The following is a 55,573-nucleotide window of genomic DNA, read 5'->3' on the forward strand; positions in this document are numbered from 1 at the left end:
CACCCATTTGGATGTTGTTTACATGGAAGGCCTTGCGGGAGACTTGTACGAGGAACAACCAGACATGGTTGACTGGTATCGGCAGGAGTTCGAGCGATTGAGCGCCATGGCGCTTGACCATCGCACGACCATCAAGATGATCGAGAGTCTGCTCGTCGCTTAGCACTCCCGACGAACAATCACATCGAAGGGAGGTGCTTGAGTTGCTTGCGCACCAAATCAACGGGGCCGTCTGGAAGAAGGGCAGCCGTAGTAACGGTACAGGCGGCAGCAACTGCGTCGAGGTCGCATTCCTCGACGCTGGTGGAATTGCCGTCCGTGACAGCAAGGACCGGAGTGGACCGGCCCTCATGTTCACACCAGCGGAGTGGACCGCCTTCGTGGACTCTGCCAAGGACGGCGAATTCGACATCGTTTCGTGAGAGCCTACCGATAGGTGCGAGCCGATGGAAGGCCTGAGTCAAGGTCGACTTTCGTCATCTGCACCTTGAGGGATATCGCGGTGATCCGCTCGCGGGCGCCGTGGCATCGGCACCGGCCCTGCCACTTTCCGTGGCAGGGCCATCACTATTCACGCTCCATTCCCGACCATTCACGAATGCTTCTCTCGTTCCTGATGAGGATCGGCCAGAACGCTGACCCCGGGTTGATCGCGCGCCACTGAGCGTGAGCAATCGGGGTCACGCCGCCTGGGCGAACGCCGAACGCCGCAACTCCCCCGCCCCGGCCGGCGGCGCGGCCGACCGGACCACGGTGGCCCGGGCCTCGGCGTGCACCGCCTCCTGCCGCAGACTGTCCCGGCTCCGGCGGGCCAGCTGGACGTCGTGCCAGGCGGCCCGCTCCGCGGCCACCGCCTCCCGGTAGACCAGCGCCAGATGCGCCGCCGACGCCCGGGACACCGCCACCTCCTGCTCGGCCGGGTGCAGCCAGGCGTCCCACCCCCCGCTACCGGTCAGCGCGCCGACCACGGCGGCGGCCGGAAGCTCACCCCGGTCGGCGGCGGCCCGGACCGCATCGTGCAGGAAACGCTCGCGAGACGCGTACTCCGCGGGGTTCTGTGGGGTCCAGGGCGTGCCGAAGGCCGCTGTCGCCCGGCAGCGGGCCCAGCCCGCGTCCGCGGCCTGCCACGCCGCGAAGGCCGCGTCCACCCGGTCGGCGGCCGCCTGCCAGTGCCCCTGCCAGCGGTCGACCGCCTCACCGGCCTGCGTGGCCGCCACCCGCACCTCCCCGGCGAACCGCAGCGCGTGCGCCACCTCCGCCGCTCGCCGCGCCCGCCGCTCCCTTCGCCGCTGCCCGGTCAGCCGCACCCAGGTGATCGTCTCGACCAGCTCAAGGCGCGGGTTGCGGACCCCGTCCGGGCTGGCCAGTACGACCAGGGCGGGCAGGGCGAGGAACATCAGGACGGCCCAGACGGCGATCGGGGCGGGCTCGGACAGCAACATGTCGGCGAGAATGTTCACGGTGGTCCGTTCGGTTCGGCTCGGTGCGCGGCGTGAATCAGGGCGAAGCTGGCGGTCGGTGGGCGGCGGGCTCGCGGATCGCCGGGACGATCTGCCCGGAAACGATCAACAGGGAGCGGAAGCCCGCGGCGGCCGCGGGAGACGGGTTCGTCAGGAGAGGACGGCCGCGGGCGGCGCGCGCGGGGTGAGGATCCCGGCGGCATGCCGCGTGGCCGGCAGGCCGGTCCGGGCCGGCACGCGGTGGGCCGCGCTTCCCTCAGCGGTACGCCGTACGAACTCCGCGTCGACGTAGGAGGTATCCCCGGCCGGGGGCGTCACGGAATCGGTCCCCGCGCTCAGATGCGCGTCATGGGCCGGACCGGCGGCGGGATCCGCGATGACGCCGGTCGTCCGGGCCGGGTGCGCGGTGTCGCCGATGGCGTGGACCGCGTGGGCCGAGTGATGGGATGACTCGCCGGCGCCGTGGCCGGCCGCCGTGAAGAGGGCGAGGAAGAGCGCGAACAGGAATGGCAACGACCGGAGCAGCGCGCTGCGTCGGATCGTTGCCATTTCCCGAAAGTACCTGATTATGATCTTAGGTCCGTTTCGGCGCGCCGGGAACGGGCTCAGGGGGCGGTCCAGCCGACCGGGATGTTGCCGATCCGTACGCGCTGCGGGTGGTCACCGACCGGCACCGACGCGACGGCCTGTCCGGTGGCGAAGCTGATCGCGGTGACCCGGTCGGCGCCGGCCTCGGAGATCACGCAGTCGAGGCCGTCCGCGCTCACCGTGGCCCAGTACGGCTTGATCGCGGTGACCAGCGGCCCCGGGGTGAGGGTGGCCCGGTCGACGACGGTGGCGTAGTCGTCCATGGTCCCGGCGACACAGAGCTTGGCGCCGTCCCGGCTGATCGACAGACCGTGGTGGCGGGAGTCGTTGACCCAGGTGGTGCGGTCCGGGTCGGTGGCCGGGTTCTGCGGCAGGTCCCGGATCCGGGTGATCCTGTCGGTGGCCACGTCGTACTCGACCAGGCCGGCGAAGAACGACACCTGGAAGTAGAGCTTCGACTCGTCCGGGGTGAAGACGGCCGGGCGGACCGCGTCGGAGAGGTCGCTGCGGCCGAAGGCGTCCAGGCGGTTCCGCATGTCGATGGTGCGGGCCACCTGGAAGGTGCTCGTGTCGGCGACGGTGATCTTCCGGTCCCCCTTGGTGAAGTCCAGCCAAGGGGCGTCGAGGTCGGTGTTGACCTCGCCGATCGACATGTTCCACAGGTGGCGGCCGCCGCCGGTGTAGATGTTCTCGTGCGGCTTGTCGCCGGTCGCGAAGGAGCCGAGCTGCCGGCCGGTGACGATGTCGAGCACGTGCACGGTGTTGCCGGTGGAGGCGGAGACGGCGACCGAACGGCCGTCCGGGCTGACCGCCATGTGGTCGGAGCGGAAGCCGCTGACCGGGAACCGCCAGCGCAGCTTCCCGGTGGTCAGGTCGATCGAGACCACGTCGGCGAAGCTGGGCCGGGAGATCACCAGGGCGTCACCGGCCGGGGTGGTGTACATGTCGTCGACGAGCTGGTCGTGCCCCTCCCCCGGCCCCTGCTGGATACCGAGGTAGAAGGCCAGCCGGATCGGGTTGAGGTAGATCTCGGTGAGCCGCTGGGTGCGGTCCGGCACCACGTTGAGCCGGCCGACGCGGCTGTAGGAGCCACTGGCCTCGATGACGTCGACCGTGCCCTCCCAGTTGTTGCCGACGAACATCACCTGGCGCAGGGCGGGGGCGGCGGCCGCCGGCGCGGGCGCCACGGTCGCGCCCGCGGCGAGCAGAAGGCCGAGAGCGAGGGGTACGAGATGAGTCTTCATGTGATTCCCATCGATGTCGTGACCTGTTACTTTGCGGTAACACCAGGAGAACAAGAGGATGACTCACATCGATAGGTTGTGAGACCCAATGCGGACGCTCCCCGTTGTCGCCCGGACACAACCCGACCCGCTCGCCGCCCTGGTGCACGGGCTGGCCGACGACGCCCGGCTGGTCGACGACGTGGTGGCCGCGGCCCGCGCCCAGTCTCCGGAGGCCGCCCGGCTGCCCAAGGCGGAGAGCCGCCGGTACGTCGCCGCGCTGATCCGGGCCGGGTGCGCCACCTTCCTGCGCCCCGGCGAGCCGGCCGGTGACGACTTCGCCGAGGCGGCCCGGTTCGGGGCCGAGGGCGCGGCGCTCGGCGTACCGATGGCGGCGCTGCTGTCCGGGGTGCATGCCGGCCGCAGCCGGATCCTGGAGATCGCGATCGCTCGCGGCCGGGCCGCCGGCCTGCCCGACGACGTGCTGCTCCAGGGGCTGCTCCGGCTCGACCGGTACGGCAGCGCGCTGGAACGGCACGTGCTGGACGGCTACCGGACGGCGGAGCGGCAGCTCGACAGCGACCGGCGGGCCGCCCGGGTCCGGCTGCTGCGCCACCTGCTGCTCGACGAGGAGAGCGACGGCGTGGATCCGGCCCGGTTCGGGCTCACTCCCGGCGGCCGGTACCACTGCGCCGTCTCGGACGTCGCCGAGCCGGGCCGGGTGCGGGAACTTGAGCAGGCGTTCGCCCGGTGCGGCGGGATCCTCGGACCGGTACGGGGCCGGCTGTGCGGGCTCACCCCACGACTGCCGGAACTGACCACGGTCGCTCCGGCCCTGGTGGTGACGACTCCGCCCGTACCCCTGGAAAAGGCGACGGAGGCGCACCGCCTCGCCCGCCTGGCGCTGCACGCGGCTCGCGCCCGGGGTGTGACCGGGCCGTGCGAGGTGACCGAGCTGGCCGGGGAGACGGCGCTGGCGGCGCAGCCGATGCTGGCCGGATTCCTGCGGCACGGGCTGCTGGCGGCGCTGGACCCGGCCGACGATTTCCACCGGGAACTGGCCGGCACGGCGCTTGCCTATCTGGACCACGGACAGCGGCTGGACCTCACGGCGAGTGCGCTGCACCTGCACCCGAACACGGTGCGTTACCGGCTGCGACGGCTGCGGGAGCTGACCGGGTTCGGCGAGCGGCTCACCGTGCTGGAGACCGTCCGCTGGTGGTGGGCGCTGCACACATGGCGGGGCCCGGTGTGATGGGCGGTCACACCGGGCCTCTCTAGCCGATCACCACTTGCGGTAGTCGGTCTGGGTCTGTGCGTTGAACTGCCACGTCCGTTCCCGCTCCGCCCTGTCGATGCGGCGGTCGCTGACCTCCAGGACGTCGAAGCCCTTCTGGATGTCGTTGGAGTAGATGTGGCCGTTGTACCAGTACGCCGACCAGGAACCGCCGACGATCAGCCGGTCGAGGCTGAGCGGGCCGCGCTCCCAGTAGGCGATCTCCACCGGCTTGCGAGAGTTGGTGAAGTCCCAGATCGAGATGCCACCCTGATACCACGCCTGGACCATGATGTCGCGGCCCTTGACCGGGATCAGCGAGCCGTTGTGGGCCACGCAGTTCTCGGTGGCGGCGTTCTCCCGGGGGATCTTGAAGTAGCTGCGGAACTCGAGCTTGCGGTGCTTGCCCTTGCCGGTGATGTCGTAGATCGCGTCGGCGCCCTTGTTCGCGCCGATGGACGGCAGACACTCCGCGCCACCGCCGCCGCCGAGCTCGTCGGTGAAGACGACCTTGGTGGCATCGTTGTTGAACGTCGCCGAGTGCCAGAACGCGAAGTTCTCCGCGTCCCGCACGGTGGTGATCACCTTGGGCGACGCCGGGCGGGAGATGTCCAGCAGGACACCGTCGCCCATGCACGCGCCGGCCGCGATGTCCTTGGCCGGGTAGGCGGTGATGTCGTGGCAGCCGGTGGTCCGCCGGCTGTCCGCGTCACCCTCGAAACCGCCGTCCGGGAAGAGCACCGGCGCGGCGATCAGGCCGGCGGTGTCCGGTTTCCTCAGCGGCACCTTGATGATCGAGATCTTGTCGTGCGGCTGCGCGCAGTTCGGCAGGTCCACCACGTCGAGGTTGTACGACGAGACGTAGACGTACACCGAGCGATCGTGGCCCTTGCCCGGAACCAGCGTCAGGGTGTGTGAGCCGCAGTCGGTCTTGACCGCCTTGACGTACTTCGGGTTGCGCGGATCGCTGACGTCGAAGATCTTGACGCCTTCCCAGCGGGGCGCGGTGGACGGCTCCGAGTTCGGCACCGAGACGCTGTTGCAGGAGTCGTCGTTGCGGATCGAGTCGGTCGCCAGGAAGAGCAGGTCCCCCCAGATCGAGATGTCGTTCTGCGAGCCGGGGCAGAGCACCTGGGTGACCTGCACCGGGTCACTCGGCCTGCTGATGTCGTAGACGGTGAAGCCGTTGTAGTTGCCGGCGTACGCGTACTTGCCCTGGAAGACCAGGTCGCTGTTGAGCGCGTTCTCCGCGGCGAACGGGCCCACCTTGGGCTCGTTGGCGATCTGCCTGATGTTGGGGCTGCTGACGATCTGGTCCACGCCTGGGATGCCGACCGGGTCCGCTTGGACCGGCGCGGCGACGACCAGAGTGGACAGGACCGCCGCCGCCCCGATACAGACCAGGCGCTTTAACCGCCCTCGTGAGGCAGGATGCTTCATGAAGCTCCTTCCGGTTTCGGAGCACCGATGACGCACGGCGAGTTGTGTCGTCCGCACTATCGGTGACAGCGATGTCGGTCGTTACGATAGCCGTCGAAGCCTGATCGTGGGGGCCGCCTGCCGGAAAGGAAATACATGCAACACCGACGCGCATGGGCCCTGACCGCCGCAACTGTGGTCCTTCTCGGCACCGCGGGTGCGGTGCTGGCCGCCCGGGCATCCGGTCCGGCCGATCCGGTGGGCGCGCCGGCCTCCTCGGCCTCCCCGGTCCGCGTCGTCGTACCGGGCCGCCCCGGTGAGTCGGCCGGCGTCACCGACTCCGATCACGTGCAGGCGCCCGCCGCGTCCACCTACAACAGGGCCGACGTCACCTATGCCCAGATGATGATCGCCCACCACGCGCAGGCGTTGCAGATGGCCGATCTGGTGCCCGACCGGGCCACGAACCAGGGCGTGAAGAACATCGCCGGCCGGATCACCGCCGCACAGGGTCCGGAGATCTCGGTGCTGCGGACCTGGCTGGCCGACCGCGGAGAGCCGGAGTCGGACCCGGCCCACGACCATGCCTCGATGCCCGGCATGCAGTCCGAGACGGCTCTCACCGGTCTGGCCGCGGCCCGGGGCGCCGACTTCGATCGCCGGTTCATCGCGATGATGACCGAACACCACCGTGGGGCCGAGACGATGGTGGGCGATCTGCTGCGTGCCGGATCGGAGGAACGGCTCGCCAAGATGGCCAAGGAGACGGCGATCGAGCAGCTGGTCGAGATCCAGCGGATGACCGAGCTGGGTGTGAGCTGACTCAGCGGGCCGGCAGCGCCGCCCGGACCTGGGTCGCGCCGGAGGCCAGGGCGTTGAAGGCGGACTGGCTGATGTCGTCGTCCTCGCGCAGGTCGACGAGCTTCTCGGCGAACTCGTCCATCTTGCGGGCGGCGTCCTTGGCCTTGCCCCGCTCCAGCCGGTCGGCGGCGGACTTGAGCCGGCGGTCCAGCGCCTCCGCGCCGTCGTCGTCGATCTGGCCCTGGTCCTCCAGCGAGTCGACGACGGCCCTCAGCGCGGCGATCAACTCGGCCGGTCGAGCTGGGCGCACGGTGACCGCCGGAGTCGTCGCGGTGGCCTCTTCGGAAGGGGCCTCTTCGGAAGGGGACGGTTCCTCGGTGGGCGCCGCCGAGGTCACCACCACGACGGGTGGCGCGGCCACCGGCGCCGGGCTCTCGTCGTCGCCGGAGAACAGCCAGACCACGAGCGCGGACAGGACGACCGCGGAGCCCGCGGCGGCGAGCAGGGCCACCCGGCGATGGTCGGCGGCCCGGTAGACGCCGCGCTGCTCCACCACCGGCATGGTGGCCGTCGGCTGGTAGAGGTCATGAGGATCCGGCACGGCGGCCATCATGCCAGGCGACGGGTCAGAGGTGGACCGGAAGTTCGGTCAGCCCGCGCAGCAGGGTGCCGGGCCGCCAGATCAGCTCCTCCGGCTCGACGGCCAGCCGCAGACCGGGGAAACGGTCGAGCAGAGCGGTGAACGCGATCTGCGCCTCCAGCCGGGCCAGCGGTGCGCCCAGGCAGTAGTGGATGCCGTGCCCGAAGGCCAGATGCGGGTTCTGCGGACGGTCCAGCCGCAGCTCGTCGGCGCCGGGGAAGCGGTCGTCGTCCCGGTTGGCGGAGAGCAGGACGACCACGATCGGGTCGCCGGCGGCCACCTTCTCCCCGCCGATCTCCAGGTCCTCGGTGGCGACCCGGAAGGTGGACGTCTCGACGGGTCCCTCGTACCGCAGGAACTCCTCGATGGCGGAGGGCAGCAACGCGCGGTCGGCGCGCAACCGCTCCCATCGCTCGCGGTCGCGCAGCAGCAGGTAGGCGCCGTTGCCGATCAGGTTGACGGTGGTCTCGTGGCCGGCCAGCAGCAGCAGGAAGACCATCGAGGTGAGCTCCTCCTCGGTCAGCCCGTCCCCGGAGTCCCGGGCCTGGACAAGCCCGGTCAGCAGGTCGTCGCCGCCGTGCTCGCGGCGCTCGGCGAGCAGGGTCCGGATGTAGCCGATCATCGACTCGATGGCCGGGCCCAGCCGGTCGCCGGACATCGCGCCCGCGACGATGACGTTGGACCAGGCGCGGAACGAGCCCTGGTCGGCGGCCGGCACCCCGAGCAGCTCGCAGATCACCTGGATGGGCAGCGGGAAGGCGAAGGCGTCGATCAGGTCGGCCCGGTCCCGGCCGTCGAGGGCGTCCAGCAGCTCGGTGGCGATCACCTCGATCCGCGGGCGCAGCGCCTCGATCCGGCGGACCGTGAAGGCGGCCGAGACCAGGCGGCGCAGCCGGGTGTGGTCGGGCGGGTCGACGGCCAGCATGTGCCGGGACAGGGCGCCGCCGGCCGCGGACTGACCGGCCGCGGAGCCGAGGGCCGCCACCGACTTGGACAGCCGGGGGTCGGCCAGCACGCGGCGGGCGTCCTCATACCGGGTGACGAGCCAGGCGTCCATGCCGCTGGGCAGGCGGACGCGGCGGACCGGGCCGGTGCGGCGCATCAGGGCGTACGTCGGGTGGGGGTCGTTCTGAAACGCCGAGTCGGTGAAATCGATCATTTCGCCCCTCCAGGCCGCCGGGAACCGAAATCCGACAATACGTGTCGATGGGGTTCCCGGCAGCCCCGGTCAGGCGGCGGGACGGCGCGGCACCCGGGGCGCGCGGGGCGGGCGGATCGGCAGGTGCGGCCGACGGGCGGTGGGCCGCCGCAACCGGCGCGGTCGCGGCTCCGGGGAAGCCACCACGACGACGACGTACGCCCGGTGCGGTTCGGTGGTACTGGCCACTGGTACGGATCACCTCCAGGGAAGGTGTCCACTATCCGCCGGTACGACGACCGGCTCCCGGCTGTTCATGCTTTCTTAAAGATCATCTGAGAAAGAGGTAAGCAACCACCGCAAGACCGGTGGGCACCGGCCGATTACCCTCCTTGGGACCACTCGTAGATGGAGTAGCCGCGCCACCATGTCCTTCCGCACCCTGGGCGTCCTCGCCGCCGTCACGTCGCTGCTGGCCATGGCCGGATGCGGCTCCCCCGCCGCACCCGCCGGAGACCCCGCCGAAGCTCATCCGGCGGCCTCCTCGAGATCGTCCGCGGCGGTGCCCGGCAGCCCCACGGAAAGTGTCCCGACCCGGCCGAACATCGTGTTCGTGCTGGTCGACGACCTGTCGATGAACCTCGTGCAGTACATGCCGAACGTGCAGAAGATGCAGCGGGACGGCACCACCTTCACCAACTACACGGTCACCGACTCGCTCTGCTGCCCGTCGCGCGCCTCGATCCTCAAGGGACAGTTCCCGCACAACACCGGCATCGTCAAGAACCACGGGTCGGACGGCGGCTTCCGGCTCTTCCACAGCCGTGGCCAGGAGAAGTCGACGATCGCGACCGACCTCCAGGCGGCCGGTTACCGCACCGCGTTCCTCGGCAAGTACCTCAACGAGTACTTCCCCAAGAAAACCATGGGCACCGGCAAGCCCTACGTGCCGCCGGGCTGGGACCAGTGGTTCGGCGGCGGCAACGCCTACGACAACTTCGACTACGACCTCAACGAGAACGGCCAGGTCAAGAGGTACGGCAAGAAGCCGCAGGACTACCTCACCGACGTGATCGCGGGCAAAGCGGCGAACTTCATCAGCACCACGGCGACGACCGGGCAGCCGTTCATGGTCGAGGTCTCCACGTACACCCCGCACAGCCCGTACACGCCGGCGCCGCGGGACGAGAAGCTCTTCCCGGGGCTGAAGGCGCCGCGCACCGCGGCCTACGACAAGGTGCCCGCCGGCTCGGCGTGGCTGCCCCCGAACCTCAAGCTCACCAAGGACCAGGCGCGGCGGGTGGACGAGGAGTTCCGCAAGCGGGTGCAGTCGGTGCAGTCGGTGGACCGCATGGTCGGCACGCTGCGCGACACCCTGGCCAAGTCCGGGGTCGCCGACGACACCGTGGTGATCTTCAGCTCGGACAACGGCTACCACATGGGCGAGTACGCGCTGCCCTCCGGCAAGCAGACCGCCTTCGACACCGACGTCAACGTCCCGCTGATCGTCGCCGGGCACGGCGTGGGCGCCGGGCGCAGCGTCAGCTCGGTGGTGGCGAACATCGACCTGCGGCCCACCTTCACCGACCTGGCCGGAGCGCCGCCGTCGCCGGAGTGCGACGGCCGCAGCTTCAAGACGCTGCTCAGCGGGGACGCGCCGGCCGACTGGCGGCACGCGACGCTGATCGAGCACCACGATCCGGCCACCGACCCGAAGGACCCGGACTTCCAGTACGACAGCAAGAACATCCCGCCGTCGTACGACGCGATGCGCACCGAGCGGTTCACCTACATCGAGTACGTGGACGGGACCCGGGAGTACTTCGACCGCAAGACCGACCCGTACATGTTGACCAACGTGGCCGGCACGCTGGCGCCGGAACGGCTCGCCGAGTTGACCACCGCGCTGCACGGGCTGGCCACCTGCGTCGGCGCGGACGCCTGCGGGAAGGCCTCCCGGGCGGTCAGCTGACCCCGCCCGGCCAGATGAACGGTCGCCCGGTCGGGCCCTGGTCCGGCACGATCGGGTAGACGCTGGAGTGCGCCTGCCAGGACGGCTGCGGGCGGGGCCGGGAGTCGGCGAGGGCCCGGGCGAGCGCCTGCAGCATGTCCTGGAGGGCCATGTGCAGGCGGTCGTCGGTGACGATGCCGGCGCTGTCGATCGACGCCATCTCCAACGGGATCCGGACGCACGCGGGCCGCAGCAACCGGGCGCCCGCGTGGTCGAGCACCGACTCCAGGCCGGCCCGGGCGCCGTCGTCCAGGCCCGGCCGCACCACGGACAGCCAGGCGGCCGGTTTGCCGCCCAGGTCGCCGCCGTCGACCAGCCAGTCGAGCAGGTTCTTCAGGCTGCCGGGCAGCGAGCCGGCGTACTCCGGGGTGCTGAACAGCACGGCGTCGGCGGCGTCGACCAGGGAACGCAGCTCGGCGACCGGGCCCGTCGGCAGTTCGCCGGGGACGAAGGCGGGCAGGTGGCGCAGGTCCTCGTACCGGGTGGTGGTGATCTCCGGTGGCGCGAACCGGGCCGCGGTCCGCAGGGCGGCGGTGTGCAGGGAACCCTCCCGGGTGCTTCCCGAGATCAGCAGGACACGGGTCATTCCGCGACGATACGGCGGGCGGGCCCCGGTTCGGACGCCCGAAGGGATTACCCGGCCCGGGCCGGCAGCTCGGTGGGGGCGATGCCGCCGGCCAGGGCCAGGTCGCCGGCGGGCAGCTGGAGCGACTCGGTCACCGATCCCCGGTGCACGTCGAGGACGACATGTCGTCGGCAGGTGGGTCTGCGCCCGGGTTCACGGTGAGTCACAGAAAGCACCGAGGCCCCACCTGAATCAGGTGGGGCCTCGGTCGGTCGTGCGCCGCGTAGGACTCGAACCTACAACCCGCGGATTAAGAGTCCGCTGCTCTGCCAGTTGAGCTAGCAGCGCCTTTCGACGGGAGGAAGACTAACACACTACCCCGGCCCCGATTTTCGGCCGGGGGGTGGCCGCGGGCGCCGGGGAGCGCCCGCGGCCGTGGGGAACGGGTCAGGTTGCGGTGCAGGTCAGCGACGGCCAGGCCCAGTTGCCGCCGTGCTGGACGGTGAAGCCGAAGGTGTTGCCGTTGCCGTTGGGCCGGGCGGTCATCACGTAGCCGGTGGCGTCCCATGTGACCGTGGCGTTCCAGGTCGCGATGACCCTCTGCGGGGCACGGAACGTGACGGTGACCGCCCAGTTGTTCGTCCCGGCGACCGCCACCTGGCCGTTGAACCGGTCGGTCCACTTCTGGCCCTCGGAGTAGGTGGCCGTGCAGGAACCACCGGTCGGCGGCGGGGTCGTGGGGTTCGTTCCGCCGCCCGGCGCCACGGCCCGGCCGGTGGTGGGCGAGATCATGCCGGCGCACAGGCCGCGGTTGCGCAGGTCGGCGGCGATCTGCGGGATGGCGGCGACGGTGGTGGCGTACTGGTCGTGCATCAGGATGATCTGGCCGTTGGTGAGCGTGCCGGCCCGCTGCGCGATCTGGGCCGTGGTGGCGCCGTTCCAGTCCTGGGAGTCGACGTCCCAGATGATCGTCCGCATGCCCAGGGCCGACGCGGCGGACTGGAGGGTGGCGTTCGTCTCCCCGTACGGCGGACGGAAGAGCACCGGGGTGCCCCCGCCGCCGGCCTGGATGGCGCTCTGCGTGCGGGACAGCTCCGAGCTCATCTGCGCCGAGGAGAGGGTCAGCATGTGCGGGTGGGTGTAGCTGTGGTTGGCGACCCACATGCCGGCGTCCACCTGCGCCCGGACCAGGCCGGGGTTGGCCGCCGCGTTCTGGCCGGTGTTGAACATGGTGGCCCGCAGCCCGTTCTGCCGCAGCGTGTTGAGCAGGTTGTTGGTGTTGCCGGTGTTCGGCCCGTCGTCGTAGGTGAGACCGACGTAGCCACTGCTGCAGGCGGCGGGGGCGGCGGTGGCCGTCTGGGTGAGGGGAACCAGGACGGCGCCGGACGCGGCCAGCACGCCGGCCACTCCGCAGAGCACGACTCTGAGCTTGCGCATGGGGGATCCACCTTCGTGTCGGGGAACAGGGAAGGGATCGACGACCGTCGCTGATTCATTGTTCGGAGCCACCGGGACCGCGTCAACCGTTAAGAGCCGGTAAATTTTCGAAACTTTCGGAGCGTGGGAACAGTGCTTAGGCGATGGATCCCGCTTTGGCTGGCCGCAACTATCGAGGCGATCCCGGAAACACCGGCGGAGGGCAAGAAAAAGCCCCAGCCGGGGGCTGGGGCTTCGTGTGCTTGGAGAGTGCGTCGCGTAGGACTTGAACCTACAACCCGCGGATTAAGAGTCCGCTGCTCTGCCAGTTGAGCTAGCGACGCTCGCCGTACAACGGGGAAAACGTTAGCACGACCTCGGAAGATCCTTGTAATCGGCCACCAGTCACCCGAAGGGGGAGGCACGGCTTGCGTCCATGCGTCAGGATGTCAGCGCTGAGAACTCCAGAACGGGGCCCGACGATGGTTCACCTCCGCCGCTCTCTGGCGGCGATCATGGCGCTTGGCCTGATCGCACCCCTCGCTGCCTGCGGCGACGACGATGCCAAACCCGCCTTCGCCGACCCGGCCACGACGGCGAGCTCCACCCCCGGCGCCTCCGGCGCGCCGGTGACCGAGAGCACGTCCACGGCCGGCGGCCCGGTCACCCTGACCATCACACCCGCCACCGACAAGAAGAACGTGCCGGTGAGCGCGGAGATCGGCCTCAAGGTCAGCGGCGGCGAGGTCACCTCGGTCACCCTGACCGACGCCAAGGGCAAGGCCGTCGCGGGCGAGCTCCGCGAGGACGGCTCGGCCTGGGTGCCGGCCAAACCCCTCAAGACCAAACAGACGTACGCCGCCAAGGTCGTCGCCACCGGAAGTGACGGACAGACCACGACGGCGAACACCACCTTCACCACGATGGGCGCGCCGGCCCGGGAGACGGGCACCGGGCTCTACCTCTTCGACGGCAACACGTACGGCGTGGCCATGCCGGTGGTCGTCGAGTTCAACCCGGGAATCAAGAAGGCGGATCGCGCCGCCGTCCAGAAGCGGATGTTCGTCGAGACCTCGCCGTCGCAGCCGGGCACCTGGTCGTGGACGTCGAGCGGCACCCAGGCCTACTACCGGGCGCCCGACTACTGGCAGACCGGCACCGAGATGACCGTCCGGATCGCGGTCGGCGGGCTGCCCACCGGCGGCGGCCGCCACGGCGACCAGGACCGTTCGGCCAAGGTCAAGATCGGCCGCAAGTTCGAGATGAAGGTCGACAACGCCTCGAAGAAGATGACCGTGCTCCAGGGGGACAAGGTCGTCAAGACCATCCCGGTGAGCCTCGGCAAGAAGAGCACGCCGTCGTCCAGCGGCCACATGGTGGTCATGGAGAAGAAGGCCGCGACCGTCTTCGACACCACCGACACCGACGGCGCCGACGGTTACCGCACCGACATCGAGTACGCGCAGCGACTCACCTGGAGCGGTCAGTACATCCACTCGGCCCCGTGGTCCACCGGCGCACAGGGACGCACGAATGTGTCACACGGCTGTGTCAACGTGTCCCCCTCGAACGCCCGGTGGCTGTTCGGCAAGACCCTGATCGGCGACCCGGTCACCGTGAAGGGCACCGGTGACGAGCTGGACTACGGCAACGGCTGGACGCCGTGGGACGTGAGCTGGGAGAAGTTCAAGGAGGGCAGCGCTCTCTGATCACCCGGCGTGGTTCTTCCTACCCGGTGGGGTACATCGATGGCGTTGCACCGGTCACGGCACGAAACCGGTATTGGTGCGACGCTGTTTCGCGGGGCACTATTGGGCGCCGGGGAGAACGACGCCGTGAGGAGACCATGGAGATGGATGGAATTCGGTCGGCGGAGCAGGCCGGTCCGGCTGCCCGAAGTGGCCGGAGCCGGTTGCGCCTGACCCTGGCCGCGATGCTCGCGGGCACCCTGCTGCTGACCGCCGCGTGCAGCGGCGGCAAGGACGAGCCGTCCTGGCAGGGTGGCGGCGACGGGGCCGCCGGTGCGTCATCGGCTCCCTCCGCCGCGCCCACGTTGAGCACCGTCGCGGTGACCTCCCCCGCGCAGGACGCGAAGAGCGTCGAGCTCTGGTCCGAGGTGAAGTTCGACAGCGAGGACCCGGACAACACCGAGGTCAAGGTCACCAACGCCAAGGGCGACGAGGTCGAGGGCACCCTGGACAAGGACCAGAATCTCTGGCGCCCCGCCAAGTCGCTGGCCTGGGGCACGAAGTACACAGTGACCGTCACCAGCCCGGCGGCCGAGGGCAAGAACAACTCCGCCACCAGTTCCTTCACCACCATGAAAGAGCCGTCGAACCTGGTGCGGGTGACCAGCTTCATGGGTGACGGGCAGACCGTCGGCGTCGGCATGCCGCTGATCATGAAGTTCGGGCGGGCCATCCCGGAGAAGTACCGGGCCGAGGTCGAGCGCCGGATGGTGGTCACCGCCACGCCCGCGCAGGAGGGCACCTGGCGCTGGATCAGCTCCACCGAGGTGCACTTCCGGCCGCAGGCGTACTGGAAGGCCGGCTCCAAGGTCTTCTACGACGTGAAGCTCAAGGGCGTGGAGCTCGGCGACGGGTGGTACGGCCGGTCCGACCTCACGGTGGACCTGAAGATCGGCCGCGAGATGATCCTCACGGTCTCCAACAAGACCAAGAAGATGACCGTCAAGCAGGACGGCAAGGTCATCAAGACGATCCCGGTGAGCCTGGGCAAGCCGAGCACCCCGTCCTCCAGCGGCACCATGGTGATCATGGAGAAGGCGGCACACACCGTCTTCGACACCACCGACGAGGACCCGGTGAACGGCTACAAGACCCCGATCGACTGGGCGCAGCGGATCACCTACAGTGGCCAGTTCATTCACGCCGCCCCGTGGTCCGAGGGCGTGCAGGGCAAGCGCAACGTCTCGCACGGCTGCGTCAACGTCTCCGAGGCGCTCGGTGAGTGGCTGTTCCAGCGCACCATGATGGGTGACGTGATCACCGTCACCGGCACCGAGGACAAGCTGAAGAACGGCAACGGCTGGACCGACTGGAACATGAGCTACGCGGAGTACAAGAAGGGCAGTTACCTCTAGCCCCGGAACGACGGCGTGGGCCCCGGTGCGATCCGCACCGGGGCCCACGTTCGTCTCGGCTCAAGCGGCCGGGAACGCCCCGGTCACCGCGGCCCTCTTCGGGCCGGCGGTGGCGACCGCGCCGTAGTTGTCGCCGCTCGGGTCCCGGTCGCCCTCGGCGTGCGTGTACTGCGCCGCGAAGACGTAGCTGCCCGGGGCCAGCGGGGCGCCCGGTTCGAGGGTGAAGCGGTAGTACAGCACGTTCTTCTCCGCGGTCACGGCCATGGAGATCATCCCCGCCGGGATCGACGTCCACTTCCCGGCCTCCTGGACACCCCCGGTCCGGGCCACGCCGATCACCACGTCCAGTTCGGTCACCGGTTCGGTGGTGGTCAGGGTGACGTTGCCCTGCGCCCAGGTGCCGGCCGAGTGTTCGTCGAGGACGGCGCTGGAGCTCAGGAAGTCGTCGGCCGGTTTCCACACCGGAACCACCGGCACCGTACCGGGGGTGGGGACGGTGCCCCGGTCCGGACGGCGGCCGGTCTCCGTGGGCTTCCCCTTCGGGGTACGGCCGGGCCGCGGCGGCGCGGCCCCGGACTCCGACGGCGCCGGTGAGCCGGTGGCGGCCGGCGCGGGATCCGGGGTGGGCTCGTCACCGGCCAGCCGGATTCCGGTGAAACCCACCACGATGGTGGCGGCCACCGACGCCGCGGCGGCCATCGGGCGCAACGAGAACGCCCACCGGCCGCGGGCCGGCTCGGCACGGCGCCGGGCGATCCGGGTGAGCATCGCGACCCGGTCCGGCGTGTGCCGCTCGGCCTCCCGGCGCAGCGCCGCACCCAGCTCGGGCTGGAGATGTTCAGCCATGACGACGTCCCGTCGCCAGCGGTATCCCGCGCAGGAACTCGCTCAACTGGGCGGCGCCCCGCGAGGTGTGGCTCTTCACGGCGCCGACCGAGATGCCGAGGATGGTGGCTACCTCACGTTCCGGCACGTCGAACGCGTACCGGAGGATGACGCACTCGCGACGCCGCTGCGGAAGGCGCTGCAGCGCCGCTCGCACGTCGAGGACCGCGGGGGTGTCGCTCTCCGCCCGGTCGCGGCGCAGCAGGCCGAGCCGCAGCAGACCGGACCGCTCCCGGCTCTGCTTCTTGATCCACTGGCGGGCCAGGTTGGTCACGATGCCCCGCGCGTACGCGACCGGGCTGTCCGCCGCCTGGACGCGTTCCCAGTGCCGCCACACCTCCACGAACGCGTCGGCCGCCAGGTCGTCGGCGGCCTGCGAGTCGCCGGTCACCAGGTAGGCGAGCCGGGACATGTCGGCGTGATGCTCGTCGAAGAACCGCCGGAAGGCGTATTCGGTGCCAAGGTCGGACAAGTGACTGTTCCTGTCCGTCAGGGGATGCGGGGCATGAGGGGGAGACTCCTGGGGACGACGAATGATCCACACCCCTGTGGCCCGCCGGACCGAAAAGGTTGCCCGATCCCGCGAGAAATCTTCCGGTGTTCCGAAGGGCGGGAAACGAAAAAAGGCCCCGTCTCTCGACGGGGCCTTTCACATGGGGTGATCGACGGGATTCGAACCCGCGACACCCGGGACCACAACCCGGTGCTCTACCTACTGAGCTACGACCACCATGGCCGCCCTTTTACCGGCGACGCTGGACAATCATAGCCACACGTCCCGGGAGGCCGTCGAGCGGGTTACCTACAGTTCGGCGGCGACGGCCCTGGCCGCCTCCACATCCGGGCCGGGCTGCGGGACGAAGATCGTGCGGCGGTAGTACTCCAGCTCGCGGATGCTCTCGCGGATGTCGGCGAGCGCCCGGTGGGACAGACCCTTGGCCGGCTGACCGAAATACACCCGGGGATACCACCGGCGGCACAGCTCCTTGATCGAGGAGACGTCGATCATCCGATAGTGCAGGTGGGCGTCGAGCGCCGGCATGTCCCGGGCCAGGAAGCCGCGGTCGGTGGCGATCGAGTTGCCACAGAGCGGGGCGGTCCGGGGGTTCGGCACGAACTCCTTGACATACGCCAGCACCGCCTCCTCCGCCTCGGCCATGGTGATGGCCGACCGGCGGACCTCCTCGGTGAGCCCCGACTTGGCGTGCATGTCGCGCACCACGGGAGGCATCGCGTCAAGCGACGCCTCATCGGCGTGGATGACCAGATCGACGCCCTCGCCCAACACGTTCAGCTCCGGATCGGTGACCAGCGCCGCCACCTCGATGAGCTTGTCCTTGCCCAGGTCGAGACCGGTCATCTCACAGTCGATCCACACCAGAAGATCCGCCACGCCGACAGCCTACGCCGGGCGCCGAGCCGCCGTTCGCCCCCGGACCCTCATGTACGGGTTGTTTGTCCGGTTTGCTACCCGGACTTCCCACTTGGCTGGTTGCCGGGTAAAGTGAACTTAACGGACGAAGCCCCCCTTCGGTTACTCCGTTCCCCCCGGTAAAGGGCCCTCCGTGTCGGCAGCATGGAGGGCCCTTTCATGCCCAGCGCACCTCGTGGGCGTCGCCCGGCGCCGCGAAATCGAGAAGGCACGCCGCCCGCGCCTCCACCGCCGCCCGGTCCCCCGGCGCCAGCGGGCGGAACGGCTCGACGGTCAGCGTCCCACCCCGGCGGGACCAGGTCGCCGCCACGAAACCGTCGACCAGAACGGTGGGGCGGACGATCGACCACCCCGGCGTCACCAGCGGCCGGTCACCCGGGTGGATGATCCGGGCCCGGTCGGCATGGCCCAGCACCGCGTTGTCGAACTCCGGCAGGAACACCACCGGCGCCGGCTCGTCCGGATCGGCGATCGGGGCGTCCGGAAGGTCGTACAGGTCGGTGCCCGCCTCGTCCCGGAAGACCCGCAGCCGGTCTCTCAGTCCCGCCAGCACCCCCGCGAGCCGGGTCAGGCCCGACCACACCCGCAGATCCTTGGCCGACGCCGGGCCGAACGCGGCCAGATAGCGCCACACCAGCGTCTCCATGGCGGCGCCGTCGGCCAGCGGGCGACCCAGATAGTCGTCCGCCAGCACACAGGTCACCCGGCCGCGGTGTCCCCACGTACCGGACGGCGGCGGATGCAGCAGCGCCAGCCGCAGATGCGCGCCCAGCGTCAACCCGCTCAGATCCACGTCCGGGAACCGGGCCGTCAGCCGCCGGGCGATCTCCGGCCGGGTCAGCGGGCCCGCCGCCAGGATCTCCCGCGCCGCCGCGGTGAACGCCACCGGATCAGCGACCCGGCTCAGCCTCCCGGCCAAGCGGTCCAGCATCGGCTGCAACGTCGGGCGCAGCCAGCCGAAGTCGTCGCCGGTGCTCAGATGCTGGGTCCCGCGCAGCATGGCGCCGCGAACCACGGTCCGGTCGTGCAGCAGGGCGGTCAGGTCCTCCCGCCGGAAGGCCGACGACCGCGCCCACAGCCCCAGGTAGGGCGAGTCCGGCTCCTGACCCTGCACGGCCACGAGATGCCGCACGATGTCGTCGGCGGTCCTGGGCAGGCGCTCGGCCAGCAACTGGCGTCGCAGGTAGGTCCGGTTCAGCACGCGCGTGGGGAGAACTCGCATGCGTACGACGCTAGGTTCTCATGCGGTCAGGTTCTGTCCGCAATGACGAGGCGGGCCACCCCCGTCCGGGATGGCCCGCCATGGTGTCAGCTCTTCTCGTCGCCGTCCTTGGGGCGATTGCGGACGGCGGGGCTCCTGCGACGACGCTGTTCGGAACTTCCGGCCAGGAGTTTGGCGGCTTCCTCGCGATAGCTCAACGGCTGGCCCCCGGCCGCCTTCGGCTCCGGCTTCGCCTCCGGTTTCAGTTCCGGCTTCGGCTTCGCCTCCGGTTTGGGTTCCGGTTTCAGCTCCGGCTTCGGCTCCGGTTTCGGATCTCCGGCGGTCCGGGTCCCGGCCGTCCGGGTCTTCGGGGGTACGGGCTGAGCCGTCCCGTCCGGCTCCTGCACCCCGGTGCGGGCCGCCACCGACTCGGCCGCCCGGACCCAGGAAGCCGGTGTCCGCCGTGTGGCCGGGGCCTGGCGGGGCGGGGTGGGGTTGCCACCGGAGAGACGGCTCTGGGCCCTCGCCATCGGGTTGTCGTCGCCGGGTTCGGTGGTCCGGGACCGGCCGGCCTTCGCCTTCGGTGTCTTCACGCCCTCGGTGGGGCCGGCCTTTGCGCCGCCGCCCGCTTTCGCTGTGGTCTTCACCGGTTCCGAGGAGGCGTTCCGCTCGGCCGGCCCGTCGTTCGGGGTCTCGGCCTTGGCCGCGTGTTCGGGAGCCGGTTCGCCGTTCGGCGTCTCCGCCGTCGCCGCGTGTTCGGGAGCCGGCTCGGCCACGGTTTCGGGGGCGGGACTTCCGGAGGCGGGCCGCGACGGGGTCGCGAGGCCCTGGGTCGGCACGGGCGCCGGCTTCCTGCTGAGTGTCAGCCCGCCGGCCTCCACCGCGTGCATCGATGCCCGCTTGGACCGCCCTGGCCGGGTGGGCGGCTGCTCCGGCTCGGAACGGCCGGCCTCGACCTGAGCCGGATCCGTCGTCACCGGAGCGGGATCCGGGGCCTCGACCTGGGCGCTGTCCGCCACGGACGGGGTCGGGGCGACTCCGGACTCCACGGTCTCCGGGGCCGCGACCTCGTCGAGAACCGGGATTCCGGCTTCGACGGCATGGATCGAGGGACGCTGTTCGCCGTCGGCCGGGGCCGCTTCCCCGCGATCGCCGGTAGGCGAGCCGGTAGGCGCCGGACGGCTCAGGACCAGACGGGTCAGGCCGGTGGCGGTCCAGTCGGTGGCGGCTGGTCCGGTTCGGAGGACCACCCGGGCCGGTCCGTCCGCGGTTGTCGGGCCGTCGTCCGGGCGTACCGGATCGGGGTTGGTGGCCGTGCGTTTCGCGGTCGGCTCGTCCTGGCCGGGGGTTTGCGGGGCCGCTGATTCCGGACGCTGGGCGGGGGTCTTCGGCGGCGTGGTGGCGCGATCCGCATCGTCAGCGTGATTTTCGGTCTGCCCGTCGCCGGCATCCGATGTCCGGCCGGCCGGCTCCTCCACCGCTGTGGTCTGCGTCGCCGGCTCCGCTGCGGCGGTCAGCGGAGCCGATTCCTCCGCGACGCTCTCCGTCGGGTCGGTGGTCGGCGGGCCTTCGGGGTTCGCGGTTGTCCGGCCGCGACGAGGCGCGATCGGGATCGTCGCGCCCGGCATGTTGGTCTTGCCGGTCGGGGCGGGGGTGAACTTTCCGGCGTTGCGGCGGGACGCCTCGGCCAGCCGGGCGGCGGCTCGCGCCTCGGTCTGGCGGGCTCGTTCCGGAGCGGTGGCCGCCACCCAGGCGCCGACCGCGGTGGCCTGGAACCCGGGCGCGTCCGGGCTGGACGGTGAGTGACGGCGATCGCCGCGGCGGGCCGGAACCGTGCCGGGTTGTGATCCGGCGAGGATGGGTGTGTCGCCGAGCAGGCTCAGCGGCTGGCCGGGCGCCGGGGCCCGGTCACCCGGAGCGGAGGCGCCGCTGCCACCGGGCGAGTCCGGGCCGGGAAGAGCATCGACGGAAGCCGCGCCGTCGGGAAGGAGCGGGCCGGAGACCGGGCCGGAGGCGGGTTCGGGACCGTCGAGGGTGGCGGTGAAGGCCGGCGGGAACGGGCCGGCCGGCCGCTTCGGGGGCCAGGCGAACTGCGGCAGCGCGGGCGGGCGGCTGGGACGGGAGTCGGCGAGCGTACGCGGACGGTGTGCCCCGCCGCGCGCCCCGGCGTGGTAGGCGCGCCCGCCGGGCAGGGGCAGTGGCGCGCCGATGGCGTGCATGAGTTCCGGAACCTGGCTGGGTTCGACGACGTAGACGACCTCGCGACGGCGGCCCGGCCAGGTCAGGACGATCACGCCGGCCATGACGAGCAGGGTGCCGAGGGTGAGCAGGCCCCAGGTGCCGCTGTTGAGCCAGCCGGGGCGGACCTCGGCGACAGTGGCGAGCCGGGTGACGGGTGTGCCGCCGGGGTTCATGAGGACCAGGCTGTGCGGACGGTCGCCCAGTTCGGCGGGGGTGAAGGCGAGCAGTCCGGCTCCGCTCGCGGTCCAGAAGGTCTGCCGGGCGGGTACGCCGTCGGGGGTGCGGCGGCCGCCGGAGCGGACGGCGGTGACCGGGAGGATGCCGGTGCCGAGGTCGACGCCGTCGACCCGGTTGTACGGGACTCCGGCGAGGTATCGGGCGACCGCGTCGGACGGGGCGATCCCGAGGAAGGCCGGGCCGTCGGCGGTGGCCGCGGAGAGCCGCATCCGGGTGCCGGTCATCCGGGCGAACGGGACGTCGTCGCGCAGCAGCCGGTCGATGTCGGGGACGACGACCGCGTACCCGGGCACGGTGAGCCGTTGGAGTTCGCCGGTGAAGGCGCCTCCCGGATCTCGGTGCTGCATGACGGCCCACAGTCCGCCGCCGGCGAGCAGCGCGGGCAGTCCGATGGTCAGTAACAGCATGCCGAGGATCGTGCGGAACACCCGCATCTGTCTCTCCCCCTTCCCGGGCCGTACTGCGAGGACCATACAGATGCAAATAACCCCAAAGTGGTCGAATTGGTCGCGAATCCCCGATAGATACGCAACGAGGCCCGGCCCACCGGGCCGGGCCTCGCGGACGAACCGGAGTCAGGAGATCTTGGCGGTCATGGTCAGGGTGGTCTGATCGATCTCCGTGGTACGGGCGATGAACTTGAACTCCCAGTCCCCGGGGTACGGCAGGTTGACGTCCCCGATGGCGTGGAAGTCGGTGATCCGCAGCAGCGGGATCTCGATGTTCTCCAGGTTCTTGGCCGGCAGCGACGCGGTCGCCTTCCACTCGACGACCGGCAGCGGCTTCCTGTCCGGCGTGTACGCGTACAGATGGATCGAGTTGTTGCCGGCCTGGGCCGGGAAGATGGACACCTGGAGGGACATCTTCTCGGACGTCAGCGTCTGGTCCACGGTGGTGCTGACCGGGCCGGACTCGACGGCCTGGGCGGTCCGCGGTGGCGGCTCCTGGACCAGCAGCGACGTGACGCCGAGCACCACCGCGGTGATCGCCAGCTCGGCCAGCACGATGCGGCGCAGCGGGCCGGGCGTCTCGGCGGCCGCCCGCGACCTGACCAGCTTGCGGGAGAAGCCGGCGACCGCGAGCACGGCCGCGGCGAGCCCGACCTTGGCCAGGATCATCCGGCCGTACGTGCTGTTGATCAGCCCGTCCAGGGTCGACACCTCGATGAGCGCCTGCACCACCCCGGCGAAGATCAGCGCGCCGACCGCGGCGGCGGCCCAGCGGGACCAGATCGGCAGGATGGCGCCCAGCTCACGGGCGTCCGCCCGGGGCAACAGGAAGGCGAAGAGCATCACCAGGCCGCCCAGCCAGACCGCCATGGCCCCCAGGTGCAGCGCGTCGATCACCACCGACACCCCGGGCACCGGTGAGGCGGTCGGGTGCCCGGTCAGCGGCCAGGTGGCCAGCGCCGTCACCCCGAGAACGCCGAGCAGCGCCAGGTCGAGCCGCGACTCGCCGCCGGCCGGGCCGGTCAGCAGCGGCCGCAGCAGGAACGCGGCGGCCACGATCACGCCGAGCCGGACCAGCATGACCGCGCCGAACGTGCTGGCCAGCACGTCACGCAGGTCGTCGACGGTCACCTCGAACAGGCCGGTGCCCAGCGTGTACGGCGCCTGGAGCCACAGTCCGAGCAGGGTGCTGCCGGCGACCAGCCCGATGCCGGTCCAGATGACCCGGCCGGGTCCGCGCCGGTCCAGCCGGTGCGGCCACAGCAGGGCGAGCACGAGGACCGGGCCCACCAGGAGCACGAGTCCCGCGTACCCCAGATATTTGCCGATCGGAATGAGCGCGCCGACCACCGGATCGACCTCGACGTCGTTTTCCTGGGTAGCCGCCGGCGGGGTCGAGGCCGCGCCCACCGAGTAGGTGATCGTGCCGGCAACCGGGTGGCTGTCCGCCGAGGTGACCCGGTAGCTGACCAGGTACGTGCCGCGGCCGCCGCCGGAGCGCAGCGGGACCGTCACCTGGGAGCCGCTGACCGTCGGCTGGCCCTGGTCGGCGCGGGAGCCGTCCGGCGCCAGCACCTGGATCTTGTCGCTGATGAGCTGCACCGACTCGCTGAACGTGAGCGTCACCCGGTTCGGCGCGTCCGGGACCACCGAGCCGTTCGCCGGATCACTGCCGACCAGAGCGGCATGCGCACTCGCCGGCGCCGCGGCCAGCAGCGGCCCGAACAATCCGAGAAGTAGCCCGGCCAGCACGGCGAGTACCCGACGTCGCTCAATGGTCTTGACTGGCATGCCTGCATGGTTCCAGATCCGCACCGGGAACGGCGGAGCGCGTACCATGACGCCTCGTGACGGCTGGTGACGCGGAGACGGACGAGACCACCGCGCTGGCCCTGGCCGCCCGTGACGGCGATTCGGCGGCGCAGGCGGCGTTCGTGCGCGCCACCCAGACCGAGGTCTGGCGTTTCACCGCCGCCCTGGTCGATCCGGGCGCGGCCGACGACCTGACCCAGGAGACGTTCCTGCGGGCCTTCCGCGCGCTGGACACCTTCGCCGGCCGGTCCAGTGTCCGCACCTGGCTGCTCGGCATCGCCCGGCGCACCTGCGCCGACCACCTGCGGTCGGTGGTCCGCCGGCGCCGCCTCGACGCCCGGCTCGCCGCGCAGGCGGTCACCGATCTGCCGGCGCCCGACCCGGCGCACCGGCTCAGCAGTGCCGACCTGCTCAGCCGCCTCAGCGAGGAGCGCCGAACCGCCTTCCTGCTCACCCAGGTGCTCGGCCTGTCGTACGCGGAGGCGGCCGAGGTCGAGTCGGTCCCGGTCGGCACCATCCGTTCCCGGGTGGCCCGCGCGCGCGACGAGCTGATCACCGCGATGGAGCGGGCACGGGCGAGCTAGCTTCCTGTGAACATGCTGCGGATCGTGATCTCGGGGAACCGAAGCGCCGCGAAGTCCGACTAACCGGATGTGACCATGGAAACCACACGGCAGATCCGGATGGCCGCGGCCTGGCCGTGGATCTCCACGGGAGCCCGGCTCGGCCTGGCCGCCGTCTGGCTCGTCGCCGGCTCACTCAAGATCAGCGACCTGGCCGCCTCGGCCCGTGCGGTCTACGCCTACCAGCTCATGTCGTACGACACCGCCAAGATCGTCGGTGCGGTGCAGCCGTTCCTGGAGATCGCCCTCGGGCTGCTCCTGCTGATCGGCCTCGCCACCCGGTTCACCGCGGCGATCTCCGCGGCGCTGATCGCGATCTTCATCGGCGGCATCGTCTGGGCCTGGGCCAACGGCCTGCGCATCGACTGCGGCTGCTTCAGCACCGGCGGCGAGCTGGGCGCCGGTGAGACCCCCGGGTACGGCGTCGACATCCTGCGTGACCTGGCGTTCCTGGCACTCTGCGGGATCCTGGTGTGGCGTCCCCGCACCAAGTTCTCACTCGACGGCGTACTCATGGGGGAACGATGAGCAAGGGCAGCAGGGACCGGGCGGTCAAGGCACGGCAGATCGTCGCCAGCCAGAAGGCCGCCGAGCGGCGCCGCACCGTGACGCTGTGGACCTCGGTCGCCGTGGTCCTGGTCCTCTTCGTGGCCGGCCTGATCGGTTACACCGTGCTGTCCGGGCAGGACGAGGGCAAGGTCACCACGCCCGCCTCGGCCGTCGACGAGGGCACCGCCTTCGCCACCGGCGCCGGGCCGGTGACCGTCGACGTCTACGAGGACTTCATGTGCCCGTCCTGCGGCAACTTCGAGGCGGCCACCGGGCCCACACTGAAGCAACTGGCCACCGACGGCAAGATCACCCTCCGGTTCCACCCGGTCGCCATCCTGGACCGCTTCTCCAACGGCACCGAGTACTCGACCCGCTCCGCCGCCGCGTCCGCCGCCGCCGCGGAGGAGGGCAAATTCATCGAGTTCCACGACGTGCTCTACGCCAACCAGCCGGCGGAGAACACCGACGGCCTCAGCGACGCCAGGATGATCGAGCTGGCCGCCACGGTCGGCCTCACCGGCGACACCTTCAAGAACGCGGTGAACGAGGGAACGTACAAGGCGTGGGCCACCCAGGTCACCGAGACGTTCTCCGAGCGCGGCCACACCGGCACCCCGACGATCGTCGTCGACGGCAAGACCCTCACCGGGGAGAACAACACCGTGCCCAGCGCCGAACTGATCACCCAGACCGTCGAGAAGGCCGCCGGATGAGACGGATCCTCGGTTACGTCCTGGCAGTGGCCGTCGCGGTCCTCGCGCCGGCCACTCCGGCGTTCGCCCACGCCGGCGACACCACCGAGGTCAGCTCCTACCGGGTCACCGTCACCGGGCTCAGCAATCCGATGGACGGGCTCCGGGTCCGCGTCGTCGAGGGCGGCGCCCGTCTCGAACTCAGCAACGACACCGGCCGGGCCATCGAGATCCTCGGCTACTCCGGCGAGCCCTACCTGGAGGTCCGGCCGGACGGCACCTATCAGAACACCGGCTCGCCGGCCACGTACCTCAACGAGACCCGCGACGGCGGCACCGCTCTCCCACCCGCCGCCGACCCCACCGCGGCGCCCACCTGGCGCAAGATCTCCAGCGACACCACGGTCCGCTGGCACGACCAGCGCACCCAGTGGACCGAACCGGCCCTGCCCGCCGGGATCCTGCCCGATCAGCCGCACCGGCTCCGGGAGTGGGTGGTCCCCCTGCGCGACCAGGTGCGGACCTTCGACATCCAGGGCACCCTCGACTACGAGCCGCCCCCGGCCGCCTGGGCCTGGTGGGCCGGCGCGGCCCTCATCGGCCTCGCCGTCACCCTCATCGCCCGGCGGTGGTCCGGCTCGGTGCGCGCCCTCGCCCTCGTCGCGGGGCTTCCCACCCTGGGGTACGCGGTAGCGCGTGTTTTGGACGGCGGGGGCTGGTCCGGCGTACCGATCGTCGCGGGTCTGCTGGCCTGCGCGGCCGCCTACCGTCACCCGCCGTTCTACCTGGCGCTCTCCGGTTTCATCCTGGCCGCCTTCGCCGGTTTCGGCAGCGCCGACGTCTTCTTCGCCGCGGTCGTCCCCGCCGCCGGACCGGGCTGGGCGGCCCGGGCCGCCGTGGCGATCGCCATCGGGGCGGGCGCCGGGCTGGCGCTCACCGGTGTGCTCCGGCTCCGCGCCGCGGTCCCCGCGCCCACGACCGTCTGATCAGACGCCGGCGATGTCGTCCACGTTCACGTTGACGGCCAGGACGTTGAGGCCGTAACCCCGCAGTGCCGCGGTCACCGCCTCCTGGACGGCCGCGGTCGCCTCGGCCACCACCCGGCCGGCCTCCAGGACCAGCACCACGGTCACCGTCACGTCGCTGCCGCTGACCTTCGCCGAGACACCACGGCTCGCATCGCCGACCTGGTCCAGACCCACCCGGTCCAGCACGGTGTTGAAGAACCGGGCCACGTCACCACCCAGGTCCGCGACACCCGGCACGGCCTTGACCGCCGCGACCGTGATCTTCTCGACGACCTCGCTGGAGACGGTGGTGGTGCCCGCCTGCGTGGTGCCGTCCGTAACCTCGCTCATCTGCGCTGATCTCCACTCTCGACGTCGATGCCGGGAGCGTACCCTCCCGGGTGACACAAGGCTGATACTCGATGCGCAGAACACGCTGCCAACCGCCGTTGTTTCCGTTCTCCCGATATGCGCGAAGCACCGGAAAACGGTGACCGGAATGACTCCGGAAACGGATTCCCGAGGCCGTTCGGGTTGGCACGCCCATCGATTGTCACAGACCGTTTTCAATTGCTAACTTACGGTTATGTCCCACTACGGCGACGAACTCACCCTCCGGCTCTCCGGCATCGCCGACACGAGCGCCCTCGACGACGACGCGGCCCTCACCCGGTTCATGCGCGACCTGGTCGATCGCATCGGTATGACGGTCATCGCCGGCCCCCTGGTCGCCACCGAGACCGGCCCGCCCGAAAAGGCCGGAAAATCCGCGGTGGTGATCCTCGCCGAATCGCACGCCGCCATCCACACCTACCCGCGACTGCGCGAGATCCTCATCAACGTCTTCTCCTGCAAGCCGTTTCACGAAAACGACGTGCTCGACGAATTCCACCGTCTCGTCGGCGACTTCCGGATCACCGAACACTCCCTCACCCGCCGCGGTGAGGAATGGCCCCGCGACCTCACCGCCGCACGCAGTCTGTGGAGCAGTCAGCGGGTGCCCGGCTGATCCGCACTATCGTCGGGTCCATGACTGAAAACGTGCGTCTCAGCACCGGCGACGCCGCGCCCGACTTCACCCTCCCCACCGACACCGGCGACAGCCTCTCCCTCAAGGACCTGCGCGGGCGCAAGGTCGTGCTGTACGCCTACCCGGCCGCGATGACACCCGGCTGCACCAAGCAGGCGTGCGACTTCCGCGACTCCCTGGCCTCACTCCAGTCCGCCGGGTACGAGGTCGTCGGCATCTCCCCCGACAAGCCGGCCAAACTCGCCAAGTTCCGCGAGCACGACGCCATCACGTTCCCGCTGGTCGCCGACGAGGACAAGAGCATCCTCCAGGCCTACGGGGCGTACGGTGAGAAGCAGCTCTACGGCAAGACGGTCACGGGCGTCATCCGCTCCACCTTCGTCATCGACGAGAACGGTGTCATCGAGCGCGCCCTCTACAACGTCAAGGCCACCGGCCACGTTGCCAAGCTCCGCCGCGACCTGGGCCTCGACTGATCCCGGCCACCGAAAAAGCCGGGCCGAAACCTACAGGTCCTGGCCGCCTCCGCCGATGAGCAGTTCAATCGCCGGCACGGCGGTCCGGGACTCACGGCGGTCGTCATGCGGTACCAACCCGCAAGGCGGCCGCCGTGCGCGCTTTCCGCCCACCCCGAGACCTTGCCCTGTGACTATTGCCCAAGGTAAGCTGGCTGCATGCCTAGAGCGAAATATACAGCTGAGGTGCTGGCCGCCGCAGCCGCGCAAGCAACCAGCGTCGCTGGCGTCTTGCGTTTACTCGGAGTGCGCCAGAGCGGCGGATTTCATGCACACATCAGTCGCCAGCTGAAGCGGTTCGGCATCGACACCTCGCACTTCACTGGCTCAGCCCACAACCGTGGCGATCGCGGCGTGTGGAACATGCCCGCCCACGAACGTCTGACCCAACTGCCGGAGGGCTCCCGCCGGGTCCCCGGACGCAGGCTGCGACTGGCAATGCTGCGTATCGGGCTCCCCGAGCACTGCGAAAGTGCGGTTGTGGCACCAGTTGGAATGATCGGCCGCTGACGCTGCACGTCGATCACATCAACGGGGACTTTCTCGACAACCGTCCACGCAATCTGCGGTTTCTCTGCCCCAACTGCCACAGCCAGACATCGACATATGCGGGCACCCGACGCGAGCCAGGACACATCGACGAGGACGTGGTCTACGATGACACTGCCGTCACACCGACCGGGACTCCGCTAGGCAGACGGCTCCCACGTCGGCGAGAATGGGCGCGGGATGTGTACATTTATGCCTCTACGGGGCCGTAGCCCAATTGGCAGCAGGCACATGGTTTAGGTCCATGACAGTGCGGGTTCGAGTCCCGCCGGCCCTACTACACCGGTTCGGAAGCCCGGCCCGCCCAGCGGCGGCCGGGCTCCGGTGCATTACCAGCCGAAACGCACCCTAAAGGCGCTGACGCGAGAACGTCCGCCTCACCGGATCCCGGCGGGCGGACGTTCGCCTCACCATGTCAGCAGTCGGAGGCCCCGGGTTCCGCTGCGGCCAGATCGACCAAGGGTTGGCCTGAGGCGACCTCACTGGGACTGAGGGCGTCAGGGAGACCGGATGCCGACTCGAGGAGCGGGTCGGCGGAGGGCACCGACGGGGACGGGGTGGCGGCGGCCGGCTTCTTCGCGGCGGGGGACGTGGTCGCCTTCGCCGTGGGGGTGGGGGCGGTGGTCTTCGAGGTCACCGTGGTGGAGCCGCCGGTGATGCGGACGCCGGTCCTCTGGACGGTGCCGGGGCTCATCCTGATGCCGGTGAGGGTGGCGGTGTTGCCGTACACATCGGTGATTTTGATCTTGTAGGGGCCGGGGCCCGCGCCCGCGTCGATGAGCCAGTAGTTGAAGTCGGTGCGGTGGGCGGTCTTGAAGCCGCCGCCGCCGCTCGCGACCTTGACCGAGGAGAGCAGGTTGGCGTGGTTGTCGATGCGGGCCGCGAACCAGTACTGCGACGCGCCCTCCTTGATGCGCACGCTGATCGGCGCCGGGGTGGACGGGTTGGTGACCAGCTTGTACTTGATCGGGATGATGCCGTCGATCTCGTCGCCGATCTTCTTGAACGCGGTGCGGCTCAGGTCGAGGTGCCCGGCCGGGCATTCGGGGCAGGAGTCGAAAACCTTGACGCGGACCTTGCCCTTGGGGCCGGTGACGTCGAGGTAGGCGCCGCAGGACGCGCCCTCGGAGTACTGGCTGGGGCCGAGCGCGACGTAGAGGTCGTCGGCCGGGACCTCGAAGGAGCAGTTGCCGCTGGTGCCCGCGAGGTCGTAGAAGGTGGCCTTGCCGGTCTTGGTCGTGGTGCTCGGTGGCGCGGCGCACGCGGATCCGCCGTTGGTCAGCATCATGGCGACGCCGATGATGCCGGCGAGGACGGCGGCGCCGCCGGCGGCGAGCCATCGGGCGGTGAACTTCGGTCGATGAGCACTCACGACCAGGCATCCTGGTCGCCCCGGGCGGGTGGGGGCAATTCTTCTAAGACTCTCCTAAGACGCGGTCGCCCGGTGGGGTGACCGGGTCGCCGACGCGGATGACGCCGGGCAGGTCGGGGATGAGGTTGACGGCGAAGAGGAGTTCGGTGCCGAAGCGCCGGTGGCGGCCGAGGACGTGCAGTGGCTGCCGGTCGGTTTCGCCGGTCTCCTGGTCGATGGTGGTGACGAGGCAGCGGGCGCATCCTCCGGCGACGCGGAAGGTGAGGTCGCCGATGCGCAGGCGGCGGCCGTGCCAGTCGTCCTCGGCCCAGGCGGGGGCGCCGGTGACGACGATGTTGGGCCGGAAGCGGTGGATGGGGACGGGTTCGTCGCCGCTCTCCACGAGCCGGTCGTTGAGGGCGTCGAGGGAGGCGGTGCTGGCGAGCAGGACGGGGTAGCCGTCGGCGAGGTTGACGCTGTCGCCGGAGTTGACGGATTCGGTCAGGGCGCGGGTGGTGGGGTCGGCCTGCCAGACCAGGCGTGCGTCGCGGCCTAGCAGGGTGGAGACCCAGGTGGTGTCGGCGACGCGGGCCGGAATGGGCGTCTTGTTGCGGAAGATGCGGACCTTGACGGTGGCGTCGGCACCGGGTTCGGAGATGTCGATATCGGACAGTCCGGGTGCGCTGAGGTGGAGGCCGCCGGGTCGCGGCCGGGCGGTCAGCCGGGTCAGCAGCGGCGCGTCCCGCTGGGTGATGCCGACACCTTCGGCATCCACGATCATCCATCGGCGGTCGCCGGCGAGGCCCCAGGGTTCAACTCGCGCTTCGTCGTGGTTCAGCCGGTGGCAACCCTTGACGGGGTACGTGTGGAGCGAGGCGATCCGCATGCCGCCCAGCCTGCCACAGCGGCCCGTGGGAACGGGGTTTCCCAACCTCCCTTGATCGACTAGGCTCGCGCCTTCAACTGATCGATTTCAGCCCGGTCGGGCTGGGCATCTTTTCACGGGAGATTTTCATGACTCAGGCGACTGCGGCTCCGGCTCAGAAGCAGGTCGGCATCGCGTACGTGCTCTGGTTCTTCTTCGGCGCGATCGGCGTGCACAAGTTCTACCTGGGCAAGACCGGCCTGGGCATCGCCTACATCTTCACCCTGGGCTTCCTGGGCTTCGGTCTGCTGTACGACCTGTTCACCCTGCCGGGCCAGGTGCGGAAGGCGAACGGCGTCGCCTGACGCAGGTCAGCCTGGACGGGCCGGATCCCCTCGGGGGGTCCGGCCCGTCTCGTTTTGCGGCTTCGGGGTGTTGCATCGGATGAGGACCCTGGCTTTCTGAAAGATTTTATGCATAAGCTGATTTCGTGAATGACGGAGCGGTCAAATCGGCTGGGTTGCTGGGTCTGTTCCAGGGCGCGCGCCTGACGCCCACCCAGCGGCGGATCGCGCACTGCCTGGTGGAGCATGCGGCGAAGGCGGCGTATCTGTCCGCCGCCGAGGTGGCCGATCTTGCCGGGGTGAGCCAGCCGTCGGTGACCCGGTTCGCGATGGCGCTGGGCTATTCGGGCTATCCCGCGCTGCGACGGGAGCTGCGGGAGCTGACCGTCGACGAGCCCGGCCTGCCGGCCGAGCAGAACCCGATGCAGCGCGCGGTGCACGCGGAGACCGAACATCTGCGGCGGCTCGGCGAGCGACTGCACGACCTCGACGAGGTCCGCCGTGCGGCCGCCCTGCTGATCGGCAGCCGCCCGCTTCCGGTGCTGGGCCTGCGGGCCGCGGCGCCACTGGCGGCGTATTTCGGGTACTTCGCGGCGAAGGTGTTCCCCGGCGTTCGGGTGCTGGACGAGGGCGGGACGAGCCTGCTGGACCGGCTGGATCAGGCCCGCGCGGACGGCGCCGGTGCCATGCTGGCCATGGTGCTTCCCCGCTATCCGCGCGAGTCGGTGGAGGCCGTCCGCGAGGCGAGGGCGGCCGGGCTCGCGGTGGTCGCGATCACCGACTCGGCGATCAGCCCGGTGACCGAGCACGCCGACGTCGTACTGCCCGCCGCGGTGGGCACGCAACTCGTCTTCGACCTGCACACCGGCCCGATGGCGATGGCCATGGTGCTGTTGCAGGCGATGTGTGACGCGGCCCCCGAGCCGGTGCAGCGCCGTCTCGAGGAGTTCGAGGCGACAGCCGCTCGCCGGCACGTTTTCCTGGCCTGAGGGAGGAGACTTCGATGTCCGAGATCCGGGCGCCGCGCGGTACGGCGTACACCGCCATGGGTTGGCCGCAGGAGGCCGCCAAGCGCATGTTGATGAACAACCTGGACCCGGATGTGGCCGAACGGCCACAGGATCTCGTGGTCTACGGAGGCACCGGCCGGGCCGCGCGGGACTGGCCGTCGTTCCACGCGATCGTGCGGGAGCTGGACACGCTGCGCGGCGACGAGACGCTGCTGGTGCAGTCCGGTAAGCCGGTCGGCGTGCTGCGCACCCACGAGTGGGCGCCGCGGGTGCTGATCGCGAACTCGAACCTGGTCGGCGACTGGGCGACCTGGCCGGAGTTCCGGCGCCTGGAGCAGCTGGGCCTGACCATGTACGGGCAGATGACGGCCGGTTCGTGGATCTACATCGGGACGCAGGGCATCCTCCAGGGCACGTACGAGACGTTCGCCGCGGTGGCCGCGAAGAGGTTCGCCGGTGACCTCGCCGGGACGTTGACGCTGACCGGCGGCTGCGGTGGCATGGGCGGCGCGCAGCCGCTGGCCGTGACGATGAACGGCGGCGTCTGCCTGATCGTCGACGTGGACCGCACCCGGCTGCAGCGCCGGGTCGGCACCCGCTACCTGGACGTGATCGCCGACAGCCTGGACGAGGCGGTGTCGATCGCGCTCCAGGCGAAGGCCGATCGGAAGGCGCTGTCCGTCGGCGTGGTCGGCAACGCGGCCGAGGTCTTCCCGACGCTGTTGAAGAACGGCGTCGCGATCGACGTCGTCACCGACCAGACCAGCGCCCACGACCCGCTCAGCTATCTGCCGCTCGGCGTCGAGCTGGACGACATGGCCGAGTACGCACGGACGAAGCCGGAGGAGTTCACCGACCGCTCCCGGGAGAGCATGGCCAGGCACGTCGAGGCCATGGTCGGGTTCCAGGACGCGGGGGCGGAGGTGTTCGACTACGGCAACTCGATCCGCGGTGAGGCGAAACTGGCCGGGTACGAGCGGGCCTTCGACTTCCCCGGGTTCGTTCCGGCGTACATCCGGCCGCTGTTCGCCGAGGGCAAGGGGCCGTTCCGGTGGGCCGCGCTCTCCGGGGACCCGGCCGACATCGCCGCCACCGACCGCGCCGTGCTGGACCTGTTCCCGGAGAACGAGCCGCTCGCGCGGTGGATCCGGATGGCCGGGGAACGGGTCGCCTTCCAGGGGCTGCCGGCGCGGATCTGCTGGCTCGGGTACGGCGAACGCGACAAGGCCGGCGTGCGGTTCAACGACATGGTCGCGCGCGGTGACGTCAGCGCGCCGATCGTGATCGGGCGGGACCACCTGGACTCCGGGTCGGTGGCGTCGCCGTACCGGGAGACCGAGGCGATGCTCGACGGCTCCGATGCGATCGCCGACTGGCCGCTGCTGAACGCGCTGGTCAACACGGCGTCCGGGGCGAGCTGGGTGTCGATCCACCACGGGGGCGGGGTGGGCATCGGGCGCAGCATCCACGCCGGGCAGGTGTGCGTGGCCGACGGGACGGCGCTGGCCGGGCAGAAGATCGAGCGGGTGCTGACCAACGACCCGGCGATGGGGGTGCTGCGGCACGTCGACGCCGGCTACGAGTCCGGGTGCGCCGGCGACGTGCAGATCCCGATGCGGTCATGAGCGAGCTTGCGAGCGAATCATCGGGCTCAGTCTTGAACTCATGGCGGCGCCGGAGCGAAGCGGAGGTGACGCCATGAGCGAGCTTGCGAGCGAATCATCGGGCTCAGTCTTGAACTCATGGCGGCGCCGGAGCGAAGCGGAGGTGACGCCATGAGCGAGTTCGGGAAGGTCTGGGCGGAGATCGCGCCGGTCGGGCGGGCGGCCGGCGGCGGTTATCTGAGGTACGCGCTGACCGCACCCGAGCTGACTCTGCGCGACTGGTTCCGCGGGCAGGCCGCCCAGCGGGACATGACGGTCACCGAGGACGGCAACGGCAACCTGTTCGCGTGGCGGGCCGAGCCGTGGGCGCCGGGGACCGTGCTGACCGGATCGCATTTCGACTCGGTGCCGCACGGTGGCGGCTACGACGGGCCGCTCGGGATCGTGAGCGCCTTCCTCGCCGTCGACGAGCTTCCGCGGGACCGCAAGGTGGTGGTCGCGGCGTTCGCCGAGGAGGAGGGTGGGCGCTTCGGCGTACCGTGTCTGGGGTCTCGTCTGCTGACCGGCGTGATCGCGCCGGAGAAGGCCGCCGCGCTGCGGGATCGCGACGGGGTCACCTTCGCGGAGGCACTCGGGTACAACCCGGCCGGCGCCGATTCGCGGATCCGGAACCTGTCGGCGGTCGTGGAGCTGCACATCGAGCAGGGGCGGGCGCTGACCGTTCCGGTCGGGGTGGCCAGCGCGATCTGGCCGCACGGCCGCTGGCGGATGGACTTCAGCGGCGTCGGTGATCATGCCGGCACGACGTTGATGGCCGACCGGCGTGATCCGATGCAGACGTTCGCGTTCACCGTGCTGGTCGCCGACCGGGAGGCCCGGCTGGCCGGCGCGCACGCCACGATGGGCCGGGTGCAGGTCGAGCCGAACGCCACGAACGCCATTCCGTCGCTGGTCCGGGGCTGGCTGGACGCCCGGGCCGCGGACACCGGCACCCTCGATCGGCTGGTCGGGTCGGTGGTGCGGGAGGCGACCGAGCGGGCCAGCCGGGACGGCACCGGGGTGGAGGTGACCGCCGAGTCGGTGACCGGGGAGGTGGCCTTCGACAACGCTCTGGCCGTGCGGTTGAGTGACCTGCTGGGCGGCGCGCCGATCCTGCCGACCGGCGCCGGCCACGACGCCGGGGTGCTGTCCGCGCACGTGCCGACCGCCATGCTGTTCGTCCGCAACCCGACCGGGGTGTCGCACTCCCCCGCCGAGCACGCCTCCGACGCCGACTGCGAGGCGGGCGTCGAGGCGCTGGCCCGGGTGCTGGAAGCGCTGACATGAGCGTCTACCACGCCCGGTACGCCTGGCTGGGTGACCGGGTGGCGGAGGACGTCCGGATCGAGGTGGCGGAGGGCCGGTTCACCGCGGTCACCCCGGGTGCCCCGGCCGTGGGCGAGCGTCTGCCCGGCCTGGTGCTGCCCGGTCTCGCCAACGCCCACTCGCACGCCTTCCACCGGGTGCTGCGCGGGCGTACGCACACCGGCACGGGCAGCTTCTGGACGTGGCGGGAGCAGATGTACGCGGTCGCCGGCGCCCTCGACCCGGACGGCTATCTGGCGCTGGCGCGGGCCGTCTACGCCGAGATGGCGCTGGCCGGGATCACCTGCGTGGGCGAGTTCCACTACCTGCATCACGCGCCCGGCGGGGTCCGCTACGACGATCCGAACGCGATGGGCGCGGCGCTGTTGCAGGCCGCCGGCGAGGCCGGGATCCGGATCACCCTGCTGGACACGCTCTACCTGACGTCGCGGGTGGACGGGGCGCCGCTGGAGGGGGTGCAGAAGCGGTTCGGTGACGGCGACGCGGAACGCTGGGCCGAGCGGGTGGGCGCGCTGACCGCCACACCGCACGCCCGGATCGGCGCGGCCCTCCATTCGGTACGGGCGGTGCCCGCCGATCAGCTGGCCGTCCTGGCCGGGCGGACACCCTTGCACGTGCACCTCTCCGAGCAGCGGGCCGAGAACGAGCAGTGCCGCGCCGTGCACGGCCGCACGCCGACCGAACTGCTGGACCGGCACGGCGTCCTGGGACCGGGAACCACGGCGGTGCACGCCACCCACCTGACCGACGGTGACATCAAGCTGCTCGGCGGCAGCGGCGCCGGGGTGTGCCTGTGCCCCACCACCGAACGCGACCTGGCCGACGGCATCGGCCCGGCCCGGCGGCTCGCCGACGCGGGTGTGCCGTTGAGTCTGGGCAGTGACAGCAACGCGGTGATCGACCCGTTCGAGGAGATCCGCGGGCTGGAGATGAACGAGCGGCTGGCCAGTGAGAGCCGCGGCCACTTCCCGGCCGCCGAACTGGTCGCGGTCGCGGCCCGGCACGCGGCCCTGGGCTGGGACGACGCCGGGACGATCGGGCCCGGTCAGCGCGCCGACCTGGTGGCGGTGAGCCTGGACGGTGTCCGGACCGTGGGCGCCCGGCCCGATCAGGCGATCTTCGCGGCCACCGCGGCCGACGTCACCCACGTGATCTCCGGTGGGCGGCGGATCGTCTCCGACGGCCGGCACACCCTGGTCGACGTTCCCCGCGAGCTGGCGAAGGTGCTCTCATGAGCGAGCTTGCGAGCGAATCATCCAGCTCAGTCTTGAACTCATGGCGACGCCGGAGCGCAGCGGAGGTGGCGCAATGAGCGAGCTTGCGAGCGAATCATCCAGCTCAGTCTTGAACTCATTGCGACGCCGGAGCGCAGCGGAGGTGGCGCGATGAGCGAGCTTGCGAGCGAATCATCCAGCTCAGTCTTGAACTCATTGCGACGCCGGAGCGCAGCGGAGGTGGCGCGATGAGCCTTCTCGTCACCAACATCGGTGAGCTTTTCACCAACGATCCCGGGCTGGGGATCGTGCACGACGTCGCCGTGGTGGTGGAGGACGACCGGATCGCCTGGATCGGGCCGGTGTCGTCCGCTCCGGCCGCCGACTCGGCGCTGGACGCGGACGGCGCCGCCGTGCTGCCCGGCTTCGTGGACAGCCACGCGCACCTGGTCTTCGCGGGTGACCGGGCGGCCGAGTTCGGGGCGCGGATGGCCGGGGAGGCGTACACCGGTGGCGGCATCCGGACCACGGTCGCCGCCACCCGCGCCGCGTCCGACGACGAACTGCGCCGCAACGCGCGGCGCCTGGTGGGCGAGGCGCTGCGGCAGGGCACCACGACGATCGAGATCAAATCGGGGTACGGCCTGAGCGTCGCCGACGAGCGGCGGTCCCTGCGGGTGGCCGCCGAGATCGTCGAGGAGACCACGTTCCTCGGGGCGCACGTGGTGCCGGCCGAGTACGCGGACCGCCCCGGCGACTATGTGGACCTGGTGTGCGGGGAGATGGTGGAGGCCGTCGCGCCGTACGCGAAATGGGTCGACGTGTTCTGTGAGCGCGGCGCCTTCGACGCCGAGCAGGCCCGCGCCGTCCTGCTGGCCGGCGCGAAGCACGGGCTGGGCCTGCGGCTGCACGCCAACCAGCTGGGCCCCGGGCCGGGCGTGCGGCTGGCCGTGGAGCTGGGGGCGGCCAGTGCCGACCACTGCACCCACCTGGACGACGCCGACGTGGACGCGCTCGCCTCCTCGGACACGGTGGCCACGCTGCTGCCGGGTGCCGAGTTCTCCACCCGGTCGCCCTATCCGGACGGGCGGCGGCTGCTGGACGCGGGCGTCACCGTCGCGCTGGCCACCGACTGCAATCCCGGGTCGTCGTACACGTCGTCGATGCCGTTCTGCATCGCTCTCGCCGTACGGGAGATGCGGTTGACACCGAGCGAAGCGGTCGCGGCGGCGACCGTGGGTGGCGCGACCGCCCTGCGCCGCACCGACCTGGGCCGGGTCTCGATCGGCGCCCGCGCCGACCTGATCGTCCTGGACGCGCCCTCGCACCTGCACCTGGCCTACCGGCCGGGTGTCCCCCTGATCCGAACCGTTCTGCACCACGGAGTGCCGCAATGAGCATTATCGTCCAGTCCACCGGTCTGTCCGCCGCCGACGTCGTCGCCGTGGCACGCACCGACGCGCACGTCGAGATCGCACCCGCCGCCGTCGAGGCGATGGCCGCGAGCCGGGCCATCGTCGACGGCATCGAGGCGTCCGGGCGGCCCGTCTACGGCGTGTCCACCGGATTCGGCGCGCTCGCCAGCACGTCGATCGACCCGTCCCGGCGGGCCGAGCTCCAGCACGCGCTGATCCGTTCGCACGCCGCCGGGATCGGCGCGCCGATGCCCCGCGAGGTGGTGCGGGCCATGATGCTGCTGCGGGTCCGGTCGCTGGCGCTGGGCCGTTCCGGGGTGCGGCCGGTGCTCGCGCAGGGCCTCGTGGACCTGCTCAACCACGACATCACGCCGTGGGTGCCGGAGCACGGCTCGCTCGGCGCCTCCGGGGACCTGGCGCCGCTCGCGCACTGCGCGCTGGTGCTGCTCGGCGAGGGCTGGGTGGTCGGCAAGGACGGCTCCCGGATCGCCGGGGCGGAGGCGCTGCGCGCCGCCGGGCTGCGGCCGCTCGACCTGGCCGCGAAGGAGGGCCTCGCGCTGATCAACGGCACCGACGGCATGCTCGGCATGCTGCTGCTGGCGATCGCCGACGCCCGGCATCTGTTCACCATGGCCGACGTGACGGCGGCGCTCGCCATCGAGGCGATGCTCGGCTCGGAACGGCCGTTCCTGCCGGAACTGCACGAGATCCGGCCGCATCCGGGGCAGGCCGCGTCGGCCGCGAACATCCACCGGCTGCTCCAGGACTCGACGATCATGGACTCGCACCGGGACGACCTGGCGCACGCCGTACAGGACGCCTACTCGATACGGTGTGCGCCGCAGGTCGCCGGCGCCGCCCGGGACACCCTCGACTTCGTTGTCACGACGTGCGGGCGCGAGCTGGTGTCGGTGGTGGACAACCCGGTGGTGCTGCCGGACGGGCGGGTCGAGTCGACCGGCAACTTCCACGGGGCGCCGCTCGGGTTCGCCGCCGACTTCCTGGCCATCGCGGCCGCCGAGGTGGGCGCGATCTCCGAACGCCGGGTGGACCGGCTGCTCGACGTGACCCGCTCCCGCGACCTGCCGCCGTTCCTGTCGCCGGACGCGGGCGTCAACTCGGGCCTGATGATCGCCCAGTACACGGCGGCCGGGATCGTCGCCGAGAACCGCCGGCTCGCGTCGCCGGCCTCGGTGGACTCGCTGCCGACCAGCGGCATGCAGGAGGACCACGTGTCGATGGGCTGGGCGGCGGCCAAGAAGCTGCGCACCGTCCTGGACAACCTGACCAGCCTGCTCGCCGTGGAACTGCTCTCCGCCGTCCGCGGCCTGCAACTGCGCGCCCCGCTCACCGCCTCCCCGGCCGGGCGGGCGGCGCTGGCCGCCGTCGAGCCGTTCGCCGGCACTCCCGGCCCGGACGTGTTCCTGGCCCCGGTCCTGGAACAGGCCCGCGCCGTGGTCGCCGGCCCGGCCCTGCGCACCACCATCGAGACGGCGGTCGGCCCCCTCAGCTGACCTCCCAGAGTGCACTCACCGGGACCGCACGCATCCGATCGCCGAACGGCAGCGTGCTGGTCCCGGTGTAGAGGACGATCCCGGCGATCAGGTCGTCACCGAGCCGGGCGGCGATTTTGCGCAACCCGGAGAAGTCGTCGGAGCGAACCGTGGACGCGGCTTTGACCTCGATAGCGACCACCTGCCGCTGCCGGTTCTCCAGGATGACGTCGACCTCGACCTTGTTCTGGTCACGGTAGTGGTACAGATCGACCATCTCGTCGGACCACGTGGTCTGGCGGGCAAGTTCGGAGACGACGAATCCTTCCAGCAGGGGCCCGAACGGCTGCCCCGGGCGCAGCAGGGTGTGCGGGTCGACCGCGAGCTGCTGGGCGGCGATGCCGGAATCAACGAAGACCAGTTTCGGCGCATGCGTGACCCGGCTGCCGAGGTTGCGGGACCAGCCGGGAACGCGCTTGATGAGGTGGACCTCCTCCAGCAGTTGCATGTAGCGGGCGATGGTGGGACGGCTCAACCCGAGGTCGGACTCCAGGGCTCCGGGCACGATGAGGGACGCCGACCGGGCCGCCAGGAGACGAATCAGCGTACGGAGTTGCGGCGCCTGCTCGATCCTCGCCAACTCCCGCACGTCACGATCGATCAGCGCCTGGACATAGCTGTCCAGGAACCGACCACGACGGCGCACATCCGTCCGGGCGACCGCCTCCGGAAGACCACCCCGGACGATGCGGCTCGCATAGTCCGCACGGCTCACCGTCGACTCGTGACGTATTTCGGGGCCGAGGCGGAAGACCGTGTCGATGAAACGGTCCGGCATGCCGTCGATCTCGCCTTGCGAAAACGGCCACAACTCCACCGTCTCCATCCGGCCCGGCAGTGCGTCCGGTGCGCTGCGCAGACCGAACAGGCTGGACGAGCCGGTCAGCAGGAACCGGCCCGGACGCGGATCCTCGTCCACCGAGACCTTGATCGCCAGGAGCAGCTCCGGCACCCGCTGGATCTCGTCGATCACCATCAGTTCACCGAAGGCGACGAATCCACTCGGGTCGGTCAGAGCCGCGGCCCGGTCCTGCTCACGGTCCAGATCACGGCGTTCCGCCGCCCGGTCACCGGCCAGTAGGCGGACGAGGGTGCTCTTACCGGACTGCCGAGCGCCGCTGACAAGAACGACGCGGGTGTCCTGCAGGGCGGCGACGATGAGCCGCTCGGCTCGGCGTGGCAGCAGGTGGGGAGCGCTCACGACGCCCACTCTACGCTCGGCGACTTTCGTTTCGCGAGCCTGTGCCTTTCGATCTGCGGCACCTGGAATATTCGATCCGCGAGAGATCAGCTTTCGTTTCGCGACGGGACGGTACGCCGCTAGCCGCTGATGAGGGCCTTGGATACGGCAGGATCGGGGAGTGATCCATCGTCATTCCGGGCTCGTCTTCGCCGAGCACACGCTGGCCGTACCCCTGATCCACGGGGATCCGGACGGACCGCGCATCGAGATCTTCGCGCGGGAGGTGCGGGAGGCCGATCCGGCGGCCGAAGGCCGGCCGTTCCTGCTGTTCCTCCAGGGCGGCCCGGGACACCGGGCGCCCCGGGAGCTGCCGGTGTGGCTGCGCCGGGCGGCCCGCGACTACCGGGTGGTGCTGCTCGACCAGCGCGGCACCGGGCGCAGCACGCCGCTCACCCGGCAGACGCTGGCGGGGATCGGCGACCCGGCCGCCCATCTCGCCCGGTTCCGGGCGGACGCCATCGTGGCCGACGCCGAACTGCTCCGGCGGCATCTGACCGGCGACCGGCCGTGGAGTGTGCTGGGGCAGAGCTTCGGCGGGTTCTGTGCGGTCACCTACCTGAGTTTCGCGCCGGAAGGGCTGCGCGAGGTGGTCATCACGGGTGGGCTGCCGGGGCTGACCGCGACCGCGGACGACGTGTACCGGGCCGCCTACCCGCGGGTGCTGGCGCAGAACGAGCGCTACTTCGCCCGCTATCCGGAGGACGAGGCGATCGCCCGCCGGGTGGTGGACGCGCTGCGGGAGCAGGACGCGCGGCTACCGGGCGGGGACCGGCTCACCCCGCACCGGTTCCAGACGCTCGGCATCGGCCTGGGTTCGGCGGCCCGTTTCGACCGGTTGCACCACCTGCTGGAGGAGGCGTTCGCCGGGCCCGAGCTGTCCGAGGTGTTCCTGCGCCGGGTCGACGCCGTGATCTCCTTCGCCGAGGACCCGCTCTACGCCGTGCTGCACGAGGCGATCTACGGGCAGGGCGCGGCGACCGGGTGGGCGGCGCAGCGGGTGCGGGCCGAGTTCGGTGCGTTCGACCTGGACCGGGACTCCCCGGTGCGGTTCACCGGGGAGATGATCTATCCCTGGCACTTCACCGAGGATCCGGCCCTGGCGCCGCTCGCCGGCGCCGCGGACCGGATCGCCGGGAAGGCCGACTGGCCGGCCCTCTACGACCCGGCGCGGCTGGCCGCCAACGAGGTTCCGGTGGCGGCCGCGATCTACCACGACGACATGTACGTGGACCGGGACATGTCGCTGGCCACCGCGGCCGCGATCGGGAACCTGCGACCGTGGATCACCAACGAGTACGCCCACGACGGTCTGGGCCGGGAGGAACGCGTCCTGGACCGGCTCCTGACCATGGTCCGCGAATAGTCAGCGGGGCAGTTCCTTGGCGATCACCTTGGCCAGCTCGCGGAAGGCCTTCCCACGGTGGCTGATGGCGTCCTTCTCGCCCGCGCTGAGCTCGGCGTTGGTCCGGTCCTGGCCGTCGCCCACGAAGATCGGGTCGTAGCCGAAACCGCCGTCGCCGCGGCCGGACCGCAGCAGCCGGCCGGTCTGGCGGCCCTCGACCAGGTGCTCGCGCCCGTTCGGCAGGACCAGGGCGGCCGCGCACACGAACGCGGCGCCCCGGTGCTCGTCCGGCAGGTCACTGACCTGGGCCAGCACCAGGTCCAGGTTGGCCTGGTCGTCGCCGTGCCCGCCGGACCAGCGGGCGCTGAACACACCGGGCATGCCGTTGAGCGCGTTCACCGCCAGGCCGGAGTCGTCGGCGACGGTCGCCAGGCCGGTGCGCTTCGCGCCCTCCCGGGCCTTGATCAGCGCGTTCTCGCCAAACGTCAGGCCGGTCTCCGGCACGTCCGGGTAGTTCGGGAAGTCGCCGAGGCCGACCAGCTCGATCTGCGCCACGCCGAGCGCCGCGTCGAGGATGCGCTGCAACTCGACGAGCTTCTTCTTGTTGGCGGTGGCGAGCAGCAGCCGGGCGCTCACGCGGCCAGCGCCTTCGCCTGCGCGGCGGCCAGTTCGGCGCACCCGAGCACACCGAGGTCGAGCATCGCGTCCAACTGGGCCCTGCGGAACACGCCGTTCTCCCCTGTCCCCTGCACCTCGACGAAGTCGCCCGTGCCGGTGCAGACCACATTCATGTCGACCTCGGCGGTCACGTCCTCGTCGTACATCAGATCGAGCCGGGCCTCGCCGTCGATGATGCCGACGCTGACCGCCTGGATGGAGGTGTGCAGCACCTTCTCGATCTTCCCGGCCAGGCTCTTGCGCTCGGCCAGCCAGGTGACGGCGTCGTGCAACGCCACATAGGCGCCGGTGATCGCAGCGGTGCGGGTGCCGCCGTCGGCCTGGAGCACGTCGCAGTCGAGAACGATCGAGTTCTCCCCCAGCGCCTTCAGGTCGATGCAGGCGCGCAGGCTGCGGCCGATCAGACGGGAGATCTCCTGGGTACGCCCGCCCACCTTGCCCTTGACGCTCTCCCGGTCGCCGCGGGTGTTCGTGGCCCGGGGCAACATCGCGTACTCCGCGGTCACCCAGCCGAGCCCGGAGCCCTTGCGCCAGCGCGGCACCCCCTCGGTGACGCTCGCGGTGCACAGCACCCGGGTGTTGCCGAACTCCACCAGCACCGAACCTTCGGGGTGGATGCTCCATCGCCGGGACAGGGTCACCGGCCGCAGCTGGTCGGCCGCTCGGCCGTCGGGTCGCGCCATGCCCCCAACCCTATGCGTAGCGGGCCGCACCGGCTTCGTCCGCCCCGGCCTCCCGGGCGGGTGTGGTGCGCCGCGGCGACGGGAGGTACGGCCGGGCGGGCACCGCGGGCCTGATCAGCGCGGGCGCGGGCGCCGGCGCCGGCACCGCCTCGTGCGCCTGGAGGAAGCCGGCGACCGCTTTCGGCCAGCCGTACTGTTCGGCCTGCTCACGGGCGGCGCCGCGGCGCTCCACCCGGGGTCGTTCCATGAGCCGGCTGACCGCGTCGGCGAACGCCTCGGCGGTGCCGGCCGCCGCGATCCCGCCGCCGCCGACCACCTCGGGAAGGGCGCTCTGCTCGTTCACCACCACCGGCGTGCCGCAGGCCATCGCCTCCAGCGCCGCCAGCCCGAACGTCTCCACCGGACCGGGTGAGAGCGCCACGTCGGCGCTGGCCAGCAGCGCGGCCACGGCCGAGCGGTCGGAGATGTGCCCGGCGAAGCGGACCGGCAGCCGGGCCGCCCGGTACGCCAGGGCGGTCCGCCGGGTCCCGTCGCCGGCCATCACCAGCACCGCCGGCACCTTGCCGTTGCGCAGCGAGGCCACCGTGTCGACGGCCAGCTCGGGCCGTTTCGCCGCGGACAGCCGACTGCAGTAGACCATCAGCAGCTCGTCCGGCCGGGCGTAACGGGACCGCACCGCGACGTCCATCCTGCTCGGGTGGAACAGTTTGAGGTCGACCCCGAGCGGCACCTCCACCAGGTTCGGCACGTCCAGCCGGCGGAACTCGGCGGCGGCGAACGAGGTGGTGCAGACGATCGTGTCGAACGCCTCGGCGGTGCGCCGGTTGAACCGGTCGGCGAGGGCGTCCCGTTTCGGCATGCCCCAGACACCGAGCAGGCCGGCCAGGCTCTCGTGGGACACCATCATCGACCGGACACCGCGCTGCCGGGCCCAGTTGCCGGTCCAGCGCAGGGTGGTGCGGTCGGAGACCTCGATCCGGTCCGGCTCCAGACTGTCCAGCAGTTTGACCAGCTCACGGCGGCCGGCCAGGACCCGATAGCCGCCGGTGCGGGGCAGCGGGGCGCTGGGCAGCGTGATGACGCGGCCCTGCTTGGTCATCTTGTCGGAGTAGCGGCGGCCGGGAATGACGAGGACCGCCTCGTGACCGGCGGCCTGATAGCCGCGGCCGAGCTGGCGCAGTGCCGTACGCAGGCCACCGGTGTGAACCGTGACGAAGTTGGCCAGGCGAACGATACGCATGCAGCAACAACTCCAAGGTCACGTACTACCCGGTCTACCCCCCGTCCGGCCTAGAGATCGTATCTGGCACCGGGGCGGACGACTTCGACCGGCCCCGCATAGGCGGCGGTGGCCGCTTCCACAATAGATGCCTCACTCGCCCACGCCGGGACGAGATGGGTCAACAGCAGCTTTCCGACATCCGCCTTGGTGGCCGCCTCGCCCGCCTCTCCGCCGGTCAGGTGCAGGTCGGGCGGATTGACCACACCGTCCTGATAGCTGGCCTCGCAGAGGAACAGGTCGGCGCCGGCGGCCAGGCGCAGCAGCGCCTCGCAGGGTGCGGTGTCCGCCGAGTAGGCCAGCACCCGGCCGTTGTGTTCGACGCGTACGCCGTACGTCTCGATGGGGTGATTGACCCGGTCGACGGTGATCGTCAGCGGCCCGATCGGGAACGTCCCCGGCTGGAGGCCGTAGAAGGTGTAGACGTCGTCGACCGGCTCGCCCTCGGTGCTGTAGGCGGCGGCGATCCGCTCGGCGGCGCCCATCGGGGCGTAGACCGGCACGGCCGGCAGCGGTCCGGCCGGGTCGTAGCGGCGGACCACCACATAGGTGCACGCGTCGAGCATGTGATCGCAGTGCAGATGGGTGAGGAGGATGGCGTCGACGCGCCGCATGTCCGAGTATCGCTGGAGGGCGGAGAGCGCCCCGGAACCGAAGTCGATCAGAAGCCGGAACCCGTCGGCCTCCACGAGATAGGCCGAACACGCCGACTCGGGGCCGGGAAAACTGCCGGCACAACCGAGAACGGTTAGTCGCATCCGGGTCCCTCTGGCTCACACTGGGTCGGCTTCGGAATCGCCGTCCACGCCCCCACCGACCAGTCAATCACGGTGCGAAGCGTACGCCCCGACCAGTGTCTCGCGTTAACAACTGATCGATTTGTCGCTAAATCGACAACGCACGTCAGAGCACCTTCGACCAGCTCATCACCTTTGCACCGTCACGTCCGGTGATCTATCCGCGTTGCTCTGGGTGAACGCCGGAGAAGGTCGTCGGACGGAGGCGGCATGACCGCTCTGAAGCAGGCCCACACCACCCGCGTCGTGGTGCCGCCGCAACGGTTCCCGGAGGAACCGGCGGTCTTCCGCTTCCCCACCCCGGATGATCCGCCGCCCGACGCCGCCCGGGTGCTCGCGATCGCCCTCTACGGAACCGTGCTCGGGATCTGCGGGGTCGGCGTCGGCCTCTACGCCGTGATCGCCGTCTTCGGTGGGGCGCCGGCCTGGTACCTGCCCGCCCTGGCCGCACTCACCATGCTGAGCGTGGCGCCGGTGGTGGCCGCCTTCCTCTCCATCCACCGGCGCATCCTGCCCTGGTTCCTGCTTCTCGCCGCCGCCCCGCCGATGGCGGCCGACGTGATGGTGGCGCTGGCCTACTGAGGGCTCACGCCCACAGCTGACCCTCGAGAGCCTCCTCGGCCTCGTTCAGCGTGCCGCCGTACGCCCCGGTCGAGAGGTACTTCCAGCCGGCGTCGGGCACCACGAAGGCGACGTCGGCACGGTTGCCGGCGCGGACCGCCTCGTGCGCCACGGCCAGCGCCGCGTGCAGCACCGCGCCGGTGGAGAAGCCGGCGAAGATGCCCTCCACCTCGATCAGCTGCCGGGTACGCAGGACCGCGTCCCGGGTGCCGACCGAGAAGCGCCGGGTCAGCACCGAGGCGTCGTACAGCTCGGGGACGTAACCCTCGTCGATGTTGCGCAGGCCGTAGACCAGTTCGCCGTACCGTGGCTCGGCGGCGATGATCTGGATGCCCTCGATCTTCTCCCGGAGGAACCGGCCGGTGCCCATCAGCGTGCCGGTGGTGCCCAGCCCGGCCACGAAGTGCGTGATCGTGGGCAGGTCGTGCAGCAGTTCGGGACCGGTGGTCTCGTAGTGGGCGCGGGCGTTCGCCGGATTGCCGTACTGGAACAGCATCTTCCAGTCCGGGTGCTCGGCGGCGATCTGCTTGGCGGTCGCCACGGCCTGGTTGGAGCCCCCGGCGGCCGGCGAGAAGATGATCTCCGCGCCGTACATCCGCAGCAGCTGGGTCCGCTCGGCCGACACGTTCTCCGGCATCACGCAGACCAGCCGGTAGCCCCGCAGCTTGGCCACCATGGCCAGGGCGATCCCGGTGTTGCCGCTGGTCGGCTCCAGGATGGTGTCGCCCGGGCGCAGATGCCCGGACTCCTCGGCCTCCCGGACCATGAACAGGGCGGCGCGATCCTTGATGCTGCCGGTCGGGTTGCGGTCCTCCAGCTTGGCCCAGAGCCGCACCGGCGGCGCCCCTTCGGGCACCACCGGTGAGAGGCGGGGCAGGCCGACGAGCGGCGTGCCCCCGCAAGCGTCCAGCAGGCTCTCGTAACGAGCCATCAGAAAATTACTTGCCCATCAGGGCGGCGGCCGCCGCGAAACCGAGCGCGCCACCGGCCACGGCCGGGAGGATGGTGATCGAGTCGCCGTCCTTGAGCTTGGCGTCGAGCGCGCCGAGGAAGCGGACGTCCTCGTCGTTGACGTAGATGTTGACGAACCGGTGCAGGCCACCCTCGGCGGTGATCAGCCGGCCCTTGAGGCCGTTGTGCTTGGCGTCGAGGTCGTCGATGAGCTCGATGAGGGTGTCACCGGCGCCCTCGACGATCTTGGCACCGCCGGTGTAGCTGCGCAGGATGGTGGGGACGCGAACTTCGATAGCCATGGCTGGAATCTCCTAGAGAAGTCGAACGTGACGGGCTTCTACCTGGTCGCTTTACCGGCAGCGACACTCGTAGAAGACCGACGCCGGGCTCTGCCCGAACATGTACGACTGCACAGCTGTGGAAATCACGCCTTCACCGTCGCATCCACGATGTTGACCTCTTCCTCGGTCACCACACCGTCCACGATACGGAACGACCGGATCTCCTCGGAGTCCGGCTCGCGGGTGGAAACCAGGAGATAATGCGCGTTCGGCTCGCCGGCGAACGAGATGTCGGTCCGGGACGGATAAGCCTCGGTCGCGGTGTGCGAGTGGTAGATGACCACCGGCTCCTCGTCGAGGTCGTCCATCTCGCGCCACACCCGCAGGTGCTCCATCGAGTCGAACTCGTAGAACGTCATCGAACGCGCGGCATTGTCCATCGGGATGTGCCGGCGGGGCACGTCACTGCCGATCGCTCCGGCCACGACGCCACAGGCCTCGTCGGGGTGGTCCCGGCGGGCGTGGGCGACGATCGCGTCGATGATCGCTCGGTCGATGGTCAGCACGCCGTTCACATTACCGTGAGATTTCCCGGGCCCCACCGTGGCGGTTCACACACCTACCGGATCTCAGGAAGCGCGTTGAGCAGCGACTCCTGGAGATAGCCGAGATAGGCGTAGACCGACAGCTGGAACACCCGGCTCGAACCCGGGTCCTCCAGGACCGCGTTGTCCAGCTCCTCGCCCAGGTCGGTGTCGGCCTGGATCTCCAGCCGGGTGCCCATCGCCAGCCGGGCGTCGTTGATCGCCCGCAGCCAGGCCTCGGCCGCCTCGCCGTCCAGCCGGACCTCGCCCTCGCCCTCGTCGGGCAGGGCCGCGAGGATCGCGCCGGCCTGGTCGATCTTGCTGGTCTTGAGATCGCCCTCGGTGTAGAGGCGGAACTCCTGCGAGTCCTCCGGGCGCTCGGGGTAGATGTCCGGGAAGAGGCGGGACACCACCGGATCGGTGTGATCCATCCCGTCGGTCAGCAGGCCGACCACCTCAGCGGCCACCTTCCGCAGAACCCGCACCTCATCGTGCGCGAACGTGGCGACACACTGGCCACCGCTGCGTCGGAACATCTTCTTCCCCACCCGCTTGTCGGGACCGCCGGACGGTCAACTCCGGTCGACCGTGGCCCAGAGACCGTATCCGTGCAGTTGGTTGGCGTCCATCTCCATGCGCTCACGCGCACCTGTCGAGACCACCGCCTTGCCCTTCGTGTGCACGTCCATCATCAGTCTCTCGGCCTTCTCCTTGCTGTATCCGAAGAGCTTCTGGAAGACCCAGGTCACATATGACATGAGGTTGACCGGGTCGTCCCAGACGATGGTCACCCACGGCCGGTCCCCGGCCGGTACTTCCTCGATCTCCGGCGTCTCGACGGGAACAACCTGAGGCAACGCCATGCCCCCATGTTGCCACCGGATTCGGCGAACCGGTGAACCGGAGCGTCGAACCGCAGGTCAACAGCCGCGTCGAGCCCCACGGGCGACGCTGCGGCGGCGAGCGCAATAGGGTGTTGCCCGTGGAGACCATCGCGCCGGCCCTCATGACCGATCAGTACGAGCTGACCATGGTCAGCGCCGCACTGCGGGACGGCACCGCCGACCGCCACTGCGTCTTCGAGGTGTTCGCCCGGCGGCTGCCCACCGGACGGCGCTACGGCGTGGTGGCGGGCACCGGCCGCCTGGTCGAGATGATCCGCGACTTCCGCTTCACCCCGGGCGAGGTCGAGTTCCTGCGCTCGGCCGGGATCGTCGACGAGACCTGCGCCAAATGGCTCTCGGAGTACCGCTTCACCGGCGAGATCGAGGGGTACGCGGAGGGCGAGCTGTTCTTCCCCGGCTCACCGATCCTGACCGTTTCCGGCACCTTCGCCGAATGCGTGGTGCTGGAGACCCTCATCCTCTCCGTGCTCAACCACGACAGCGCCATCGCGGCCGCCGCCGCCCGGATGGTCACCGCGGCCCGCGGGCGCCCGATCATCGAGATGGGGTCCCGGCGCACCCACGAGCAGGCCGCGGTCGCCGCCGCCCGGGCCGCCTACCTGGCCGGGTTCGCGTCCACGTCCAACCTCGCGGCGGGCCGGGCGTACGGCATCCCCACCACCGGCACGTCGGCGCACGCGTTCACCCTTCTGCACGACGACGAGCCGACCGCGTTCGGGTCGCAGGTGGCCGCCCTGGGCAAGAACACGACGTTGCTGGTCGACACGTACGACATCAGCCAGGGCATCCGGAACGCCATCGCGGTCGCCGGGCCGGACCTGCGGGCCATCCGCATCGACTCGGGCGACCTGTCCGTTCTGGCCCAGCAGTCCCGGGAGCTGCTGGACTCGCTCGGCGCCACCGAAACCAAGATCATCGTCTCCGGCGACATGGACGAGTACTCCATCGCCACCCTCGCCGCCGAGCCCGTCGACATGTACGGCGCCGGCACCGCCGTGGTCACCGGATCCGGCGCGCCCACCGCCGGCCTGGTCTACAAACTGGTCGAGGTCGAGGGCCGCCCGGTGGTCAAGCGCTCGGAGAACAAGGCGACCGTCGGCGGCCGCAAGACCGCGATCCGGCGGCACAAGCCCACCGGCACCGCCACCGAGGAGATCGTCTTCTCCCAGGGCGTGCCCGACCATCAGACCAACGACCGGCTGCTCCAGCTCACCTGGATCGCCGACGGCGAGGTGCTCCACACGCCGAGCCTCCAGGAGTCCCGGGAACACCTGCGGCAGAATCTGATCTCGATCCCGTGGGAGGGCCTCAAACTCTCCGCGGGTGACCCCGCGATCCCCGTCGTCATCGTTCCCACCGCCTAGGGGGCACCATGTCACGCGCATTGATCATCGTGGACGTACAGAACGACTTCTGCGAGGGCGGCTCGCTCCCGGTCACCGGGGGCGCCGCGGTCGCCAAGGGCATCTCGCTGGTGCTCGACCGGGCCGGTGACCGCTGGGAGCACGTGGTCGCCACCAAGGACTACCACGTCGACCCGGGGGCGCACTTCAGCGAGCACCCCGACTACGTGGACACCTGGCCGGCGCACTGCGTGGTCGGCACCACCGGGTCCGAGTTCCACCCCGAACTGGTCACCGACCGGATCGAGGCGATCTTCCACAAGGGCGCCCACCAGGCGGCCTATTCCGGCTTCGAGGGGAAGAGCGAGGACGGCGAAACCCTCGCCGGCTGGCTGCGGGGCCGGGGCGTCACCGAGGTCGAGGTCGTGGGCATCGCGACAGACCATTGCGTACGCGCGACCGCGCTGGACGCCGCGGCGGAGGGCTTCACCACCACCGTGCTGCTGGAACTCACCGCCGGCGTGGCCCGCGGCACCACCGACGCCGCCCTGGAACAGTTCCGTGCCGCCTCGATCGCCATGACCGGCAAGCCCGTCGTCGCGGCCTGAGATCCGGCCGTTCGGGACGGCACTGTGCCGCTACGCCCTCGGCTGGGCTCGCCGGCAGGAATTCGACCGAGCCTGACGCGCACACCGCCGTCCGCGCCTCCGGCCCCCGCCCGGCGGTCAGGGTGCCGCTCCGGATTCCCTTCGGCGGCCCGCACCGTCACCGCCGAGCCTCACCCGCGCAGAGGTCGCCCCGGGCCAAGTGGCCGCTGACGGCTCGGACGACCCGGCTACGCGGACCCGACGGGTCGGCTGCCGGAGACCGGCACGGAGCCGGTGGAGGCTACCGGGCCCGCGAAGGGCTCCGGGGCCGCCAGGTCCGGGGTTGGCAGGTCCGGGGCCGCCAGGTCCGGGGTTGGCAGGTCCGGGGTTGGCAGGTCCGGGGCCGCCAGGTCCGGGGTTGGCAGGTCCGGGGTTGGCAGGTCCGGGGTTGGCAGGTCCGGGGTTGGCAGGGAGTCAGTGGAGCGCGCCGCATCGGGGACGGGTGCGAAGCCGGCGGGCGCGGCCGGGTCAGGGGTCTCCGGGGTTCGGCGGCGGCGGAACTCGGTGGGCAGGACCAGGAGGGCGACCAGGACGCCGACCGCGCCGACCGCGACGAAGCCCCAGGCCGGGCCGCGGTGGTCGATGGCGAGGCCGGCCAGCGGGGCGCCGAGTGCGACGCCGACGGTCAGGGCCGAGTTGTGCATGCCCATGGCCTCGCCGCGCGCCGCGGCCGGAATCATCCGGCTGATGGCGTCGGAACTCGCCGTGATGGTGGGGGCGCAGAGGGCGCCCGCCGGGATCAGGAGGAGGGCCAGCAGCCACCAGTGGTCGCCGCCGAGGCCGACCGGGATGGTCAGCACGGCCATCGGGGCGAAGATCACCAGAGTGGGCAGGCCACGCCGGACGGTGCCGTAGAGGAAGCCGCCCACCAGGGAGAAGAAGGCCCACAGGGAGAGCACCAGGCCGGCCCACTCCACCTCGCCGGAGGCCCGGAGCGTGGCGACCACCGCCACGTCGGTGCCGGAGAGGACCAGGGTGGCCGCCATCGTGACGGCCAGGACGGCGACGAACCGGGGCTTGAGCCAGCTGCGCCGCGGTGGCCGCTCACCGCTCGCCACCGGGGCCTCGTGAGCGGCCCGGACCGGCGGATTCAGCAGCCACAGGCCGATACCGGCCAGCAGGATGCCGACGGCCAGGGAGAGCATCGCGGCATGCGAGCCGGCGGTCGTCACGATCAGCACGCCGAGCGCGGGACCGGCCATGAAGGACAGCTCGGTGGTCATCGAGTCGAGCGCGAACGCGGGCAGCCGGTGCGACTCGGGGGTGAGCGCCGCGATCGCCTGCCGGGCCACCGAGAAGGCGGGCAGGGCCAGGAACCCACCGACCGCGGCGACCGGCAGCAGCGCCGCATAGGGCAGGGACGGCGCGACGAGCCAGTAGATCACCTCGGCGACCGTCGTCAGGAGCAGGATCGGCCGCAGCCCCCAGCGGTCGATGAGCCGCCCGATCATCGGCGCTCCGATCGAGCCGCCGATCGTCGACGCCGCACCGACCAGCCCGGCCGCCACATATTTCATGCCGAGGCCCTGAACCACATGCAGGGTGAGCACCACCGTGCCCGCCGCGATCGGCACGCGGGCCAGCGTGGCGACGACCAGCAGGGACGTGATCTTCGGCAGCGCGAGTGTTTCGCGGTAAGGCGTGAGCAGCATGTCGGATCCTGACCTCCGCCGCCCATCCTGCCGTGGGGGTACGACACAAATCCAACGCGTTACCGGCCCTCCAGCGGGGGCTGTGACGAGCGCCGCAGAAACGTCGAACGGCCCACACTCCGGGGAGTGCGGGCCGTTCGGGGAACGCCGGGCGATCAGCGATCGCGGTCGGTGCTCACGTCTTCCTGGTAGGTCGCGCCACCGTCGGACTCGCTGGTGAGCGGCCGGGCGCCGCCCTCCGGCGGGCCGGCGAGGGATTGCTCGCCGGCGGCCAGGTGCGGAAACTTCAGGTCGAAGGCGGGCCGCTCGGAGCGGATCCGCGGCATGCGGTCGAAGTTGCGCAGCGGCGGCGGGGTGCTGGTGGCCCACTCGAGCGAGTTGCCGTGGCCCCACGGGTCGTCGGCCGTCACGAGCTTGCCGACCTTGTACGACTTCCACACGTTGTAGATGAACGGCAGGGTCGACAGGCCCAGGATGAAGGAGCCGATCGTGGAGAACGTGTTGAGGAAGGTGAACCCGTCGTCCGGCAGGTAGTCGGCGTACCGGCGGGGCATGCCCTGGGTGCCGAGCCAGTGCTGCACCAGGAACGTGCCGTGGAAGCCGATCATGGTGAGCCAGAAGTGGATCCGGGCGAGCTTCTCGTCCAGCATCCGGCCGAACATCTTCGGGAACCAGAAATAGATGCCGGCGAACACCGCGAACACGATCGTGCCGAAGAGCACGTAGTGGAAGTGGGCGATCACGAAGTACGAGTCGGAGACGTGGAAGTCGATCGGCGGCGAGGCCAGCAGGACGCCGGACAGACCACCGAAGAGGAACGTCACCAGGAAGCCGATCGCGAAGAGCATCGGCGACTCGAAGCTGATCTGGCCGCGCCACATGGTGCCGATCCAGACGAAGAACTTCATGCCGGTCGGCACCGCGATCAGGAAGCTCAGGAACGAGAAGAACGGCAGCAGCACCTGGCCGGTGGCGAACATGTGGTGCGCCCACACCGACATCGACAGCGCGCCGATCAGCAGGGTGGCCGCGACCAGGCCCTTGTAACCGAACACCGGCTTGCGGCTGAACACCGGGATGACCTCGGTGATGATGCCGAAGAACGGCAGCGCGATGATGTACACCTCGGGGTGGCCGAAGAACCAGAAGAGGTGCTGCCAGAGCATCGGCCCGCCGGTCTCCACGTCGAAGACGTGGGCGCCGAGCACGCGGTCGGCGGCGAGAGCGAAGAGCGCGGCCGCCAGGAACGGGAACACCATGACCGCGAGGAGCGCGGTGACCAGCATGTTCCACGTCATGATCGGCATCCGGAACATGGTCATGCCCGGGGCGCGCAGGGTCAGGATCGTGGTGATCAGGTTGACCGAGCCGAGGATCGTGCCCAGACCCGAGATGGCCAGGCCGACCACCCACATGTTGCCGCCCACGCCCGGCGAGTGCAGCGAGTTGCTCAGCGGCGTGTACGCGAACCAGCCGAAGTCGGCGGCGCCACCCGGCGTGAGGAACCCGCCGATGGTGATCAGGCCGCCGAACAGGTACAGCCAGTAGGCGAAGGCGTTCAGCCGCGGGAACGACACGTCCGGCGCGCCGATCTGGATCGGCACCACGTAGTTGCCGAACGCGAACACGATCGGCGTCGCGAAGAACAGCAGCATGATCGTGCCGTGCATGGTGAAGAGCTGGTTGAACTGCTCCGGCGAGAGCACCTGCATGCCGGGCCGGGCCAGTTCGGCGCGCATCAGAAGGGCCATCAGGCCACCCAGCAGGAAGAACACGAAGGCCGTGATCATGTACATGATCCCGATCTGCTTCGCGTCCGTCGTGCGCAGGATCCGAGCAAACGCCGAGCCCTTGACCGGCCGCCGCACCGGATACGGTCGGGTCGCGATCGGCGACGGCGCAACGGTCGTCACGAATTGCCTCCGTTGTCTCGTTCGTCCCTCTCGGGATATCCCGATGATCGGGCGTACTCCGGTGGCAGAATAGTCCCCCACCTACTTTCGGCCTTCGCGGGGTGACCAAAGGACACGGCGGCCGCGCCGCCCGGTCAGACCGGAGCCACCAGCGCCCGGCAGTGGTCGGTGAAGATCCGGACCCCGCGACGCCGCAGCATCGGGTCGCGCAGGGCGGGCGGCACATCCCGGGTCCGGTCGCGCTCGCGGGTCCGCTCGCGAACCTCGGCGCAGCGCGGGCGGCGGCGGTCCTCGTACGCCCGGAGGGCCTTGGGAATGTCGCCGCCGGCCGACCGCAGCTCCTGCCCGAGCACGTAACCGTCCTCGAAGGACATCGCGGCGCCCTGGGCCAGGGTCGGCGCGGTGGCGTGCGCCGCGTCGCCGACCAGCACGACCGGCCCTTTGGACCAGGCCGGCAGGACCACCTCGTCGGTGCGGGCGACCTGCACCTTCTCGATCTTGTCGAGGATGGCCGGGACCGGTCCGCCCCACCCCTCGAAGAGGTCACGCAGGCGGGCCCGCGGGTCGTCCGGGTTGGGGGTGTCCGGCGCGGTCTCGTCGGCGTAGCAGTAGAGCCGCCGCCCACCCATCGGCACGGCCACGAACTGCGACCGCCGGCCGAGCACCGCCGTCCAGTCGGTGAGCGGTGGGCCGCCGCTGACCACGGCGCGGTAGACGATCTGCCCGGTCGGCACGGCCGGGCCGCCCAGGCCCACCCGGTCCCGGATCATCGACCGCCGGCCGTCGGCGCCGACGACCAGGTCGTACTCCGAGATGCCGCCGTTGGAGAACTCCACCTTGGCGGCGCCGTCGACGACCTGCAGGTCGCGCACCTCGGTCTCGAAACGCACCTCGCCGCCGACCCCGGTGAGCAGGACCTGCTGGAGGTCGGCGCGGGAGAGCGCGCGGGACTCGCCGACCCCGGCCCAGAGACCCGCGACGTCCATCTCGAACAGTTGGCGGCCGCGCTGGTCGAGGAAGACCTGCCGGAAGATCAGGTCACCGAGCGGGCGTAACGGAACGTCG

56 protein-coding genes, 4 tRNA genes and 1 pseudogene (2 of these 61 running past the window's edge) are annotated in these 55,573 nt (G+C 70.7%); 26 read left to right on the forward strand and 35 right to left on the reverse strand.

Annotated elements, in window-relative coordinates:
- Together KZ829_RS00820 and KZ829_RS00825 are read left to right on the forward strand one after the other, a co-directional pair.
- Positions 1-163: the end of a helix-turn-helix domain-containing protein gene (locus KZ829_RS00820; protein WP_220141965.1), read on the forward strand. 686 nt of this gene lie to the left of the window's left edge; only the last 163 of its 849 coding nucleotides appear in the window; its start codon lies beyond the left edge, outside the window; its stop codon occupies positions 161-163.
- A gap of 40 nt (positions 164-203) precedes the next feature.
- Positions 204-422 carry a DUF397 domain-containing protein gene (locus KZ829_RS00825; protein WP_188126958.1) on the forward strand — a complete coding sequence of 73 codons (219 nt, stop codon included), beginning with the start codon at positions 204-206 and terminating at the stop codon, positions 420-422.
- A 258-nt stretch (positions 423-680) separates the two neighbouring features.
- On the opposite strand, the gene KZ829_RS00830 is transcribed toward KZ829_RS00825, so the two are convergent.
- The 3 genes from KZ829_RS00830 to KZ829_RS00840 all read right to left on the reverse strand — a co-directional run bounded on the left by KZ829_RS00830 (position 681) and on the right by KZ829_RS00840 (position 3,292).
- The gene (locus KZ829_RS00830; RefSeq protein ID WP_220141966.1) at positions 681-1,442 is read right to left on the reverse strand and encodes a hypothetical protein; all 762 of its coding nucleotides are present in this window, start codon (positions 1,440-1,442) and stop codon (positions 681-683) included.
- A gap of 168 nt (positions 1,443-1,610) precedes the next feature.
- Positions 1,611-2,009, reverse strand: coding sequence for a hypothetical protein (locus KZ829_RS00835; RefSeq protein WP_220141967.1), 399 nt, complete (start codon positions 2,007-2,009; stop codon positions 1,611-1,613).
- A gap of 56 nt (positions 2,010-2,065) precedes the next feature.
- Positions 2,066-3,292 carry a YncE family protein gene (locus KZ829_RS00840; protein WP_220141968.1) on the reverse strand — a complete coding sequence of 409 codons (1,227 nt, stop codon included), beginning with the start codon at positions 3,290-3,292 and terminating at the stop codon, positions 2,066-2,068.
- Between the two features lie 88 nt (positions 3,293-3,380).
- Between KZ829_RS00840 and KZ829_RS00845 the strand changes: the two genes are divergently transcribed.
- The gene (locus tag KZ829_RS00845; protein WP_220141969.1) at positions 3,381-4,526 is read left to right on the forward strand and encodes an RsbRD N-terminal domain-containing protein; all 1,146 of its coding nucleotides are present in this window, start codon (positions 3,381-3,383) and stop codon (positions 4,524-4,526) included.
- Positions 4,527-4,556: 30 nt separating this feature from the next.
- On the opposite strand, the gene KZ829_RS00850 is transcribed toward KZ829_RS00845, so the two are convergent.
- Positions 4,557-5,987 carry an LVIVD repeat-containing protein gene (locus tag KZ829_RS00850; protein ID WP_220141970.1) on the reverse strand — a complete coding sequence of 477 codons (1,431 nt, stop codon included), beginning with the start codon at positions 5,985-5,987 and terminating at the stop codon, positions 4,557-4,559.
- Positions 5,988-6,122: 135 nt separating this feature from the next.
- On the opposite strand from KZ829_RS00850, the gene KZ829_RS00855 reads away from it, so the two are divergent.
- Positions 6,123-6,788 carry a DUF305 domain-containing protein gene (locus KZ829_RS00855; protein ID WP_220141971.1) on the forward strand — a complete coding sequence of 222 codons (666 nt, stop codon included), beginning with the start codon at positions 6,123-6,125 and terminating at the stop codon, positions 6,786-6,788.
- Between the two features lies 1 nt (position 6,789).
- Here the strand turns inward: KZ829_RS00855 and KZ829_RS00860 are convergent, their stop codons facing one another.
- The 3 genes from KZ829_RS00860 to KZ829_RS00870 all read right to left on the reverse strand — a co-directional run bounded on the left by KZ829_RS00860 (position 6,790) and on the right by KZ829_RS00870 (position 8,794).
- The gene (locus tag KZ829_RS00860; RefSeq protein ID WP_220141972.1) at positions 6,790-7,368 is read right to left on the reverse strand and encodes an FIMAH domain-containing protein; all 579 of its coding nucleotides are present in this window, start codon (positions 7,366-7,368) and stop codon (positions 6,790-6,792) included.
- A gap of 25 nt (positions 7,369-7,393) precedes the next feature.
- On the reverse strand, positions 7,394-8,566 hold the full coding sequence (locus KZ829_RS00865) for a cytochrome P450 family protein (RefSeq protein ID WP_220141973.1): 1,173 nt from the start codon (positions 8,564-8,566) through the stop codon (positions 7,394-7,396).
- Positions 8,567-8,635: 69 nt separating this feature from the next.
- The gene (locus KZ829_RS00870; protein WP_183224861.1) at positions 8,636-8,794 is read right to left on the reverse strand and encodes a hypothetical protein; all 159 of its coding nucleotides are present in this window, start codon (positions 8,792-8,794) and stop codon (positions 8,636-8,638) included.
- A gap of 178 nt (positions 8,795-8,972) precedes the next feature.
- Here KZ829_RS00870 and KZ829_RS00875 point away from each other — a divergent pair, with 178 nt between their 5' ends.
- The gene (locus KZ829_RS00875; RefSeq protein ID WP_246634884.1) at positions 8,973-10,517 is read left to right on the forward strand and encodes a sulfatase family protein; all 1,545 of its coding nucleotides are present in this window, start codon (positions 8,973-8,975) and stop codon (positions 10,515-10,517) included.
- Here the strand turns inward: KZ829_RS00875 and KZ829_RS00880 are convergent.
- The 5 genes from KZ829_RS00880 to KZ829_RS00900 all read right to left on the reverse strand — a co-directional run bounded on the left by KZ829_RS00880 (position 10,510) and on the right by KZ829_RS00900 (position 12,881).
- Positions 10,510-11,142, reverse strand: coding sequence for an NADPH-dependent FMN reductase (locus KZ829_RS00880; RefSeq protein ID WP_183224862.1), 633 nt, complete (start codon positions 11,140-11,142; stop codon positions 10,510-10,512). The two genes, KZ829_RS00875 and KZ829_RS00880, sit on opposite strands and share 8 nt — an antisense overlap.
- Positions 11,143-11,189: 47 nt before the next feature.
- Positions 11,190-11,348, reverse strand: coding sequence for a hypothetical protein (locus KZ829_RS00885; protein WP_220141974.1), 159 nt, complete (start codon positions 11,346-11,348; stop codon positions 11,190-11,192).
- Positions 11,349-11,396: 48 nt separating this feature from the next.
- Positions 11,397-11,469 (reverse strand) — tRNA-Lys (locus tag KZ829_RS00890).
- A 99-nt stretch (positions 11,470-11,568) separates the two neighbouring features.
- Positions 11,569-12,558, reverse strand: coding sequence for a polysaccharide deacetylase family protein (locus KZ829_RS00895; RefSeq protein ID WP_220141975.1), 990 nt, complete (start codon positions 12,556-12,558; stop codon positions 11,569-11,571).
- A 250-nt stretch (positions 12,559-12,808) separates the two neighbouring features.
- Positions 12,809-12,881: transfer RNA gene (locus KZ829_RS00900), tRNA-Lys, on the reverse strand.
- Between the two features lie 138 nt (positions 12,882-13,019).
- Here KZ829_RS00900 and KZ829_RS00905 point away from each other — a divergent pair.
- Both KZ829_RS00905 and KZ829_RS00910 read left to right on the forward strand, forming a co-directional pair.
- Positions 13,020-14,246: a L,D-transpeptidase gene (locus KZ829_RS00905; RefSeq protein ID WP_220141976.1), complete on the forward strand. Its 1,227-nt coding sequence runs from the start codon at positions 13,020-13,022 to the stop codon at positions 14,244-14,246.
- A gap of 143 nt (positions 14,247-14,389) precedes the next feature.
- On the forward strand, positions 14,390-15,640 hold the full coding sequence (locus tag KZ829_RS00910; RefSeq protein ID WP_220141977.1) for a L,D-transpeptidase: 1,251 nt from the start codon (positions 14,390-14,392) through the stop codon (positions 15,638-15,640).
- Between the two features lie 60 nt (positions 15,641-15,700).
- Here KZ829_RS00910 and KZ829_RS00915 read toward each other — a convergent pair whose 3' ends face one another.
- The 7 genes from KZ829_RS00915 to KZ829_RS00945 form a co-directional block, all read right to left on the reverse strand.
- A complete protein-coding gene (locus KZ829_RS00915) occupies positions 15,701-16,486 on the reverse strand; it encodes a hypothetical protein (protein WP_220141978.1) in 786 nt (261 codons plus the stop codon).
- A complete protein-coding gene (locus tag KZ829_RS00920; RefSeq protein WP_220141979.1) occupies positions 16,479-16,997 on the reverse strand; it encodes a SigE family RNA polymerase sigma factor in 519 nt (172 codons plus the stop codon). The genes KZ829_RS00915 and KZ829_RS00920 overlap by 8 nt, the downstream gene beginning before the upstream one ends.
- A 182-nt stretch (positions 16,998-17,179) precedes the next feature.
- Positions 17,180-17,255, reverse strand: a tRNA-His gene (locus KZ829_RS00925).
- 72 nt (positions 17,256-17,327) lie between these two features.
- On the reverse strand, positions 17,328-17,918 hold the full coding sequence (gene orn, locus KZ829_RS00930) for an oligoribonuclease (protein WP_220141980.1): 591 nt from the start codon (positions 17,916-17,918) through the stop codon (positions 17,328-17,330).
- 196 nt (positions 17,919-18,114) lie between these two features.
- Positions 18,115-19,179 carry a winged helix DNA-binding domain-containing protein gene (locus tag KZ829_RS00935; RefSeq protein ID WP_220141981.1) on the reverse strand — a complete coding sequence of 355 codons (1,065 nt, stop codon included), beginning with the start codon at positions 19,177-19,179 and terminating at the stop codon, positions 18,115-18,117.
- 86 nt (positions 19,180-19,265) lie between these two features.
- Entirely contained in the window at positions 19,266-22,070 is a 2,805-nt protein-coding gene (locus tag KZ829_RS00940; protein ID WP_220141982.1) for a hypothetical protein, read from the reverse strand.
- A gap of 141 nt (positions 22,071-22,211) precedes the next feature.
- Positions 22,212-23,876, reverse strand: coding sequence for a copper resistance CopC/CopD family protein (locus tag KZ829_RS00945; RefSeq protein WP_220141983.1), 1,665 nt, complete (start codon positions 23,874-23,876; stop codon positions 22,212-22,214).
- Positions 23,877-23,932: 56 nt separating this feature from the next.
- Here KZ829_RS00945 and KZ829_RS00950 point away from each other — a divergent pair, with 56 nt between their 5' ends.
- From KZ829_RS00950 to KZ829_RS00965, 4 genes are all read left to right on the forward strand, one after another.
- Positions 23,933-24,481, forward strand: coding sequence for a sigma-70 family RNA polymerase sigma factor (locus KZ829_RS00950; RefSeq protein WP_220141984.1), 549 nt, complete (start codon positions 23,933-23,935; stop codon positions 24,479-24,481).
- A gap of 75 nt (positions 24,482-24,556) precedes the next feature.
- Positions 24,557-25,048: a MauE/DoxX family redox-associated membrane protein gene (locus KZ829_RS00955; RefSeq protein WP_220141985.1), complete on the forward strand. Its 492-nt coding sequence runs from the start codon at positions 24,557-24,559 to the stop codon at positions 25,046-25,048.
- Positions 25,045-25,785 carry a DsbA family protein gene (locus KZ829_RS00960; RefSeq protein WP_220141986.1) on the forward strand — a complete coding sequence of 247 codons (741 nt, stop codon included), beginning with the start codon at positions 25,045-25,047 and terminating at the stop codon, positions 25,783-25,785. Before KZ829_RS00955 ends, KZ829_RS00960 begins: the two co-directional genes overlap by 4 nt.
- Positions 25,782-26,750, forward strand: coding sequence for a hypothetical protein (locus KZ829_RS00965; protein ID WP_220141987.1), 969 nt, complete (start codon positions 25,782-25,784; stop codon positions 26,748-26,750). Before KZ829_RS00960 ends, KZ829_RS00965 begins: the two co-directional genes overlap by 4 nt.
- On the opposite strand, the gene KZ829_RS00970 is transcribed toward KZ829_RS00965, so the two are convergent.
- Positions 26,751-27,122: an Asp23/Gls24 family envelope stress response protein gene (locus tag KZ829_RS00970; protein WP_220141988.1), complete on the reverse strand. Its 372-nt coding sequence runs from the start codon at positions 27,120-27,122 to the stop codon at positions 26,751-26,753.
- Between the two features lie 235 nt (positions 27,123-27,357).
- Here KZ829_RS00970 and KZ829_RS00975 point away from each other — a divergent pair, with 235 nt between their 5' ends.
- From KZ829_RS00975 to KZ829_RS00990, 4 genes are all read left to right on the forward strand, one after another.
- A complete protein-coding gene (locus tag KZ829_RS00975) occupies positions 27,358-27,780 on the forward strand; it encodes an S-adenosylmethionine decarboxylase family protein (RefSeq protein ID WP_220141989.1) in 423 nt (140 codons plus the stop codon).
- Between the two features lie 20 nt (positions 27,781-27,800).
- Entirely contained in the window at positions 27,801-28,277 is a 477-nt protein-coding gene (gene bcp, locus KZ829_RS00980) for a thioredoxin-dependent thiol peroxidase (RefSeq protein WP_220141990.1), read from the forward strand.
- A gap of 198 nt (positions 28,278-28,475) precedes the next feature.
- On the forward strand, positions 28,476-28,826 hold the full coding sequence (locus KZ829_RS00985) for a hypothetical protein (RefSeq protein ID WP_220141991.1): 351 nt from the start codon (positions 28,476-28,478) through the stop codon (positions 28,824-28,826).
- Positions 28,827-29,067: 241 nt separating this feature from the next.
- Positions 29,068-29,142, forward strand: a tRNA-Leu gene (locus KZ829_RS00990).
- A gap of 138 nt (positions 29,143-29,280) precedes the next feature.
- Here KZ829_RS00990 and KZ829_RS00995 read toward each other — a convergent pair.
- Both KZ829_RS00995 and KZ829_RS01000 read right to left on the reverse strand, forming a co-directional pair.
- The gene (locus tag KZ829_RS00995; protein WP_308285290.1) at positions 29,281-30,237 is read right to left on the reverse strand and encodes an expansin EXLX1 family cellulose-binding protein; all 957 of its coding nucleotides are present in this window, start codon (positions 30,235-30,237) and stop codon (positions 29,281-29,283) included.
- A 43-nt stretch (positions 30,238-30,280) separates the two neighbouring features.
- Positions 30,281-31,102, reverse strand: a complete 822-nt coding sequence (locus KZ829_RS01000) for an MOSC domain-containing protein (RefSeq protein ID WP_220141992.1) — start codon at positions 31,100-31,102, stop codon at positions 30,281-30,283.
- Positions 31,103-31,230: 128 nt separating this feature from the next.
- Here KZ829_RS01000 and KZ829_RS01005 point away from each other — a divergent pair, with 128 nt between their 5' ends.
- The 7 genes from KZ829_RS01005 (at position 31,231) to hutH (ending at position 39,547) form a co-directional block, all read left to right on the forward strand.
- The gene (locus KZ829_RS01005; protein ID WP_204297282.1) at positions 31,231-31,446 is read left to right on the forward strand and encodes a TM2 domain-containing protein; all 216 of its coding nucleotides are present in this window, start codon (positions 31,231-31,233) and stop codon (positions 31,444-31,446) included.
- A 125-nt stretch (positions 31,447-31,571) separates the two neighbouring features.
- A complete protein-coding gene (locus KZ829_RS01010) occupies positions 31,572-32,414 on the forward strand; it encodes a MurR/RpiR family transcriptional regulator (RefSeq protein WP_220141993.1) in 843 nt (280 codons plus the stop codon).
- 14 nt (positions 32,415-32,428) lie between these two features.
- On the forward strand, positions 32,429-34,060 hold the full coding sequence (hutU, locus tag KZ829_RS01015) for a urocanate hydratase (protein WP_220141994.1): 1,632 nt from the start codon (positions 32,429-32,431) through the stop codon (positions 34,058-34,060).
- Between the two features lie 117 nt (positions 34,061-34,177).
- Entirely contained in the window at positions 34,178-35,365 is a 1,188-nt protein-coding gene (locus KZ829_RS01020) for an allantoate amidohydrolase (RefSeq protein WP_372453814.1), read from the forward strand.
- Positions 35,362-36,639 (forward strand): formimidoylglutamate deiminase, encoded by a 1,278-nt coding sequence (locus tag KZ829_RS01025; RefSeq protein ID WP_220141996.1) that lies wholly within the window; start codon positions 35,362-35,364, stop codon positions 36,637-36,639. Before KZ829_RS01020 ends, KZ829_RS01025 begins: the two co-directional genes overlap by 4 nt.
- A gap of 227 nt (positions 36,640-36,866) precedes the next feature.
- Complete coding sequence (gene hutI / locus KZ829_RS01030) at positions 36,867-38,015, forward strand: imidazolonepropionase (RefSeq protein ID WP_220141997.1); 1,149 nt, start codon at positions 36,867-36,869, stop codon at positions 38,013-38,015.
- Entirely contained in the window at positions 38,012-39,547 is a 1,536-nt protein-coding gene (gene hutH / locus KZ829_RS01035) for a histidine ammonia-lyase (protein ID WP_220141998.1), read from the forward strand. The genes hutI and hutH overlap by 4 nt, the downstream gene beginning before the upstream one ends.
- Here the strand turns inward: hutH and KZ829_RS01040 are convergent.
- Entirely contained in the window at positions 39,540-40,787 is a 1,248-nt protein-coding gene (locus KZ829_RS01040) for an ATP-binding protein (protein WP_220141999.1), read from the reverse strand. The two genes, hutH and KZ829_RS01040, sit on opposite strands and share 8 nt — an antisense overlap.
- Before the next feature lie 160 nt (positions 40,788-40,947).
- Here KZ829_RS01040 and KZ829_RS01045 point away from each other — a divergent pair, with 160 nt between their 5' ends.
- Positions 40,948-42,192, forward strand: coding sequence for an alpha/beta fold hydrolase (locus tag KZ829_RS01045; protein ID WP_308285291.1), 1,245 nt, complete (start codon positions 40,948-40,950; stop codon positions 42,190-42,192).
- On the opposite strand, the gene rdgB is transcribed toward KZ829_RS01045, so the two are convergent.
- From rdgB to KZ829_RS01065, 4 genes are read right to left on the reverse strand one after another with little or no spacing between them, the layout of a single operon-like run.
- The gene (gene rdgB, locus KZ829_RS01050; RefSeq protein WP_204297273.1) at positions 42,193-42,807 is read right to left on the reverse strand and encodes an RdgB/HAM1 family non-canonical purine NTP pyrophosphatase; all 615 of its coding nucleotides are present in this window, start codon (positions 42,805-42,807) and stop codon (positions 42,193-42,195) included.
- Positions 42,804-43,532, reverse strand: a complete 729-nt coding sequence (rph, locus tag KZ829_RS01055) for a ribonuclease PH (protein WP_220142000.1) — start codon at positions 43,530-43,532, stop codon at positions 42,804-42,806. Before rph ends, rdgB begins: the two co-directional genes overlap by 4 nt.
- Positions 43,533-43,542: 10 nt before the next feature.
- A complete protein-coding gene (locus KZ829_RS01060; RefSeq protein WP_220142001.1) occupies positions 43,543-44,772 on the reverse strand; it encodes a glycosyltransferase in 1,230 nt (409 codons plus the stop codon).
- Positions 44,773-44,822: 50 nt separating this feature from the next.
- Entirely contained in the window at positions 44,823-45,569 is a 747-nt protein-coding gene (locus KZ829_RS01065) for an MBL fold metallo-hydrolase (protein WP_220142002.1), read from the reverse strand.
- Between the two features lie 249 nt (positions 45,570-45,818).
- Here KZ829_RS01065 and KZ829_RS01070 point away from each other — a divergent pair, with 249 nt between their 5' ends.
- Entirely contained in the window at positions 45,819-46,190 is a 372-nt protein-coding gene (locus KZ829_RS01070) for a hypothetical protein (protein WP_220142003.1), read from the forward strand.
- Positions 46,191-46,194: 4 nt separating this feature from the next.
- Here the strand turns inward: KZ829_RS01070 and KZ829_RS01075 are convergent, their stop codons facing one another.
- From KZ829_RS01075 to clpS, 5 genes and pseudogenes are all read right to left on the reverse strand, one after another.
- The gene (locus KZ829_RS01075) at positions 46,195-47,160 is read right to left on the reverse strand and encodes a PLP-dependent cysteine synthase family protein (protein WP_220142004.1); all 966 of its coding nucleotides are present in this window, start codon (positions 47,158-47,160) and stop codon (positions 46,195-46,197) included.
- 7 nt (positions 47,161-47,167) lie between these two features.
- A complete protein-coding gene (locus tag KZ829_RS01080) occupies positions 47,168-47,482 on the reverse strand; it encodes a MoaD family protein (protein WP_183224895.1) in 315 nt (104 codons plus the stop codon).
- Positions 47,483-47,533: 51 nt separating this feature from the next.
- Positions 47,534-48,030: pseudogene (locus tag KZ829_RS01085) on the reverse strand (M67 family metallopeptidase).
- Between the two features lie 53 nt (positions 48,031-48,083).
- Positions 48,084-48,584, reverse strand: a complete 501-nt coding sequence (locus KZ829_RS01090; protein ID WP_183224897.1) for a DUF2017 domain-containing protein — start codon at positions 48,582-48,584, stop codon at positions 48,084-48,086.
- Positions 48,585-48,620: 36 nt separating this feature from the next.
- A complete protein-coding gene (gene clpS, locus KZ829_RS01095; protein WP_183224898.1) occupies positions 48,621-48,911 on the reverse strand; it encodes an ATP-dependent Clp protease adapter ClpS in 291 nt (96 codons plus the stop codon).
- 119 nt (positions 48,912-49,030) lie between these two features.
- Here clpS and KZ829_RS01100 point away from each other — a divergent pair, with 119 nt between their 5' ends.
- Both KZ829_RS01100 and KZ829_RS01105 read left to right on the forward strand, forming a co-directional pair.
- Entirely contained in the window at positions 49,031-50,317 is a 1,287-nt protein-coding gene (locus KZ829_RS01100; RefSeq protein ID WP_220142005.1) for a nicotinate phosphoribosyltransferase, read from the forward strand.
- Between the two features lie 8 nt (positions 50,318-50,325).
- Entirely contained in the window at positions 50,326-50,904 is a 579-nt protein-coding gene (locus tag KZ829_RS01105) for a nicotinamidase (RefSeq protein WP_220142006.1), read from the forward strand.
- 227 nt (positions 50,905-51,131) lie between these two features.
- On the opposite strand, the gene KZ829_RS01110 is transcribed toward KZ829_RS01105, so the two are convergent.
- The 3 genes from KZ829_RS01110 to KZ829_RS01120 form a co-directional block, all read right to left on the reverse strand.
- Positions 51,132-52,595, reverse strand: a complete 1,464-nt coding sequence (locus tag KZ829_RS01110) for an MFS transporter (RefSeq protein WP_220142007.1) — start codon at positions 52,593-52,595, stop codon at positions 51,132-51,134.
- Positions 52,596-52,750: 155 nt separating this feature from the next.
- Positions 52,751-54,508, reverse strand: coding sequence for an aa3-type cytochrome oxidase subunit I (gene ctaD, locus KZ829_RS01115; RefSeq protein ID WP_220142008.1), 1,758 nt, complete (start codon positions 54,506-54,508; stop codon positions 52,751-52,753).
- A 134-nt stretch (positions 54,509-54,642) separates the two neighbouring features.
- Positions 54,643-55,573, reverse strand: partial view of an FAD-dependent monooxygenase gene (locus tag KZ829_RS01120; protein WP_220142009.1) — the 3' portion only. It continues 176 nt past the right edge of the window; the window shows 931 of its 1,107 coding nt (coding positions 177-1,107); its start codon lies off the right edge, out of view; its stop codon occupies positions 54,643-54,645.

The organism is Actinoplanes hulinensis, assembly GCF_019429605.1.
GTDB lineage: Bacteria > Actinomycetota > Actinomycetes > Mycobacteriales > Micromonosporaceae > Actinoplanes > Actinoplanes campanulatus.

Coding starts and splice junctions, on each gene's coding strand:
- bcp (WP_220141990.1), top strand. CDS start 27,801: ATGACTGAAAACGTGCGTCTCAGCACCGGCGACGCCGCGCCCGACTTC.
- KZ829_RS00830 (WP_220141966.1), bottom strand. CDS start 1,442: ATGTTGCTGTCCGAGCCCGCCCCGATCGCCGTCTGGGCCGTCCTGATG.
- KZ829_RS00875 (WP_246634884.1), top strand. CDS start 8,973: ATGTCCTTCCGCACCCTGGGCGTCCTCGCCGCCGTCACGTCGCTGCTG.
- hutU (WP_220141994.1), top strand. CDS start 32,429: ATGTCCGAGATCCGGGCGCCGCGCGGTACGGCGTACACCGCCATGGGT.
- KZ829_RS00970 (WP_220141988.1), bottom strand. CDS start 27,122: ATGAGCGAGGTTACGGACGGCACCACGCAGGCGGGCACCACCACCGTC.
- KZ829_RS01080 (WP_183224895.1), bottom strand. CDS start 47,482: ATGGCTATCGAAGTTCGCGTCCCCACCATCCTGCGCAGCTACACCGGC.
- rph (WP_220142000.1), bottom strand. CDS start 43,532: ATGGCGCGACCCGACGGCCGAGCGGCCGACCAGCTGCGGCCGGTGACC.
- KZ829_RS01065 (WP_220142002.1), bottom strand. CDS start 45,569: ATGCGACTAACCGTTCTCGGTTGTGCCGGCAGTTTTCCCGGCCCCGAG.
- KZ829_RS01060 (WP_220142001.1), bottom strand. CDS start 44,772: ATGCGTATCGTTCGCCTGGCCAACTTCGTCACGGTTCACACCGGTGGC.
- KZ829_RS00840 (WP_220141968.1), bottom strand. CDS start 3,292: ATGAAGACTCATCTCGTACCCCTCGCTCTCGGCCTTCTGCTCGCCGCG.
- KZ829_RS01020 (WP_372453814.1), top strand. CDS start 34,178: ATGGCGGCGCCGGAGCGAAGCGGAGGTGACGCCATGAGCGAGTTCGGG.
- KZ829_RS01070 (WP_220142003.1), top strand. CDS start 45,819: ATGACCGCTCTGAAGCAGGCCCACACCACCCGCGTCGTGGTGCCGCCG.
- KZ829_RS00955 (WP_220141985.1), top strand. CDS start 24,557: ATGGAAACCACACGGCAGATCCGGATGGCCGCGGCCTGGCCGTGGATC.
- KZ829_RS01090 (WP_183224897.1), bottom strand. CDS start 48,584: ATGTTCCGACGCAGCGGTGGCCAGTGTGTCGCCACGTTCGCGCACGAT.
- clpS (WP_183224898.1), bottom strand. CDS start 48,911: ATGGCGTTGCCTCAGGTTGTTCCCGTCGAGACGCCGGAGATCGAGGAA.
- KZ829_RS00985 (WP_220141991.1), top strand. CDS start 28,476: ATGCCTAGAGCGAAATATACAGCTGAGGTGCTGGCCGCCGCAGCCGCG.
- KZ829_RS01000 (WP_220141992.1), bottom strand. CDS start 31,102: ATGCGGATCGCCTCGCTCCACACGTACCCCGTCAAGGGTTGCCACCGG.
- KZ829_RS00845 (WP_220141969.1), top strand. CDS start 3,381: ATGCGGACGCTCCCCGTTGTCGCCCGGACACAACCCGACCCGCTCGCC.
- KZ829_RS01110 (WP_220142007.1), bottom strand. CDS start 52,595: ATGCTGCTCACGCCTTACCGCGAAACACTCGCGCTGCCGAAGATCACG.
- hutH (WP_220141998.1), top strand. CDS start 38,012: ATGAGCATTATCGTCCAGTCCACCGGTCTGTCCGCCGCCGACGTCGTC.
- KZ829_RS00910 (WP_220141977.1), top strand. CDS start 14,390: ATGGATGGAATTCGGTCGGCGGAGCAGGCCGGTCCGGCTGCCCGAAGT.
- KZ829_RS00940 (WP_220141982.1), bottom strand. CDS start 22,070: ATGCGGGTGTTCCGCACGATCCTCGGCATGCTGTTACTGACCATCGGA.
- KZ829_RS00880 (WP_183224862.1), bottom strand. CDS start 11,142: ATGACCCGTGTCCTGCTGATCTCGGGAAGCACCCGGGAGGGTTCCCTG.
- hutI (WP_220141997.1), top strand. CDS start 36,867: ATGAGCCTTCTCGTCACCAACATCGGTGAGCTTTTCACCAACGATCCC.
- KZ829_RS00850 (WP_220141970.1), bottom strand. CDS start 5,987: ATGAAGCATCCTGCCTCACGAGGGCGGTTAAAGCGCCTGGTCTGTATC.
- KZ829_RS00895 (WP_220141975.1), bottom strand. CDS start 12,558: ATGCGCAAGCTCAGAGTCGTGCTCTGCGGAGTGGCCGGCGTGCTGGCC.
- KZ829_RS00905 (WP_220141976.1), top strand. CDS start 13,020: ATGGTTCACCTCCGCCGCTCTCTGGCGGCGATCATGGCGCTTGGCCTG.
- KZ829_RS00865 (WP_220141973.1), bottom strand. CDS start 8,566: ATGATCGATTTCACCGACTCGGCGTTTCAGAACGACCCCCACCCGACG.
- KZ829_RS00960 (WP_220141986.1), top strand. CDS start 25,045: ATGAGCAAGGGCAGCAGGGACCGGGCGGTCAAGGCACGGCAGATCGTC.
- KZ829_RS00835 (WP_220141967.1), bottom strand. CDS start 2,009: ATGGCAACGATCCGACGCAGCGCGCTGCTCCGGTCGTTGCCATTCCTG.
- KZ829_RS01105 (WP_220142006.1), top strand. CDS start 50,326: ATGTCACGCGCATTGATCATCGTGGACGTACAGAACGACTTCTGCGAG.
- KZ829_RS00935 (WP_220141981.1), bottom strand. CDS start 19,179: ATGCGAGTTCTCCCCACGCGCGTGCTGAACCGGACCTACCTGCGACGC.
- KZ829_RS01005 (WP_204297282.1), top strand. CDS start 31,231: ATGACTCAGGCGACTGCGGCTCCGGCTCAGAAGCAGGTCGGCATCGCG.
- KZ829_RS00945 (WP_220141983.1), bottom strand. CDS start 23,876: ATGCCAGTCAAGACCATTGAGCGACGTCGGGTACTCGCCGTGCTGGCC.
- KZ829_RS01075 (WP_220142004.1), bottom strand. CDS start 47,160: ATGGCTCGTTACGAGAGCCTGCTGGACGCTTGCGGGGGCACGCCGCTC.
- KZ829_RS00915 (WP_220141978.1), bottom strand. CDS start 16,486: ATGGCTGAACATCTCCAGCCCGAGCTGGGTGCGGCGCTGCGCCGGGAG.
- KZ829_RS01025 (WP_220141996.1), top strand. CDS start 35,362: ATGAGCGTCTACCACGCCCGGTACGCCTGGCTGGGTGACCGGGTGGCG.
- KZ829_RS00965 (WP_220141987.1), top strand. CDS start 25,782: ATGAGACGGATCCTCGGTTACGTCCTGGCAGTGGCCGTCGCGGTCCTC.
- KZ829_RS00855 (WP_220141971.1), top strand. CDS start 6,123: ATGCAACACCGACGCGCATGGGCCCTGACCGCCGCAACTGTGGTCCTT.
- KZ829_RS00975 (WP_220141989.1), top strand. CDS start 27,358: ATGTCCCACTACGGCGACGAACTCACCCTCCGGCTCTCCGGCATCGCC.